Origin of the sequence: Xanthomonas sp. LMG 12462 (assembly GCF_009192885.1) — a bacterium.
Classification (GTDB): domain Bacteria; phylum Pseudomonadota; class Gammaproteobacteria; order Xanthomonadales; family Xanthomonadaceae; genus Xanthomonas_A; species Xanthomonas_A sontii.
This window is the reverse complement of the sequence record NZ_NMPP01000073.1, coordinates 1-57,671: the sequence shown is the minus strand read 5'-3', so window position 1 is coordinate 57,671 and position 57,671 is coordinate 1. Positions and strand designations below refer to the sequence as shown.

The window sequence follows — 57,671 nt, the reverse complement described above, 5'->3', positions numbered from 1 at the left end:
GGCAACCTGCTGCAGCGCACGCGCTGCGGCTACTTCTACGACACCGCCCTGCCCTGCAACAAGCGCGAACCCGGCAGCGGTTGCGGCGCGCGCGAGGGGCTCAACCGCACCCACGCGATCTTCGGCCACAGCGCGCATTGCGTGGCCGTGCACCCGTCGGACATGTGCGTGGCGCTGGCCGCACTGGACGCGACCGTGCAGGTGCGCACGCCGGCCGGCGCCCAGCGCGAGATTCCGTTCGCCGAATTCCACCTGCTGCCCGAGACGCGCGCCGATGTCGACAACCAGCTCGCGCACGGCGAACTGATCGAGTCGATCATCCTGCCGGCACCAGGGTTCGCCGCGCACAGCCACTACCTGAAGGTACGCGACCGGGCCAGCTACGCATTCGCACTGATTTCGGTGGCCGCGGCGCTGGCACTGGAACCGGACGGGCGCATCCGCGACGCGCGCATCGCCATGGGCGGGGTGGCGCACAAACCCTGGCGCGCGCGTGCCGCCGAACGTGCGCTGGTCGGGCAGCGGGTCGGTGAAGACGCCTTTGCTGCCGCCGCGCAGGCCGAGATGGCCGCGGCGCGGCCACTGGCGCATAACGCCTACAAGATCCCGATGGGCACGCACGCGATGATCCGCGCCCTGCACCGCGCCAGCGGCAGCGACGCCGCATGAGCGGCCAACCGGAGAACCGGCAATGAACTATATCGGCAAGGAAATGCGCCGCGTCGACGGCTACGCCAAGGTCACCGGCAAGGCGCGCTATGCGGCCGAGTTCCAGATCCCGCATCTGGTCCACGGTTACATCCTCACCAGCACCATCGCCAAGGGCCGCATCGTGCGCATCGACACCCGCGCCGCCGAAGCCGCGCCGGGCGTGATCAAGGTGCTGACCCATCTCAATGCGATCAAGCCGGTCTCCGACGCGGTCAAGAAGAAAGGCGAGGATCTGTCGTTCCGTGCCCTGGTCGACGACCGCATCCATTTCAATGCGCAGCCGATCGCCGTGGTGGTGGCCGCCACCTTCGAGCAGGCGCGGCATGCGTCGCGGCTGATCCAGGTGGAGTACGCCACCGAAGCCGCGCACACCGATTTCGACGCGCTGCTCGACCAGGCGCACGATCCGACCCCGGAAGACTCGCCGAAGCCGCGCGGCAATCCTGCCGCCGCGTTCGCTGCCGCGCCGGTGAAGCTGGAGGCCGCGTACACGATGCCGGTCGAGCACCACAATCCGATGGAGCCGCACGGCGGCATCGGCTACTGGATCGGCGACACCCTGACCGTGGTCAACAAGAGCCAGAACGTCTACCAGGACCGCGAACAGCTGGCCGGCTACTTCGGCATTCCGGTGGACAAGGTCAATGTGGTCTCGCTGTTCGTCGGCGGCGCGTTCGGCTCCTGCCTGCGTCCCAACTACTACACCTTCCTGCTCGGCGCGGTCTCCAAGGCAGTTGGCCTGCCAGTGAAGATCGTCTACACCCGGCGGCAGATGTTCAGCGGCCATGGCTACCGCCCCTATTACCGCGTGGAACTGGGGCTGGGCGCCGACGCCGCCGGCACGCTGCAGGCGATCCGCTACCGGCACGTGCTCAACACCTCGCGCATCGAGGCGTTCAACGAGGCCTTCTTCCGCAACGCGCGCTCGCTGTACGCCTGCCCGAACGTGGAGGATCGATTCGAGGTGGTGGAGACCGACCTGCCGACGCCGCAGGCGATGCGCGCGCCCGGCACCATCAGCCAGATGTTCGGCCTCGAATGCGCGATGGACGAACTGGCCTATGCGCTGAAGATGGACCCGCTGGAACTGCGCCTGACCAACTATGCCGAGACCGACCCGGAGAGCGGCAAGCCGTTTTCGAGCAAGGCGCTGCGCGAGTGCTACGCGCTCGCCGCCGAGACCTTCGGCTGGAGCAAGCGCACGCCCGAGCCGCGCTCCATGCGCGACGGCCGCCTGCTGGTCGGCTGGGGCATGGCCACCGGCACCTGGGCGTCGATGCAGATGCCCGCGCTGGCACGGGTGGTACTGAAGGCCGATGGCAGCGCCCGGGTCGGCAGTGCCACCTCCGACATCGGCCCCGGCACCTACACGGTGATGACCCTGATCGCCGCCGAGTATCTGGGCATCGACGCCAAGCGCGTGCAGTTCGAACTGGGCGACACGCGCCTGCCGAAGGCGCCGGCGCAGGGCGGCTCGTGGACCACCGCCAGCGTCGGCAGCGCGATCCACGGCGCAGCGCGCGAGATCCGCGGCAAGCTGCTGGAACTGGCCAGGCAGGATGGGCAGGCCGCATTCAGCGGGCTGGACGTGGATGCGGTGGAACTGGTCGATGGCCAGCTGCGCCCGACCGGCAAGCCCGAGGCCGGCCTGGAGGTCGCCAAGTTGATGCGCCAGCACGGCCTGCAGGAACTGGAGGTGGTGCACGAATCCAAGCCCTCGGCCGAGCGCAAAAAGTACGCGACCGCCGCGCACGGTGCGCAGTTCATCGAGGTCAAGGTCGATCCGGACACCGGCATGGTGCAGGTGACGCGGGTCATCGAAGCCACCGCCTGCGGCAAGATCATGAATCCGCTGACCTCGCACAGCCAGGAAATCGGCGGCGTGGTGATGGGCATCGGCATGGCGCTCAGCGAAGGCACCGAGATCGACCATCGCTACGGGCGCATGCTCAACGCCTCGCTGGCCGACTATCACGTGCCGGTCAACGCCGACGTGCACGAGATCCAGACCATGTTCGTCGAAGAGGACGACATCATCGTCAACCCGCTCGGGGTCAAGGGCATGGGCGAACTGGGCATGGTCGGCATTCCCGCTGCCATCGCCAACGCGGTATTCCACGCCACCGGCAAGCGCATCCGCGACCTTCCGATCACCCCGGACAAGCTGATCGGCTGAGCACGAGCGCCGCTTGCTGCGCCGTTCGCCCTATCCCTCGTGGGAGCGGCTTCAGCCGCGACAGACGTTACCCATAGCGCCTGTCGCGGCTGAAGCTGCTCCTGCGACATCGCTTCCGTAGTCATCAGAGGTGGCATTCCGTTGCAAAGAGCAAAGTAGGACGCCATGCGACGTCGCCCGTTGTCTGACGGAAGCCTTCGCTGCATCTATCGCATCCCGCAGCAAGTCCTGCAGAAACCATCGCTACGTCGCGCTCTGTGGCGACCGCTATGGATCCAGCCACCCTTTCGCCACCGCCGCCTGCACATCCTCCGGCGTGTCCAGGTCCAGCGCCAACGCCGGCGCGACGATGCAACCGAGGCTATCCGGTGCCAGCGTCGCGAACAGCGTGCGCAAGCCCTGGTCGCCGCCCAATGGCAGCGCGCGCCAGCGCTGCTGCGCCACCACCGCGGGCATGCCACGCACGCCGGCGTAGGCGCTCACCGCGCAACCGGACGCCGCCCGCGAGGCCGCCGCCAGCAGATCCTGCAGATGCGCCGCGGCCAACGCCGGCTGGTCGCAACCGAGCACCAGGCTGTGGGTGATCGCGGCATCGTCGCCTACCGCCGCACGCAGGCAGTCCAGGCTGCCGCCCATGCCGGTGGACCAGTCCGGATTGCGCACGCATTCCACCGGCAATCCCTCCAGCAGCGGGTGCAGCGCCTCGGCCTGCGCACCCAGCACCACCACGCAACGCGCCGGCGCCGTGGACAGCGCCAGGCGCACGACCTTGCGCAGCAGCGGCTCGCCGTCGCTGGTCAGCGTCTGCTTGGGACGGCCGAGGCGGCGGCTGCCGCCCGCGGCCAGGATCAGCGCCGCGTGCGCCTGTGCCATCACCTGGCGCCCTCGGCCAGCAATCGCGGCGCTGCCATCAGCGCATCGCGGTGCGATCGCCGCGGCCTGTCGCTCGCCTGCGCGACCGCACTCAGCCGCGGCGGCGCCGCCCGGCTGGCCTGCAACTGCGCGGCGATGCTCAGCGCGATCGCTTCTGCGCCATTGCCTCCCAGGCGCAGCCCGATCGGCGAATGCAGGCGCGGCGACAACTGCGCGCGTTGCGTCGGACTCAGCAAACGGAACAGGTCCTCGCGCCGCCGCACCGGCCCCAGCAGGCCGAGGAACGGGATCGCGCTGCCGGCCAGCGCGTCCAGCGCTTCGCGATCCAGTTCGAAATTGTGGTGCATCACCAGTGCCGCATCGCTGCCGTCACAGTCGGCCAGTGCGCGGGTCGGCGTGCATGCCAGGGCGCGGTCGGCCAGCGCCGCCAACGCAGACCAGCGCGGCCGCTGCTCGACCAGGGTGGTCATCCAGCCCAATTGACGCAGCAGCGGCAGCAACACGGGGGTTTCCGGGCCGGCACCGAAGACGCTGACCCTCGGCGGCGGCGGCACCTGCACTTCGCCGACGCGCGGCGGCGCCACAGACAGCGTGTGCCAAGGCAGGCACCACCGCAACGCTTGCTCGGCCACGCTGGCGGCGATGCGACCGTCGGCCTCCAGCGCCAGGGTCAATCCACCGCGCCCCTGCAGCCAGGCCTGGGCCAGCCCGTCGAAGCCCGGCAAGGCGAGCAGCGGCAGCAAGGCCAGGTGCAGGCGGCCCCGGCAACCGGCGGACGAACCCGACAGCAGGTCTTCGTCTTCGCGCGTATCGATCTCCATCCACACCGGCATGCCGGCGACGGCGGCCTCCGCGGCGCAGCGTGCGATCTCCGGCTCCAGGCAACCGCCGCTGAGCCAACCCTGCTGCGTACCATCGGGGCCGAACAAGGCCATCGCCCCGGCATGCGCGTAGGTGGAGCCTTCGCGGGCCATCGCCACGGCCAGGACCGCGGGCGTGCCGCGGCGGCTGGCGTCGATTGCAGCATGGAGACAGTGTCGGGCAGCGGACATGCGGCGGCACAGGCAACGTGGGAAACCCGAGCCTAAGCGGCAGCCTGTGGTCGCGAGGTGACCCTGGCCGCCGTGCGTAGGCGTCGGTTCGCGGCAACAGCGGTACGTTTGGGCAACAACCGACGTAGGCATGCGATCGGGAATGCGCGGCATCCTGCCGAAGTCCGGCGCTGCGCCGCGGATGCCCTTGGCGCGAGTTGCACCGCCGCAAGCCATACCCCTGCGGCGGCAGCACCCGGCTACAGCAGATGGAAGCGTTCGAACCGCTGCAGCGCCGCGTCGATCCTCGCCTGCAGCGCCGGTCGCCGCGGTTCCAGCCAGGTCCATTGCTGGATCAGCAGGCGGCCGGCGCGCCGGTCCATCTTCAGGTCGAGCGCGGCGACGATGCGGTCGCCGACCAGCACCGGCAGCGCGAAGTAGCCCAATACCCGCTGTGGCGCCGGCACATAGGCCTCGAAGCGATGGGTATAGCCGAAGAACTGCTGCAACCGTTTGCGCTGGATCACCAGCGGATCGAACGGCGACAGCAACTGCGCCCGCGTCGGATCCGGCGGCGGCGGCACGCTGTCCAGCACGTCCGGCTCGGCCCACAAGGCCACGCCTTCCTGGCCCTGCAGATGCACCGGGATCAGGCGCTTGCGCGCCACTTCCGCGGCGATCAACGCTCGCACCGCCGGTTTGGCGGCGGTCTCGCCATAACAGACCGAGTCCACGCCGACGATGCCCTGCGCGCGCAACGCTCGCTGCAGCAGGTAACGCGCATATTGCGCGTCGCTGACCGGACGCGGCCGCTGCCGCCAGCCGAAATGCCGCGTGGCCAATTCATAGGTCTTGAGCATGCCGCTGCGCTGGCTGACCACCAGGTCGCCGCTGAAGAAACCGTACTGCAACGCGGTCCGCGACGGCTTGCGGCTGCCCCACGGATGGGTCTTCTCGACCAGCACCTCGTCGTCGATGTCGCGGATCGACAACGGCCCCTCGCTGCGGATGCGCCGCAGCAGCCGCGCGTAATCCTGCGCATCCACTGTGCCCCTGGCGTCGGCCTGTGCACGTCGGCGCGCCATCTGCGCCACGTACATGCGGTAGTCGGCGACCGGCACGTAGGCCAAGGCATGGGTCCAGTACTCGAACAGCGACTTGTCCTGCGACTGCGCCTGTTCCAGATCCCGTTCGCGGTACTCGGGAATGCGCGTGTACAGCACGTGGTGGTGGCTGCGCGCGATCACGTGGATGGTGTCGATCTGCACATAGCCCAGGTGCGCGGTCGCCTGCCGCACCGCTTCGGCACCGCTGCCGAACGGCGCCGGCGTGGTCAGGCGCTGCGCATGCAGCCACAGCGCACGCGCCCGGTCGGGCGCGAGCGGGACGGAAGCGACGGGAGTGCGCATCGGAACGACCTTCCTGGCAATGCGGTAGCGCCCATGAGGATAGCAACCCGGATTGCGCAATGCGGACCGCGCTGCATCCGTCGCGGTGCGTTTCGTCGGCACATACCGCACTTCGCCCGCCGCGGCCGCCACCTGTCCGATCACGCAGGCGCGGCAGCGCCGCACTGTCGACACTGCGTGTCACCGCCACCGCCGCGCACGCCGCCATGTCCTCGATCCTCTCCGCCCCGCACCACCCCGCTCCCGCCGCGCCGCACCTGGCGGAGCCGGCGCAGCCGCACGCCGGGCAAGGCTGGGCGACACGCCTGCTGCGTGGTGCCGCGACGCTGTGGATGAGCATCGCCATCGGCGGTCAGCTCGCCTTCGCCGCCTATGTCGCCGGCTTCTACGGACGCACCGCGCTGGCCGGCACCCCCGAGCGCTGGAACCAGGTGATGGCGCGCGGCCATGTCGCCGGCGACACCGTGTTCAATGCGGTACTGGCGCTGCACCTGGGCCTGGCCGTGGCGATCGTGCTCGGCGGCGCAGCGCAGTTGCTGCCGGCGTTGCGACGCAGGCGTCCCGCCCTGCATCGCTGGAACGGACGCATCTACCTGGTCTGCGCCGTCGTGCTCAGCCTGGGCGGACTGGCGATGATCTGGATCCGCGGCGGCGTCGCTGGCGACCTGGGGCAGCATCTGGGCACCAGCGCCAATGCGGTGCTGATCCTGCTGTGCGTGGCCATGGCCTGGCGCCACGCCCGCCGCGGCCAGTGGCCGGCGCATCGGCGCTGGGCGCTGCGCCTGTTCCTGGCCGTCAGCGGCGTGTGGTTCTTCCGGATCGGGCTGATGGGTTGGTTGGCCCTCAACCAAGCACCGGTCGGTTTCGATCCGGACCGTTTCGTCGGCCCGACGCTGACCGCCCTGGCGTTCGCGCAGACCTTGCTGCCGCTCGCGGTGCTGGAACTGTATCTGCGCGCACTCGACAGCCGCCGCAGCGGCCCGCAGTGGTTGGCGACGGCGGTGCTCGCCGCAATGAGCGCGGCCACCCTGGTCGGCACCCTCGCCGCGGTGGCGGGGATGTGGTGGCCGGTGCTGCGGCACGCCTGAACGCAGCCACCGCGGCGAGCGCCCGCGCTCCGGTATGCTCGCGGCCATGTCGCCCCCGTCCCCGCTCTCCGCACCGCCGCGCATGCCTGCGCTGCTGACCTGGGCGCGCATCGTGCCGGTGTTCCTGGTCTCCGGCACGCTCGGCCTGCTGATGAGCCTGAGTTGGGACAGTCCCCTGCCGGTCCTGGTCCGCAGCTTCATGCTGGGAGCAGCTGCGCTGGGTGCCTACACGCTGTTGGAGCGCCGGCCGCAACGGCTGCCGCGCTGGCTGGCGCGCTGGGCGCTGCAGGTGGCCGGCGTCGCACTGGCGATCCCGACGACGACCCTGCTGATCTACCTGGGCTCCACCCACGCCGGCGCGCCGCCGTTCTGGCAGGACCCGGATCGGCTGGCCGGCTTCGCCACGCTGACCATCGTCGGCGTGCTGATCGCGCCATGGATGGCGCTGGCCGCCCTGGTGCGGCAGAAGGACGCGTTGGCCCGGCACCAGGCATTGGCGTTCGCGTTGGAACGCAGCGAACTGGAACGCGAGGCGCTCGATGCGCGCCTGCAGCTGTTGCAACGCCAGGTCGCCCCGCATTTTCTGTTCAATACACTGGCCAACGTGCAGGCGCTGATCGATGTCGGGTCGCCGCGTGCCGCAGACCTGATGCGCAGCCTGACCGCCTACCTGCACGCCGCGGTGCCGCGCCTGCACGAGGCCACCAGCACGGTGGGCGACGAACTGGCGCTGGCGCGCGCCTACCTGGAGCTGATGCACATGCGCATGCCCGACCGGCTGCACTACGCGATCGACGCCGAGGACGCCGTGCAGGCAGTGCGCTGCCCGACCCTCGCCGTGCTGACCCTGGTCGAGAACGCGGTCAAGCATGGCATCGATCCGTCCGAGGAAGGCGGCAGCATCGCCATTCGCGCCTGGTGCAGCGGGGAGCGCTGCCATCTGCGTGTGGAAGACAGCGGCGCCGGCGAGGGCGACGGCCGCGGCGGGCTGGGCACTGGCCTGCGCACCTTGCGCGACCGCCTCGCGCTCGGCTTCGGCGATACGGCGCAGCTGCAGTTGCGTCCGCGCCTGCCGCACGGCACCTGCGCCGATCTCAGCCTGCCGATGACGGCACCGCCCCGATGATCCCGCCCACCGCGCTGATCGCCGACGACGAACCGCTGCTGCGCGAGGCCCTGCGGTGTCAGCTGGGGCGTTTGTGGCCCGAATTGCGGATCGTCGCCGAGGCGCGCAACGGCCGCGAGGCGGTGCGCCTGTTCGAGGAACATGCGCCGCAGATCTGCCTGCTCGACATCCAGATGCCAGGCCTGTCCGGCGTGCAGGCCGCGCAGCAGATCGGCCGCCGCGCGCATCTGGTGTTCGTCACCGCCTACACCGACTATGCGGTGCAAGCGTTTGCCGAAGGCGCGCTCGACTACCTGGTCAAGCCGGTGCAGGACGCGCGTCTGGCCGATACCGTCGCGCGGCTGCAACAGCGCCTGCAGGCCGCACAACCGGCGGCCGACCTCAGCGAGCAACTGTTGCGCCTGGCGCAGCGGCTGCGCCCACCCGAGCGCCCCGCCCCACTGCGCTGGCTGCAGGCACAGAGCGGCAGCAGCGTGCGCCTGATCGCCGTGGAGGCCATCGACTATCTGCGCTCGGACAGCAAGTACACCAGCGTGGCCTGGCGCGATCCGGACGGACAGGCGTGCACCTCGATCGTGTCCACGCCGCTCAGGGACCTGGCCGCGCAACTGGATCCGGATGACTTCCAGCAGGTGCACCGCTCGGTGGTGGTCAATCGCCGCGCGATCCTGCACGTGGTGCGTGGCGACAATGAGACCGCACAGATCCACCTGCGCGGCCGCGCGGAGACGCTGCCGGTCAGCCGCAGCTACCTGCCGCTGTTCCGGGCGATGTAGGGCTGCCGCGCCGGCTGCGACTGCAGGCACAGGCGCGGCGACAGCGACGACAGCGACGACAGCGTCCATCGCGGCAGATGCCAGCCCCCATGGTCAGCTGGACACGACCACCCGCCACTGCCGCGCATCCACCGGCTCCCAGGCGATTTCCACCGGCAGGAACTTCTCGATCAGGCGGGCATTGCTGGACAGGTGCGCGCTGACCGTATCGGTGGTGAAGGCGCCGCCACCGGCCAATGCCATCGGCAGCAGCAACTGGTCGGCGAGGTGCTCGCCGACGCAGGCGCCGCTCTCCAGGTAGTGGCGCACCTGCGCCGCCAGGCGTTCGCCGACCTGCTCGGCGGACACCCCGCGCTCGCCGTGGCCGGCGAAGACCTCCACGTGCGCCGCATGCCGCACCCGCACCAGCGCGGTGTTGCCCGGGCCCTGCGCCGGACGCACGCTGTGCACGTGGCGCGGATTGGCGTCCACGCCAAGTCGCTCGGCCAGCACCGCCAGTTCGCGCCGGCCGATCTTGCCGGACAGGCCCGAGACCAGCACCTGCGCCTCGATCGCCTGCAGGTCGCCTCGCGCATCGAAGCAGACCTGCTGCAACTGCGCACAGGGCGCGACGCTGGCGCGCAGCGCGCCGCCGCCGGCCGGATAGAAGCCGTGCCGGTCCAGCGTCAGCGCGGCGGTCACGCCCAGGCGTTGCAGCGCCGGCAGCCAGGTCTCGGCGAGGAAGTCGGCGCAGGGCGCCAGCGGGTTGTGGGTGCCGCCCTCCAGGATCAGGCGCGACGGCGCAGCGGCACGCCACAGTGCCGGCAGCACCGTCTGCAACACCAGCGTGGTCGAGCCGGCACTGCCGGTGGCGAACTGATAATCGCCAGGCACCACCGTTCCCGGCTCGAAGCGCAGCGTGGTCGCACCAATCTGCGCCCCGTGCGTGCGCGCCTGGCCGACCGTGGCGGCCGCCACGACCGCGGTCAGGTGCTGGCGCATCAGGCCCGGACGCGGACGTGCGCCACGGATGTTGCTGAAGGTAAAGCCGGTCCCGGTGCACAGGCTCAGCGTCAGTGCGGTGCGCAGCAGTTGCCCGCCGCCTGCGGCACCGTCGAGTTCGATCATGTCCATTGCCAAACAATCCATCATTGAAAACGCCCGTGCGGGCAAGCCCGCACGGACGATCGGCGCCGGCCGGCGCCACTGCAAGCCGACCGGCACCTGTGACTACCCCTTGACGCACACCACCTGCCGCAGCGTATGCACGATCTCCACCAGGTCGCGCTGCGCGGCCATCACCGCCTCAATCGGCTTGTAGGCCGCCGGCGACTCGTCCACCACGTCCTGGTCCTTGCGGCACTCCACGTGCGCGGTGGCCTTGGCGTGCTCATCGACGCTGATGCGGCGACGCGCCTCGGTGCGGCTCATCACCCGGCCGGCACCGTGGCTGCAGCTATGAAAGCTGTCCGCGTTGCCGAGCCCACGCACGATGAAGCTCTTGGCGCCCATGCTACCGGGAATGATGCCCAGCTCGCCCTTGCGCGCGCTCACCGCGCCCTTGCGGGTCACGAACACGTCCTTGCCGAAGTGATGCTCGCGGCTGACGTAGTTGTGGTGGCAGTTCACCGCCTCGGCCTGCGCCTCGAACGGCTTGGCAATGACCGTACGGACCGCCTCGACCACGCTGCGCATCATGATCTGGCGGTTGATCCGCGCATAGCGCTGCGCCCAGTCCACCGCGAACACGTAGTCGCCGTAGTACTGGCTGCCTTCCGGCAGATAGGCCAGGTCCTGGTCCGGCAGGTTGATCATCCAGCGCCGCATTTCCTCCTTGGCCAGCTGGATGAAGTGGTTGCCGATCGCGTTGCCCACCCCGCGCGAACCGGAGTGCAGCATGAACCAGACCCGCTGCGCCTCGTCCAGGCACATCTCGACGAAGTGGTTGCCGGTGCCCAGGGTGCCGAGATGCTGCAGGTTGTTGGTCTTGCGCAGGCGCGGATGACGCTCGCAGATCAGCGCGAAGTCGCTGGCCAGTTGCGCCCAGCCGTCCACGGCCGCGCCCGGCGGCGTCTGCCACGCGCCCTTGTCGCGCGCGCCGGGCGTGCGCCCGTGCGGCACCGCACGCTCGATCGCGCTGCGGATCGGCGCCAGGTTGTCCGGTAGATCGCTGGCGACCAGCGAGGTGCGCGCGGCGATCATCCCGCAGCCGATGTCCACACCCACCGCGGCAGGCACGATCGCGCCGATGGTCGGCACCACCGAGCCGACGGTCGCGCCCTTGCCCAGGTGCACGTCCGGCATCACCGCGATCCAGCGATGGATGAAGGGCAGCTTGGCGATGTTCTGCAGCTGCTGGCGCGCCTCGTCCTCCAGCGGCACGCCGCGGGTCCACAGCTTGATCGGCGCCGCTCCCGGCTGCGCGATGACGTCGTACTGCTCGGTGTTCATGGTGTTGCTCCTTGTGTAACGCATGTTCAAAAAAAAAGCGCGGTGACGAGGGAGGGTGGAACCTTCCGCATGGCGCCACTGACGCCGTGCGGCCGGGGCTCGAACCCGACCCTTAAAGGGCTACCAGATGGAGTTCCACCTGCATTCACCGCAAAACCAACGCATCGCCTCACGCAGCAAGTCCATACGCGGAACGATCGCTCTACCGCTGAGCTACCGCCATAGGGCAGGCGGGATTCGAACCCGCGACCGATGGAGTTCCGCCTGCATCCGCCAGGCAACGCGCACAACAGGACCGACGACGACCACGACAAGAGAGATGGAACATTCCCGCTCTGTCCAACTGAGCTACCACCCCATCGCAGGGTGGGCGGGACTCGAACCCGCGACCTGGAGCTTAAGAGGCTGTAGTTCCATCGGCATTCGTGGACGCCGGCGGCGAAACATGGAGGCCGCCATCGCCGCCTCCGTCAACGCGAATCTTGGTTCTCCTACAGCCCGGCGGGCTCCATTGCCCGCCGGGTCCAGTGCTTCCATGCAACGCACACAACAGGACCGACGACGTCCGCGACAAGAGAGATGGAACATTCCCGCTCTACCAACTGAGCTACCGACCCCATCCCTGGAGTGGGCGGGATTCGAACCCGCGACCTGGAGCTTCGGAGGCTGTAGTTCCATCGGCATTCGTGGACGCCGGCGGCGAAACATGGAGGCTGCCGTCGCCGCCTCCGTCAACGCGAATCTTGGTTCTCCCGCAGCCCGGCGGGCCCCATTGCCCGCCGGGTAACACGTTCCTTCAAGGCCTCACACCACGATCGAGCCGATCCGCTCGACCCAGCGCTTGGCGCCGGCACCTTCGGCCGCGAACGTCGCCAGCAGGTCGAACACCGCGTCGCTGAAGCCGCCGACATGCAGGATGTCGTCGCGTTCGACCGTCTGGCTGGTGGCCACCGGCTGCAGGTCGATGCAGACCATGCGCGCCTGCGGACACCGCGCCTTCAATTCGGCCCAGGCCTGCATGGTCGCGGTCGCACCGCTACGGGTGTCGCGCCAACTCTCGTTGTCCGACACCAGCACCAGCAAATCCACCGGCGCACGCTGCGCGTTCAACTGCAGCAGCGGCGCGCTGACGCTGGTCCCGCCACCGCACAACGCGGCCAGTTGCTGCGCCTGCGCGATCACGTCCTGGCGCTGCCGCAAGCGCAGCGACCGCACCTGGGTGTCGAACGGCAACACCGTGGCACGCGGATTGACCCGCTGCACGCAGGCCGCAATCAGCGCGGCCACATCCACGCAGCGCACGCTGCTGCTGGCGCCACGACGGAAACCGGTCACCGGCGCCGCCATCGAGCCGGACACATCCACTGCCACCACCACCTTGCCGTCCAACCGCGGCACCTGCCGCGTCGCGATCTCCATCGCGTCGCGCAGCGCCTCGCCGATCTGCGGCGGTAACTCGCTGGCCGCGGTGCTGGCCACCAGCAACTGGTACGGAAACACCCGAGCGCGCTGGATCTGCGCCGGATCGCGCAAGCGTGCCGCCACCTGCGCCACCATCGCCTTGTCCTCGAACACCCCATGCCGCGCGAAGGTGTTGAGGTTCATGCGCAGGGTCTGCCACGAGGCGTTGCGGGCCAGCGCCGCCCAATGCGCCGCGGTCAGCGGCAGGGCGGTGTAGTACTGGAACGGCAACTCCGGCAACGGCCCCGACGGTGCGCGCTTGAACGCCTCGTACGCCTGCAGCATCGCCGGCAGCGCGTCCTCGCGGTACGGCTTGCCCACGACCCACGCGTACAGCGCCTCGCGCTCGGCGTCGGACGGCTTCGGGTGAACCATGCGGATCACATCGGCCAGCGACGGCTGCTGGCCGATCGCCGCCTGCACGATGGTCTGCGCCGACGCCTGCTGCAGCCACTGCCGCACCAGGCGCTTGGGCCGCGACCCCAGCGACTTGCGCCCGAGTTGCCCGCTGCGCACGATCTGCACGAAGTTGCGCAGCAGGCGGCCGTTGTCGATCACGCGCGGGAAGGCCCGTGCGAACAGGTCCGGATCGCGGGTGGTCAACGTGGCCAACAGCAATGCCGGCATGTCCTTCATGTGCGCGACCTGGCGTGCGTAGATCGCGGTCTGCGCGACGAAGGCCGGATCGACCTGCGCGCACAGTCCGAGCACCTGCTGCAGTTGCACCTCGGCACCCGCATAGAACGTGCCGTTCAAGCAGCCGGTGGCCGCATACAGCGCCAGCGCCGCCTGCGGCGAACGCGCATACGCGGCGCCACCGGCGTCGTTGCGCACGGTCGCCGGCGGCAGCAGCGCGCCACGCGAGGACGAGAACAGAGAGAGGTTGGCCATGTCAGGCTCCTGGCGGGAACGGCCCGCGTTGGTGATGCCCAGGTATCGCAATGGCCGTGCCAACTTTTTCGGGAACACCTCAACGCATTGATTAAAAAAAGAAAATCGAGAATCAAGCGGCGCCCCCGCTTGTTCGATGCCGAATATTCCTATAACTTCAGCGAGACTTTTATAAGGATGGATATGGATAGGCCACAGGTGGTGTTCGGCATGCTCGGAACCCAGCTGGATTCCGGTAGCGGCCCCGGGCGCTGGGAGAAGTGGCGCCCGACGGTGGCGCTGGGCATGCACGAGGACTTTCTGCTCAGCCGCCTGGAACTGCTGACCGACCTGCGCCGCTACCAGAAGCTGGCGCAGTTGGTGAGCGAGGACTTGGGCCAGGTCTCGCCGGACACACAGGTGCACCTGCACGACACCTACCTGGCCGATCCCTGGGATTTCGAAGGGGTCTACGCCACCCTGCACGACTTCTTCGCCGGCTACGCGTTCCGCCCGGACGAAGAGGACTACTACCTGCACATCACCACCGGCAGCCACGTCAGCCAGATCTGCGGCTTCCTACTGACCGAGAGCCGGCACTTCCCCGGGCGCCTGCTGCAGACCTCGCCGCCGCGCAAACAGGGCAGCGGCGAGGCCGGCGCCTACACCGTGATCGACCTGGACCTGTCGCGCTACGACCGCATCGCGCAGCGCTTCCAGCAGCAGCAATTGCAGGACCGCGCACTGCTGAAGAGCGGCATCGCCACGCGCAATGCGGCGTTCAACCGCATGATCGAACAGATCGAGACCGTGGCCACCCGCTCCAGGGCGCCGATGCTGCTGATGGGGCCGACCGGCGCCGGCAAGAGCCAGTTGGCCAAGCGCGTGTTCGAACTGAAGAAACTCAAGCACCAGTTGCCGGGGCGTTTCGTCGAGGTCAATTGCGCCACCCTGCGCGGCGACGGCGCCATGAGCGCACTGTTCGGCCATACCAAGGGCGCCTACACCGGCGCGGCCAGCGACCGCCCGGGGCTGCTGCGCTCGGCCCACCAGGGCCTGCTGTTCCTCGACGAGATCGGCGAACTGGGCCTGGACGAGCAGGCCATGCTGCTGCGGGCACTGGAGGAGAAACGCTTCCTGCCGGTCGGCAGCGACCGCGAGGTGGACAGCGAATTCCAGCTGATCGCCGGCACCAACCGCGACCTGCACCAGCACGTCGCCCAGGGCCGTTTTCGCGAGGACCTGCTGGCGCGCCTGAACCTGTGGACCTACCACCTGCCCGGCCTGGCCGAACGCAGCGAGGACATCGAGCCGAACCTGGACTTCGAACTGGAGCGCTGGTCGCGCGAGCAACACCAGCGGGTGACCTTCAATCGCGAGGCGCGCAGCCGCTACCTCGCCTTCGCCACCGGCGCGGAGGCGCGCTGGTCCGGCAACTTCCGCGACCTCAGCGCCTCGGTGATGCGCCTGGCGACGCTGGCCAATGCCGGGCGCATCCAACTCGAACTGGTGGAGGAGGAAATCGCGCGCCTGCGCCGGCAATGGCGCGACGGCACCCCGCCCTCGCCGCTGGACGCCCTGCTCGGCAATGCGGCGGCGCAACTGGACCGTTTCGACCGCGTGCAACTGGAAGACGTGGCGCGGGTCTGCGCGACCGCCAAGTCGCTGTCGCAGGCCGGACGCGAACTGTTCGCCGTGTCCCGCACGCAACGCGCCAGCACCAACGACGCCGACCGCCTGCGCAAGTACCTGGCGCGGTTCGGCCTGGACTGGGAGCAGGTGCGCGAGGGTGGACGCGCCGCGGCGCAGGATTGAGCGATCGCCGGAGCACCTCACGCGATCGGCGTGCGGCACTGCGAGACACGAAAAGGCCGCAACCGGGCTTGCCAAGAGCACGCGAGGGACGGAACGCCCTACCCGCGGCGGCGCAACTTTGGGGCTGCAACGCGTGCGTCAGCCAGGCTCAGATCGATCGAACGCCCTGCCTGGTCACTACGCAACGCCCAGCAAAGCGCGCCAGGCTCAGCCCGCGCACTTAGCGCAAAGACCGTGCACTTCCAGGGTCTGCGCCTGCGGCTGGAACCCCAGGGCCTTGGCGCGCTGCTCCAGTTGGCTGACCACGTCGCGGTCCTCCAGCTCCACCGCGCTGTGGCAGCGGTCGCAGATCAGGAACGGCACCGAGTGCTGGGCGCTGCTCGGGTGGTGGCAGGCGACGAAGGCGTTGACCGATTCGAGCTTGTGCACGAAGCCGTTGGCCATCAGGAAATCCAGCGCGCGGTACACCGTGGGCGGCGCGTCGGCGCCCACGCCCTTGCCTTCGCGCACCCATTCCAGCAGGTCGTAGGCCTTGACCGGGCGCCCGGCCTCGGCGATCAGCCGCAGCACGTTGGCGCGGATCGGGGTCAGGCGCAGACCGCGCTCGCGGCTCACCCGCTCCACCACCTTGACGAAGTCGGCAGCGTCGTGGACGTGGTGGTGCGGCTCGGTACAGGCGGTCTTCTTGCTGGACATGGCGGTCTCCCGGGAATCAGCTTCCCGCTGGGATCTTGATGAGCGCGGCGTCGATGCGTTTCAAGGCCTCCTCGCGACCGGCCAGGTACACGGTCTGCGAGATGTCCGGGCTGACCTGGGTGCCGGTGATGGCCACGCGCAGCGGCTGCGCCACCTTGCCCATGCCGATCTCCAGGGCGGCGGCGGTATCGTGCAGCGCGGCGGCGACACCATCCAGATTCCACTGCGGCAGTGCGGCCAGCAGTTCGCGGGCCTTGCCCAGCGCCAGTTCGGCGCCCGGCTTGAAATGCTTGGCCACCGCCGCGTCGTCGTAGCGGGTCAGCGGGCGATACCAGACCTCGGCCTTCTCGGCCATTTCCTTGAGCGTCTGCACGCGCTCGCGCAGCGCCACCACCACCTCGGCCGCAGCCGGGCCGGCGGCCGGGTCGATGCCGAGCTTGCGCAACTGGAATTCCAGCTGCGGCGCGATCGTCGCCGGGTCGTCGCTCTTGAGGTAGTGCTGGTTGACCCAGCCGAGCTTGGCCATGTCCAGGCGTGCGGCCTTGGAATTGACGTCCTTGACGTCGAACAGGTCGATCAGCTCCTGGCGCCCGAACAGTTCCTGGTCGCCGTGCGACCAGCCCAGCCGCGCCAGGTAGTTGATCAGCGCGTGCGGCAGGTAGCCGGCGTCCTTGTACTGCATCACGTCGGCCGCGCCGGTGCGCTTGGACAGCTTGGCGCCCTGCTCGTCCAGGATCATCGGCATGTGCGCGAACTTCGGCACCGGCGCGCCCAGCGCCTGGTAGATGTTGATCTGCCGCGGGGTGTTGTTGATGTGGTCGTCGCCGCGGATCACCTCGGTGATGCCCATGTCCCAGTCGTCCACCACCACCGCGAAGTTGTAGGTGGGGTAGCCGTCGGGACGGAAGATCACCATGTCGTCCAGTTCGCTGTTGGCGATCTCGATGCGGCCCTTGATCAGGTCGTCGAACGCCACCACGCCCTCGGTCGGGTTCTTGAAGCGGATCACCCGGTTGGGATCGTCGCGGTACGGCAGGTTCAGCTCGCGCGCGGCGCCGTTGTAGCGCGGCTTTTCCTGCCGCGCCATCGCCGCTTCGCGCATGGCGTCCAGTTCCTCGCGGGTCTCGTAGGCGTAGTAGGCCTGGCCCTGCGCCAGCAACTGCTCGGCGACCTCGCGGTAGCGGTCCAGGCGCCGGGTCTGGTAGATCGGGCCTTCGTCGTAATCCAGGCCCAGCCACTCCATCGCCTCCAGGATCGCGTCGATCGCCGCCTGGGTGCTGCGCTCGCGATCGGTGTCCTCGATCCGCAGCACGAATTCGCCGCCGCGGTGGCGCGCCTCCAGCCAGCAGTACAGCGCGGTGCGCGCGCCGCCGATGTGCAGGTAACCGGTGGGACTGGGGGCGAAACGGGTGCGGCAGGCCATGGAACGCTCGAAACGACGGGAATCGGGCGATTTTACCTTGCCGGGGCGGCGCCTGCTGGCGCCGCGGGATTGGGGATTGGTGATTCGGGATTGGTAAAGCAGCGTCTCGCCCCGGGAACAGGGCATGGCACGCCGAGGCGCGGCACGTTGCGGGAAACGCTCCTATGCGAAGCGGCTCAGCTCCGCGCGTAGCACGGCCGGTGCCAGTTGCCCACGCCAGTCGCGGTCGTTGGCCACTTGCGCGTTGGCGCGGCTGGCCTCGAACGCGGCGAAGTCCAGTTCGGCGATCGCCCAGACCTGCTCGCCGCGGGTCTGCGCGACGATGCCGTCGGCAGGGAAGCCGGCGTCCATCGGCGCGTACAGCGTGGCCTCGCCGGTGTTCACGTCCAGCGCCGGGCTCCACTCGGCGACGCCGGCGGTCACCGACTGAGCGACGAAGATGCGGTTCTCCAGCGCCCGCGCCAGGCAGCCCACGCGCACGCGGGTGGCGCCGGCCTCGGTGTCGGTGCAACTGGGCACCACCAGCAGCCGCGCCCCGGCCTCGTACTGGGCGCGAACCGGCAGCGGGAACTCGCTGTCGTAGCAGACCGCCACGCCGGCGCGCACGCCCTCGGCCTCGAACACCTTCAGCGCCTCGCCGCCGTCGATCAGGCCGGTGGCTTTTTCGAAGCCGGTCAGTTGCAGTTTGTCCTGCCAGCCGTGGCCACCGTCGGGGGTGAACCAGTAGGCGCGGTTGCGGTAGCGCCCCTGGCCCATGTCGAGCAGGAAGCTGCCGGCGACCACGTGCAGGCGATGGCGCCGTGCCAGGTCGGCGAACAAGGCCAGGTACGGCGCATGCAGTGCCTGGATCGCCGCCAGCGAGGCCGGCAGCCGCGCCGACACCTCGGCGCCGAAGGTCGCGGCCAGTTCTAGCGAGAGGTACTCCGGCAGCACCGCCAGCTGCGCGCCGGCCTGCGCGGCCTCGCCCAGCAGCGCGGCCTGCTTGTCGGCGAAGGCGGCGAAATCGGCGGGCGCGCCGATCGGATACTTGGCGACGGCGACTTTCATGCGGCAGGCTCCAGCGCGCGGGTCCAGAAACCCAGGGTATGCGGCGTCTCGCCGCGGTCGACCTCGTTCCACGGCAGATGCATGCGCAACGCCGGCTGTGGCAGGTAGCCGCGCTTGCGCCAGAACACGTCGTTGCCGCGGTACTCCGGCGGCCGCCGCGGGTCGTCGGGCGCCCGCTCCACCGAACAGAACGCGGTCAGGCGGAAGCGACCGAGCGCGCGCGCATGCGCCTCGCGCTCGTCGAAGAAGGCATGGCCGGCGCCGCGCCCGCGGTACTGCGGCAACAGCACCGACTCGCCGAAATAGAACACCTCGGCCGGGTCGATGCCGCTGCCGGCGAAGGCCGCGGCGAACGCCTCGGTGTCGTCGACCAGCGGCAGCCCGGTGGAGGCCCCGACCACCTGCTCGCCGTCGCGCGCCAGCACGAACACGCTGTCGGGCGACGCCGCATAGGCGGCCAGGTACTCGCGTTCGTAGCCGAGGTCGCCGTCGTAGAGGTAGGGCCAGTCGCGGAACACCACGATGCGCAGCTGCGCGACCGCGTCCAGGAACGGCACGATCCCGGCGCCGCGCAGGCGCTGAATGGAGAGCGGAGAGTGCATCCGTGCACTCTACCGCAAGCGTTTCCCTGGCGCTGCCTGCCTGGCGATGCCCTTGCATGTACCTCCTTGCCGCGTCCTTGCGCGGGCGTCCTGCCCGTCCTGTGACGCAAGCGCTTCCTTGCCCTGCTTGCGGCGCCTTGGCGTGTGCGCCCTTGCCGCCTCCCTGCGTGGGCGTCCCTGCCCGTCCCGTGACCCGTGGCGGCATCCGTCCCGCCACCGTCGGTGTTTCTGCCGTCAATGGCCGATGACCATCCGACCGATCCGCCCGCCGTGGCGGCGATCGATGCGGCTGCCCTGCCTCAGCGCCACCAGCGGCACAGCAGCGCAGCCTGTGCCGGCAGCACCAGCAAGCGCGCGCGGCCTTCCGCTTCCCAGGTCACGAACCCCGGCGCAGGCGTGTCCCCGCACCGCTCCACGTCCATCGCCCAGGCAGGATCCCGGCGCACCGCGCGCCAGGGGCAGTAGCGCCACGGCGCGGCATCGCCCGGCAAGGCCGCACGCGCCTGCAGCGCGCCGGCCAGGAACGCCACCGCGTCGCCGGCCAGGGCCGCGCGGCTGCGTTCGCTCAAACGCAGCCACAGGGCCCCGCCGCGATCGGCGGCGGTGACCAGCGCGGCCTGCGCGCTGCGCGCCAGCGCCCCCGGCAGGTTGCCGGGATGCAGGCCATGGGTCTCCAGGGCGGGCGGCAGCAGTGCCTGCAGACGCCGATGCAGATGCCGATGACGATGCGCGACCATGTCCGGTTCTCCCCCGACGGCTCAGCGCAGCGACGCGCCGAGTTCGTACCAGTCGATCCGGCGGGTGATCCACATGATCGCGCCGAGGATGCCGAACAGCAGCAGCGAGCCCATCAGCAAGGCGTTGTCTTCCGAGGCCAGCAGGCCGTACAGCGCGCCGTACAGCACGGTGAGCATGCTGGCGAAGCCGGCCGCGCGCAGGCGGCTGCGCAAGACCCCGGACAGGTAGAAGAACTGCAATCCGATGCAGGCCACCGCCGAGACCAGATAGGCCTGCCAGAACGGGATGTGCTCGGACAGGCTGAGCAGCAGCAGGAAGAAGATCGCCAGCGCCAGGCCCACCAGCAGGTACTGCAGCGGATGGATCGGCAGGCGCTTGATCAGCTCGAACAGGCCGAAGGCGACGAAGGTCAGCACCACGAACAGCAGGCCGTACTTGCTGGCGCGCTCGGCCTGGGTATACACGTCCACCGGGTCGACCAGGTCCACGCGCAAGGCGTCGAGATCCTGTCCGCCGGAGGCCAGCTGCGCCTGCGCGCCGGTCGCCAGCGACGACAGCGCCCAGCTCGCCTGGAACCCCTGCGCGGTGATGCGGCGCTCGTTGGGCAGGAAGCGGCCGCCGAACAACGGATGCGGCCACGGCGAGTTCAGCGCGATCTGGTTGTCGTCGCCCACCGGCACGATCGAAAGTGCCTGGGTGCCGTCGAGCACGAATTCCATCTGCACGTCGTGCAGGTCGGTCAGCCGGCCCTGCTGCGTATCGCGCAATGCCGGCAGCACCGCGTGCACGCCCTTGGAGATGTTGGCCAGCCCTTCCGAGCCCGGCTGCAGCGGCAGCGCGCGGCCGTCGGCGCGCAGGTTGGGCGTGCCGACCAGGCCGCGCACGTCCTGCAGGCCGATCGCCAGATACGGCGTGCCGTACTGGCGGCGATCGACAGCGGCATAGTCGAGATCGTCGAACTCGGCCTTGAGCCGCGCATGCCAGCTGTACACCTGCACCTTGAACAGGCCGATGTGGCGCTGCGCGGGCTTCAGTTCGCCTTCGACCTGCAGCCGCCGCGGCGCCTGCAGCACGTAGCCGGTCTCGGTCTCGCGTTTGGTCACGCGCTTGCCGTCGGCGTCGAGGACGGCGACCTCACGCTCCTGGGTCCATGGGATTACCCGCAGCGGGCCGAGCAGGCGCTGTTCGCCGGCCTTGCTCTGCGACACCCGCTCCACCGCTTCGTCGCGGTAATGCTGGCGGTCCTGCACGGTGCCGCGAATCATCAGCAGCGGGATCAGCAACAACAGGATCAATCCGCCGATGGTGGCGAATCGCAGGAGCAGTTTCAGGGACTTCATGGTCGCCTCGCGTCTTGGGAGGGCGCCAGGATGCGGCCGCTGCGTGGGCGGGGTTTGAGGCGAATTTGAAGTCAGTGTGAAGTGGAAGGAGCCGGGATTGGGGAATCGGGATTGGTGGCCGGCATCCTGTCGACGCGGCGTGCCTTACTGTAGATACCGTCTTCCCCCTTAGCAGGCAAGGCCCCTTTTCGGATCGAACGCCGTGCCCGATTTGAGAACGCCGTAGGCCAGGTGCAGGAGCTTGCGCATGGCGGCGCACACGATCTGCTTGCCGGTTTTGCCACGTTCGCTCAGCCGCTGTTTCAGCGCCCGGATGATCGGGTTGTGGGTCATGGCCACCAGGGCCGGCATGAACAGGCCCGCGCGCAAGCGGGGCGAGCCGGTGCGCGAGATGCAGACGTGGCCTTTGCGCTCGCCCGACTCCTGCAGGCACGGATTCAGTCCCGCGAAGGCGGTCACCGCCGAGGCATCGGCGAAGCGCCTCACATCGCCAAGCTCGGCCAGCATCAAGGCTGCGCTGGTGTCGGCAATGCCCTGGATGCTCACCAGCAGCTCGCGCTGCCCACGCAAGGTCGGATCCTGGTCGATATGGTCATCGATGGCCTGCTCGATCTGGGCGATGTGGTGTTGCAGATCGGCCAGATGGACCTGGATCGAGTCCTTCACCTGGGCCGGAGCGACGTCCAGCCGGTTGCGCTCCATCTGCAGCATCTGTTGCAGATCCTGGCGCCGGCGTACCAGCGCTTTGAGCTGCTTGAGCGCCGGTGGATCAGGGGACCAACGGCGTAACTGCTCGCGGTGACGCAGGGCATAACTGGCGATCAGCTTGGCATCGCTGCGATCGGTCTTGACCCGGTTGAGTTGGCTGCGTGCGTAGGCGGCCGTCTGCGCGGGGTTGAGCACGCACACCCGATAGCCGCGTGCGTGGAGGAACTCGGCCAGCGCCTGGTGGTAGGTGCCGGTGGCCTCCATGGCGATCCAGCTATCGGGCTGGGCATGCGTCTGCAGCCATGCCTGCAGGGCCTGGAAGCCCTTGGCATCGTTGGACAACTTGGCCTTGGTACGGTGCTTGCCATTGGTCAGCTCGATGGCCACATCGAAACTGCGTTTGGCGACGTCGATGCCGATGACGGGAGACATAGGCGATTCCTCCATCGTGTCAGGGTCATGATCGGCGCTGGGCCCGGTCCTGCCTTGTCGATGCGAGTTCACGCCCGGGGGCGGACTCTGGATACCGTTCGGACACACAAGGGCCAGCATGTGGAGGGCGGAGCCGATCTACGATGCAAGCTCGAAGCTTTAGGAGCGACTGGACCTCCCACACCTCCTCCGATGATCAGTCGGAAGACATGACGCCTGTTTAGGGGCGACATGTCCAGATACAAGGAGCGGCTTCAGCCGCGAAGGGCTCTACCGGGAGCGCATGGTCGCGGCTGAAGCCGCTCCTACACGAGCGCTCTACGGCTCAGGCCAGCGGCAACGCCAGGCAGGCCACCGCGCCGCCGCCGTCGCGGTTGCGCAGGCTGGCGTCGCCGCCGTGCAGGCGCGCCACCTCGCGCACGAACGGCAGGCCGAGGCCGGAGCTGCGCTGGCCGGTGGCCGGGCGCGCCAGCGAGTAGAAGCGCTCGAACACCCGCTCCAGCGCGTAGTCGGGAACGCCCGGGCCAGCGTCCTCCACCGTCAGCAGCACGCGCGCGTCGGCGCCGCGTTCGGCACGCAGCACGATGACCGCGCCCTCCGGCGAAAAGGCGATGGCGTTGTCGAGCAGGTTGTGCAGCGCCTGGCGCAGCAGGTAGGGATCGCCCGACACCACCAGGGTCGGATCCGGCGCCTGCACCTGCAGCTGCAGGCCGCGCGCCTGCAGTTGCGGCGCCAGCGCTTCGGCCAGGTCCGCGCACAGCGGCGCCAGCGCCACCGGTTCGCGCCGCTGCAGCCAGCCGTGCTGTTCCACCTCGGCCAGCGCCAGCAGCTTGTCGATGGTCTCGGTGAGACGCTGCTGCTGCTCGGCGATGTTGCGCACGAAGCGCTGCCGCTCCGGTTCCGGCAGCGGCTCCTGCAGCAGTTCCGCCGCGCCGCGGATCGCGGCCAGCGGGCTCTTCATCTCGTGGGTCAGCGACTGCACGTACTGCTCGACGTACTGCTTGCCCTCCAGCTTGCGGCGCATCGTCTCCAGCGCACGGCCGAGATCGCCGATCTCGTCGCGGCGCGGCGGCGGCGGCGGCACCGGCGCACCGGCACTGACCGCCTGCGCATAGCGGTTGAGCCGGCCGATGCCGCGCAGCAGGCCCCAGGTCATCAGGATCCCGATCAGCGCCGAGATGCCGATCAGCCAGGCGCCGCGCAGCAGGATGCTGCGCTGGCTGGCGACGATGAACGGCTCGATGCTGCGGTTGGGCTGGGACAGGGTCAGCACGCCGATCAGCCGCTGCGGGTCGGCCGGATCGTAGACCGGCGCGGCCACGTGCATCACCGTGTGGTTGGGGTCGCCGTCGGCCTCGGGGCTGGAGCGGGCGCCGTACTCGCCGCGCAGGGTGCGGTACACGTCGTTCCAGCGCGAGTTGTCGCGGCCGATGTCCTGTCCGCGCGAATCGAACACCACGATGCCCGCCGCATCGGTGAGGGTGACGCGGTAGTCGACGCTGTGCTTGGGGAAACGCCACACCATCGCGCGCGGATCGCGCCGCTGCGCCGCGGCCAGGTCGCGGGCGAAACGGCCGCTGGCGATGCGCCCGTCCTTGAGATCCTGCGCGGCCATCTGCGCCAGCACGTTGGCCGCGTCCACCAGGGTCGATTCCATCGCCTGGCGCACGCCCGGCTTGACCTCGTTGACGAACACCCGCATCACGAAGAAGGCGGCCACGCCGACGATCAGGAAGAAGCCCAGGAACAGCTTCAGCCCCAGCCGCACCTCAGGCCTCCAGCGCGTAGCCGAGGCCGCGGTGGGTGCGGATCGGATCGTCGGTGGCGCCGGCCGCGCGCAGCTTGGCGCGCAGGGTCTTGATATGAGTGTCGACGGTGCGGTCGGCGCTGTCGGCGCTGCTGTCCCAGCCGCGGTCCATCAGTTGCGCGCGACTGAGGATGGCGCCGGGCCGCTGCAGCAGCGCTGCCAGCAACGCGTACTCGTAGCGGGTCAGGTCCAGCACCGCACCGCGCCAGCGGATGCGGCGGCCGTCGCGGTCGATGGCGAAATCGCCGTGCTGCTGCCAGCCGGCCTCGGCATCGCCGACGACCGCCGCGGGGCGCCGCAGCCGCGCCCGCACCCGCGCGACCAGTTCGCGCGGCGAGAACGGCTTGGCCACGTAGTCGTCGGCGCCCAGTTCCAGGCCAAGCACGCGATCGATCTCCTCGTTGCGCGCGGTCAGGAACAGCACCGGCACCTGGCTGAAACCGCGCAGCGTGCGGCACACCTCGAACCCGCTCAGATCCGGCAGGCCGACGTCCAGCACCACCACGTCGATGCCGCCCTCGCGCAACTGCGCCAGGGCCTCGCGCCCGAGCTGGCAGTGGCGCACCTGGTAGCCCTCGCTGCGCAGCGCGTACAGCACGGTATCGGCGATGGCGGATTCGTCCTCGACCACGAGGACACAGGCAGCGGCAGGTGTGGACATGGCGCGCAGCATAGCCGTCGCGCGGGCGCCGCGGCAGTCCGTGCGGCCATTCCGAGGCACCGCTCGTGGATCGGCACGGAACCCGACGCGCACCTGCGGCGCGTCAGCTGTCGCTGCCGCCGCGCGCGTTGGCCGCGCCCGGCGGCAATGCCAGTTCCACCCGGTTGCGGCCGCCGTGCTTGGCCCGGTACAGCGCGGCATCGGCGCGCGCCAGCAGCGCCTGGCTGCTCTCGCCGGCGCCGGCCTCGGCGATGCCGATGCTGACGGTCAGGCGCAGGCCCGGCACGACCGCGTCGAACGACTGCCGCTCCAGCACCTCGCGCAGCAGCCCGGCCAGCTCCCGTGCCTCGGCGCAGGCGGCGCCGGGCAGCAGCGCCAGGAATTCCTCGCCGCCGGTCCGGCCGAAGCTGTCGTTCCTGCGCAGGCTCTGCCGCAGGGTCGTGGCGACCAGCCGCAGCACCTGGTCGCCCGCCGCATGGCCGTGCTCATCGTTGATCCGCTTGAAGTGGTCCACGTCCAGCGCCAGCACCGACAGCGGCATGCGCCCGCCGCGCGGCAACGCCGCCAGCGCGGTGTCCAGTTCGCCCAGGACCTGGCGCCGCGAGGCGACGCCGGTAAGGCTGTCGATCCGCACTTCGCGGCGGGCGCCGCGCAGGCGCCCGAGGGTCAGGAACAACACCCCGACGAGCACCGCCAGCAACAGCAGCGCCGCGCCCAGCAACGCGCGCCGCAGGGTCGCCTCGCGCTCCATCGCCTGCAGCCGGTTACGCTGGGTTTCCGCCTTCTGCGCCAGTTGCAGCGCCGCCAGGTCGCGCTCGCGGCTTTCCGATTCGGCGATCAGGAACTGCGATTGCTCGCGCTGCATGCGCGTATCCAGTTCCTGCTGCACGCGCATCTGCGCCTCGCGCGCATCCAGTGCCTGGCGCCAGGCGGCCAGCGCGCGCAAGGCGGTGGCCTTGAGGTCCAGCACGTCGCTGAGGCTGCGCAGGTCGCCGTTGGCGCGGTAGCCCTGCTCGGCCTGTTCGGCCAGCGCCAGCGCGGCCCGCGCATCGCCACTGCGCTCGGCGATCAGCGCATCGACGTAATCGCGGCGCGCGCGCATCAGCCGCGTGGCGCCCATCGCGACCAGTTGCGCCTCGGCCTGCTGCCGCTGCGCCCGCGCCTGCGGCAGGTTGCCCAGCAACGCGTTGACCCGGGCCGCGCGCAGCAACAGCGACGCCTGCGACCCCTCCAGCGGATGCCGGCCATGCAGCTCGGCCGCGCGCAGGTAGGCGGCCAGCGCCGCCGGCAGATCGCCGCGTTGCTCGGCGATGGCGCCTTCGCGCTCCACCGCCAGCGCCTGCATGTAGCCTCCATCGCCCTGCCTGGCCCGCTGCAGGACCTCGGCGACGACCTGCTGCGACAGGTCCGGCAGGCCCATGTCCAGGTAGGCGTCGGCGATGCCGATCAGGGTCAGCAGTGCGACCCAGCCGCCATCGCGCTGTTCGTCGAGCCGGCGGAGTTCCTGCAAGGTACGCAGCGACTGTGCGTAATGGCCGGCATCGCGCTCGGCGAAGGCGCGCATGCGCAGGGCCGCCGCGCGCAGGCGCGGGAACCGCTGCGCACCGGTCAGCGCCAGGATCGTGGTGGCGGGCCGCAGATAGGCCGGGCGCTGGCCGTCGTTGTAGAGCGCATAGGTCTCGCACAGCAGGTACTCCAGGCGTACCTGCACATGGGTGCGCGCGATCGCGCCGCGCTCGCCGCGCCGCGCCTGCTCCACCGCCGCGGCCGGGCCCTGCGGAAAATGCTGGCAGTCGAAGGCGTCCAGGCGCGCCCGCCGCACCGGGTCGCCGGCGGGCAGCAGCGCCTGCAGGCGCGCATGCGCGACGCGGTAGGCCTGCTCGTCGGCGGCCATGTCCTTGCCGTGCGCACCGACATCCTCGATCAGCGCATCGAACGCCGCAGCTTGCGCTGCGCCCGGGGGCGCGGCTTCGGCACGGGAGGCGCCGCAGGCGGCGAACGGCAGCGCCAACGCCAGGACACCGAGCAACAGGGGAGAAGACATGAGCATGCGAACCGTGGCACCCGCCGGCCGCCCACGCGGTATCGGCACTGCGCACCCGAACGCTCCGACGACGCCTGCGCCCGGATGCACAGGCCCATCGTCCACACCTTTCGGCCTCATGCCCGGTAGGCGCCGTGCGGCCGCCAGCGGTCGCCCGGCTAGTGTACCGCGGCCGCGGACCCGCCCTGCCCGGCACCACGGCAGGCGTGGCCGGCCGGCGTGACGCCCCGTACACTGCGCGGATGAATTACCGCCACGCCTTCCACGCCGGCAACCATGCCGATGTCCTCAAGCACATCGTGCTGCTGGCGCTGCTCGATGCGTTCAAGCGCAAGGACAACCCGTTCTTCGTGCTCGATACCCACGCCGGGCGCGGCCGCTATCTGTTCGCGGCCAACGAGGCGCGCAAGACCGGCGAGGCCGCCGCTGGCGTGCTGCGGTTGATGGGCCAGCCGACCCTGCCCGACGTGGTGGAGCGCTACCTGCGCGCGGTGCAGGCCGACAATCCGGTCGGTGCCCTGGTCGCCTACCCTGGCTCGCCGCTGCTGGTGGCGCAGGCGCTGCGCGCGCAGGACCGGCTGGCCGCCTGCGAGCTGCAGACCGAGGAAGCCGCCGAACTCAAGACGTTGTTCGCCCACGACCGCCGCGTGCAGGTGCATGCCGGCGATGGCTATGCGGCGATCAAGGCGTTCCTGCCGCCCAAGTCCGGGGCCAACCGGATCGGCCGCGGGCTGGTGCTGATCGATCCGCCCTACGAGGCGCAGGACGCCGAGTACCCGCTGATCGTGGCCGCGCTGCGCGAAACGCTGAGCCGCTGGCCACAGGCGGTGTGCGCGGTGTGGTACCCGATCAAGCAGCGGCGCAGCCTGCAGCCGTTCTTCCGCAAGGCCGCGGCGTTGCCGGCGGCGTCGGCGCTGGTCGCCGAACTGCAGGTGCGCCCGGACGATTCGCCGCTGCGGCTCAACGGCAGCGGCATGTTGCTGCTCAATCCGCCCTGGCAGTTCGAGCAGGCGCTGGCGCAGGCGCTGCCGCCGCTGAAGGCGCACCTGGGCGAAGCCGGTGCCAGCACGCGCCTGGAATGGCTCAAGCGCGAAGCGTAAGGTACGCGGGGCGGCGCACACGCGCGCTCAGAAGCAATCCCAGTTGTAGGCGATGCGGCTGAAATCGCCGCGCCGCAGGTCGTCCGGATCGATGAAGAAATTGGCGACGCCGCTGTCGCCCCACATCATCTCCTCGTCGCTGTCCAACTGCAGCAGCAGGACCTGCTTGTCCTGCAGGGTACGCGGGTCTTGCTGGGTGAACTCCGGGTAGCCGCCGAGCTTGTTGCCGCCACGGCTCAGCGCATCGAACAGCGCGTCGTCCACCGCATCCTGCGACACCGCCTGGCGCTTGGCGTAGGCGGCGGCCACCTCCTCCAGCGGCTTGCCCAGCACCTGCTCGAAGCGCACATCGCTGCTGCCGATGGTTTCCTCGCCGGCGTCGAACCGCATCGCCCGCGGCCGCGCCGGATCGAACGGCAACGTGTCGGCCGCCGGCACCGGCACCTCGGCCTGCCGCGCCGACGCCTTCGGCTGCGGCCAGTACACCACGCGGAAATTGCGTTGTTCGCTCAGCGCGGCCAGGTCGCTGCGCGCACCACCGAAGTTGGCACCATAGAAATCGTCGCCGCCGATGAAGAACTGCAGCATGCCCTGGCGCGGGTAGCCGGGCAGCGGCGGCATCCGCGCCAGATCGATCTGTGCCAGCAGCGCCAGCGGCTGGCCGTCGGCCGCGTGCGGATACGGCTTGTCATCGGTCCAGTAGGGGCGCCCTCCGACCTTGCTGGCCAGGCGATCGTCCTGCGCCATCGGCCGCAGTTGCAGTTGCACCACCGGCCGGCGCGTGGCCTGCAGCCGCGCCTGGTACGGGGCCAATGCCTGTGTCGCCAGTTGCTCCGCATCGGCGACTGGAGCGGCGGTGGTGGCGGTCGGCGTGTCGTGGTGCTGCACGCGCAGCAGCCACCTGCCACCGCCCACCAGCAGCCCCACCAGCAGCGTGGCCAGGCCCAGCCCGATCGCCGCGGAGACGGCCACGGCATGCGATGTCTTCATCGTCGCGCATTCCCTTGAACGAAGCGCCACTCTAGCAAGACCACCCGAACGGCATATCGGCAGGACGCTGCGTTCACGGGCGTAAGGTTTTGGTAATGCGAGAATCCAGGCTTCGTCGAGGATCATACGGCCATGGCTACCCGCAACCGCATGCCTCCGTGGCATGAAACCTTCACCCTGCCCAGTGGGCGCGAACTGCTGATCCGTCCGATCCGGCCGGAGGACAGCGCGCCGCTGCAAGGTGCCTTCGGCCTGCTCGGGCCGACCGAGATCCGCGAGCGCTTCCTGCATTCGACGCAGGAACTGACCGAGGACATGGCGCAACGCCTCACCCATCCCAATCCGAAGTCGGAACTGATCCTGGTCGCGGCCGAGCCGCTGCCGCCGGGCGAAGCCGTGGTCGGTGCGGTGGCGCGCGCCGCGATCAACCCGGGCACCCGCGAGGCGCAGTACGCGATCCTGGTCAGCAGTTTCGTTTCCGGCCAGGGCCTGGGCCGGCAATTGATGCGCAAGCTGGTCAAGTGGGCACGCCGCAAGTATCTGGACCGGCTCTACGGCGATGTGCTCGAACGCAACGTGCCGATGCTGCAGTTGGCCGAGTCGCTGGGCTTCCAGCGCATGCCGCATCCGGACAATCCGGACCTGGTGCGGGTGGTGCTGGAACTGGGTAGCTGAAAACTCGGGACCCGGGACCCGGAAAAGCCAGAGCTCCGCAGGCAGCTTCAGCTCCTGCTCTTACGTGTCCCCGGTCCCGGGCCCCGGGTCCCGACCTTGCTAAACTAGTTGGTCCATGCCGCCCCTTCCCTTCCCCGTTCCGCCGCTGCCCAAGTCCGGCCAGCTCCGCGCGCACTGGCGCGCTCCCGCGTCCTCCACCGCCCTGGCCTGGCACATCGCCTGCGCCGCGTCCGCGCACCGCGGGCCGTTGCTGGTGGTCGCCCGCGACAACCAGAGCGCGCATCAGCTCGAAGCCGACCTGCACAGCCTGCTCGGCGACGATCCGAGCCTGCCGGTGGTGCCGTTCCCGGATTGGGAAACCCTGCCCTACGACCAGTTCAGTCCGCACCCGGACATCGTCAGCCAGCGCCTGGCCGCGCTGCACCGGCTGCCGACGCTGACCCAGGGCATCGTGGTGGTACCGGTGCAGACGCTGATGCAGCGGGTGGCGCCGCTGCGCTACATCGTCGGCGGCAGTTTCGACCTGCGCGTGGGCCAGCGCCTGGACCTGGATGCGGAGAAGCGGCGACTGGAAAGCGCGGGATACCGCAACGTGCCGCAGGTGATGGACCCGGGCGACTTCGCCGTGCGCGGCGGCCTGCTCGACGTGTACCCGATGGGCACCGACGCGCCGCTGCGGATCGAACTGCTGGACGAGGACATCGATTCGATCCGCGCCTTCGACCCGGAATCGCAGCGCTCGCTGGACCATGTGCAGGCGGTGCGCATGCTGCCCGGGCGCGAAGTGCCGATGGACGACGTCAGCGTGGAGCGGGTATTGACCGCGCTGCGCGAACGCTTCGATGTCGACACCCGGCGCAGTGCGCTGTACCAGGACCTGAAGGCCGGGCTGGCGCCGTCGGGCATCGAGTACTACTTGCCGCTGTTCTTCCAGGACACCCGCAGCAGCGGCGCACGCGAGGCCACCGCCACCCTGTTCGATTACCTGGGCGAGCACGTGCTGCCGCTGATCGCCCCGGGCGTGGGCGCCGCGGCCGACGCGTTCTGGGCGCAGACCCAGGCCCGCTACGAGCAGCGCCGCCACGACGTGGAGCGCCCGCTGCTGGCGCCGGAGGAGCTGTACCAGGCGCCGGACGCGCTGCGCGAGCGCCTCAACGGGCTGCCGCGCATCGACGTGTGGGCCGCCGACCACCCGCGCATCGACGAGGCACAGGCGCTGGGCGACCAGCCGCTGCCGCCGCTGCCGGTGGCGGCCAAGGACGCCGCGCCGGGCGCGGCGCTGAAGAGCTTCCTCGATCACTACCCGGGCCGGGTGCTGATCGCCGCCGATTCGCCGGGCCGCCGCGAGGCGCTGCTGGAAGTGTTGGCGGCCGCGGAGTTGAAGCCGGAGGTGCTGCCGAATTTTGCGGCATTTGTTCCTTCTCCCACCGGGAGAAGGTGGCGCGAAGCGCCGTATGAGGGTGCGGCGTCTGCGCGGGCCTCATCGAAGAAGGCGGGTTCGGTGGCAGCTTCCAAAGCTGCGCAGACACAAAACTCTAGCAGTCGTACCCTCACCCCAACCCCTCTCCCGGAGGGAGAGGGGCTTTCTGCTGCACGTTTCGCTATCGCGGTTGCGCCGCTCGACGACGGCTTCGCGCTGGAGGAGCCGCGCATCGCGGTGCTGACCGAGCGCCAGTTGTTCCCCGAGCGTGCCAGCCAGCCGCGGCGCAGCCGGCGTGTGGGGCGCGAGCCGGAAGCGATCATCCGCGACCTCGGCGAATTGTCCGAGGGCGCGCCGATCGTGCACGAGGACCACGGCGTCGGCCGCTACCGCGGGCTGATCGTGCTCGATGCCGGCGGCATGCCCGGCGAGTTCCTGGAAATCGAATACGCCAAGGGCGACCGGTTGTACGTGCCGGTCGCGCAGTTGCACCTGATCAGCCGCTACTCCGGCGCCTCGGCCGAGACCGCGCCGCTGCATTCGCTGGGCGGCGAACAATGGACCAAGGCCAAGCGCAAGGCCGCCGAGAAGGTGCGCGACGTGGCCGCGGAGCTGCTGGAGATCCAGGCGCGCCGGCAGGCCCGTGCCGGACTGGCGCTGCAGGTGGACCGGGCGATGTACGAGCCGTTCGCCGCCGGCTTCCCGTTCGAGGAAACCCCCGACCAGCTGGCCGCGATCGACGCCACCTTGCGCGACCTGGCCAGCAGCCAGCCGATGGACCGCGTGGTCTGCGGCGACGTCGGCTTCGGCAAGACCGAGGTCGCGGTGCGCGCGGCCTTCGCCGCGGCCAGCGCCGGCAAGCAGGTGGCGGTGCTGGTGCCGACCACGCTGCTGGCCGAACAGCACTACCGCAACTTCCGCGACCGCTTCGCCGACTACCCGCTCAAGGTCGAAGTGCTGTCGCGCTTCAAGAGCAGCAAGGAGATCAAGGCCGAGCTGGAGAAGGTCGCCGCCGGCAGCATCGATGTGATCGTCGGCACCCATCGCCTGCTGCAGCCGGACGTGAAGTTCAAGGACCTGGGCATGGTCATCGTCGACGAGGAGCAACGCTTCGGCGTGCGCCAGAAGGAAGCGCTGAAGGCGCTGCGCGCCAACGTGCACCTGCTGACCCTGACCGCCACGCCGATCCCGCGTACCTTGAACATGGCCATGGCCGGCCTGCGCGACCTGTCGATCATCGCCACCCCGCCGCCGAACCGGCTGGCGGTGCAGACCTTCGTCACCCAGTGGGACAACGCACTGTTGCGCGAAGCCTTCCAGCGCGAACTGGCGCGCGGCGGCCAGCTGTACTTCCTGCACAACGACGTGGAGAGCATCGGCCGCATGCAGCGCGAGCTGAGCGAGCTGGTGCCGGAGGCGCGCATCGGCATCGCCCACGGGCAGATGCCCGAGCGCGAGCTGGAAAAGGTGATGCTGGATTTCCAGAAGCAGCGCTTCAACGTGCTGCTGTCGACCACGATCATCGAATCGGGCATCGACATCCCCAACGCCAACACCATCGTCATCAACCGCGCCGACCGCTTCGGCCTGGCGCAGCTGCACCAGTTGCGCGGCCGCGTCGGCCGCTCGCATCACCGCGCCTACGCCTATCTGCTGGTGCCGGACCGGCGCAGCATCACCCCCGATGCGCAGAAGCGGCTGGACGCCATCGCCTCGATGGACGAACTGGGCGCCGGCTTCACCCTGGCCACCCACGATCTGGAAATCCGCGGCGCCGGCGAACTGCTGGGCGAGGACCAGAGCGGGCAGATGGCCGAGGTCGGCTTCAGCCTGTACACCGAACTGCTGGAACGCGCTGTGCGCAGCATCCGCCAGGGCAAGCTGCCGGACCTGGACGCCGGCGAGGAGGCGCGCGGCGCCGAGGTGGAACTGCATGTGCCCGCGCTGATCCCCGACGACTACCTGCCCGACGTGCATACCCGCCTGACCCTGTACAAGCGCATCTCCAGCGCCCGCGACAGCGACGGCCTGCGCGAACTGCAGGTGGAGATGATCGACCGCTTCGGCCTGCTGCCGGATCCGGTGAAGCACCTGTTCGCCATCGCCGAACTGAAGCTGCAGGCCAACGTGCTGGGCATCCGCAAGCTGGAACTGGGCGAGAACGGTGGGCGCCTGGTATTCGAGGCCAAGCCCAACGTGGATCCGATGACCATCATCCAGATGATCCAGAAGCAGCCCAAGCTGTATGCGATGGATGGCCCGGACAAGCTGAAGCTCAAGCTGCCGCTGCCGGAAGCGGCCGACCGCTTCAACGCCGCGCGCGGCCTGCTGACCGCGCTGTCGCCACGCTGAACGCCGCGGGCGCGTCCGCCCGCGCCGGCTCCCGCACGCGGCCGGCTGCCGCGACCCACACCCCTGCCCCGCCCCGACCGCCACAACGTTCGGTGGCGTATGGGCGCTCGCGTCGCTGTGTTCCCTGGCCTGCAGCGGTCTTCACGTGAAGACCGCTGCCACGTCGCACGGATGGCGCGGCTTTTTGACGCCTTCCCCGTTGCCGCGACTGGCACGGCGCATGCAGAGACGTAAGGACCGACCGCATCGGCGCGGTTATGGGATCCGCGTCCTGGCACCGGTCTGAACCACTCAGGCTCGCGTGCGGCCTGCGAGACAAATGCTTCACGCGGGCTAAATATTCCTAAATATTTCCCGTCCGCGCCGATATCGCTGGTACCCAGGCCTGCACACGCCCTTCACGGCGTCGCGCCGGCTTTCCACTCGCCACTGCCGGAGACCCGCCATGCGCTCGACGCCCCCCGACGAACAGGATCCGCCGCTGCAGTTGATCGTGGACGGCGACATGACCATCCGCCATGCGGCCGAACTGAAGCCGCTGCTGCTGCCCGCGCTGGAGCATCCCGGCGGCCTGCGCCTGCAGGTGCAGGCGGTGAACGACATCGACGCCACCGGCGTGCAACTGCTGCTGGCCACCCAGGCCGCGCTGCGCGCGCTGGGACGGCCATTCCAGCTCGAGGGCTGCACCAAGGCGGTCGGCGACGCGCTGGACCTGCTCGGCCTGGGCGACGCGTTCGAGCGCGTCGGCGACGACACTCTTCACTAATCGGCAGCACGACATGAACATGGATCAATTGCTGCAGACCTTCATCGCCGAGAGCCGCGACCTGCTCGAGGACATGGAACGCAACCTGCTGGAAGCCGAGCGCGGCGAAGCCGGTCCCGACGCGGTCAACGCGATCTTCCGCGCCGCCCATACCATCAAGGGCTCCGGCGGCCTGTTCGATCTGGCGCAACTGGTCGGCTTCACCCATGTGGTGGAGAGCGTGCTGGACCTGGTGCGCGAGCAGGCCGTCGCGCTGGATTCGGAGCTGATCCAACTGATGCTGGCCTGCTGCGACCACATCCGCACCCTGGTGGAAGCGGCCGCCGGCGCCGAGGCGGACGAAGTCACGCTGGCCACCGAGGGTGCGCCGCTGCTGGAACGCCTGCAGACCTACCTGCACCCTGCTGCCGCGCCGGCCGCCAAGGCCAGCGCCGCCGCAACGTCCGCGGCGCCGGCGCAGACCGGCTACTGGCGGATCTCGCTGCAGTTGTTCGCCGATGCGCTGCGCTTCGGCAACTCGCCGCTGCACCTGATCCGCTGCCTGCGCAGCCTCGGCAGCCTGGAAGCGGTGCGCACCCGTCACGAGCGCGTCCCGGCATTGCCAGAACTGGATCCGGAGGCCTGCTACCTGGGCTTCGACATCCTGCTGCGCAGCGACGCGCAGCAGGCCGCGATCGAGGACATCTTCGAATTCGTGCGCGACGACTGCGACCTGCTGGTGCTGGCGGCGGACCCGCACGGCGACGCCGCCAACCTGGATCTGCCGCTGCTGGTGGCCGAGGCCGGCAGTCAGGCCAGCGCCGACGACTTCGCCGGTTTCGAGAGTGCCGCCACACCGGAGGCCGCGCCGGCTGCAGCCGCACCGTCCGTGCCGAGTGCGCCGGCCGCGGCAGCGGCCCCCGCCGCCAATGCCGGCCCCGCCAAGGCCGCCGGCGCGCGCGGCGAAGGCGGCTCGATCCGCGTCGACGCCGACAAGCTCGACCGCATGATCGACCTGGTCGGCGAGCTGATCATCGCGGTCGCCAGCACCGGCGCCAACGCGCAGCGCACCGGCGATGCGCAATTGCTGGAATCCACCTCGATCCTCGCCGGCCTGGTCGAGGAGGTGCGCGAAAGCGCGCTGCAACTGCGCATGGTCAAGATCGGCGGCACCTTCAGCCGCTTCCACCGCGTGGTCCACGACGTGGCCCGCGAACTGGGCAAGGACATCGCGCTGGTGGTCAATGGCGAGGACACCGAACTGGACAAGTCGGTGGTGGAGAAGATCGCCGATCCGCTGACCCACCTGGTGCGCAACGCCATGGATCACGGCATCGAACCGGCCGAGGTGCGCCAGGCGCGCGGCAAGCCGGTGCGCGGCACGGTACGCCTCAACGCCTTCCACGATTCCGGCAGCATCGTCATCCAGATCAGCGACGACGGCGGCGGCCTCAACCGCGACCGGATCCTGGCCAAGGCATTGGAACGCGGCCTGATCGAACCCGGCCGCCAGCTCTCCGACCGCGAGGTGTTCGCGCTGATCTTCGAGCCTGGCTTCTCCACCGCCGAGAAGGTCACCAACCTGTCCGGCCGCGGCGTCGGCATGGACGTGGTCAAGCGCAACATCGCCGCGCTGCGCGGCAGCGTCGACATCAGCAGCCAGCAGGACGTCGGCACCACCATCTCGGTGCGGCTGCCGCTGACCCTGGCGATCATCAACGGCTTCCAGGTCGGGGTCGGCAAGTCGGTGTTCGTGGTGCCGCTGGACGTGGTCGAGGAATGCGTGGAGTTCGCACCGAACTACCAGAGCGAGTACATCGACCTGCGCGGCAACGTGCTGCCCTACGTGCGCCTGCGCTCGCTGTTCGCCATCGCCGGCGCGCCGCCGGCGCGCGAGAGCATCGTGGTGATCCGCCAGGGCTCGCAGCGGTTCGGCCTGGTGGTCGACACCCTGCTGGGCGAGTGGCAGACCGTGATCAAGCCGCTCTCCAAGGTCTTCGCCCAGGTCAAGGGCATCAGCGGCTCCAGCATCCTCGGCAGCGGGGGGGTCGCCCTGATCCTGGACGTGCCGTCGCTCATCGGCCAGTTGCAACCCGGCACCGAATCGCTGGCGGCCTGAACCGCCGCATCGCCTGCCGTCATTCCTACGTCACGCCATCAACCAGGAATCGCCGTCATGTCCCAGAACCGGATGCCCCTTACCACCCTGCCGACGGCCGCGGTCGTCGCCGTCGCCCTGCCCGCCGCCGCGGCCGTCGCGGCGCTGGCGCTGCCGCTGGCCGGCGGCCTCGCCTGGGCTGCGGTCGCCGTGGCCACGCTGGTCGCCGGCCTGGTGCTGGCCGGCAGCGTGCGTTCGGCGCAGCAAACGTCCGCTGCCGCGCAGCGCGAACTGGACCTGGCCCGCACCGGTCTGCAGGCGCTGGCGCTGGGCGAACTGGAGCGCGTGGACGCGACCGCCGGCGGCAGCGAGATCGGCCAGGCCCTGCTCGCCGCGCAGCGGCCGCTGCGGCAGTTGCAGGCCGACGTCGCGCACATGACCCGCGCGCACGCCGCCGGCGACTGCGACGTGATGCTGGATGCCGCGCAGTCCAGCGGCGCCTATCGGGCCGTGGCCGGCGACATCAACCAACTGGTCGGCGCCCACATCGGCGTCTGCAAGCAGGCGATCGATTGCGTGGGCGAGTTCGGCCGCGGCAACTTCGCCGCGCCGCTGGCCGCGTTCCCGGACAAGAAGGCCTACATCAACGACACCATCGAGCAGGTGCGGCGCAACATGCTCGGCCTGATCGCCGAAATGCGCCGCGTCGCCGAGGAGCACGATGCCGGCGAGATCGACGCCAGCATCGACAGCGCGCACTTCCAGGGCGACTTCCGCAGCATGGCCGACGGCATCAACCGCATGGTCGGCGGCCACATCGCGGTCAAGAAGCAGGCGATGGGCGTGGTCGCCGAGTTCGGCCGCGGCAACTTCGACGCTGGCATGCCGCAGCTGCCCGGCAAGAAGGCCTTCATCAACGACACCATCGAGCAGGTGCGCGGCAACTTCAAGCGCCTGATCGGCGAGATCGCGCGCATGTCCGACGAGCACGACAAGGGCGACATCGACGTGCAGATCGACTGCACCCATCTGGACGGGGAATTCTGCGCGATCGGCAAGGCCATCAACCGCATGGTCGCCGCGCACATCGCGGTCAAGAAGCAGGCGCTGGGCGTGGTCGCCGAGTTCGGCCGCGGCAATTTCGACGCGCCGATGCCGCAGTTGCCGGGCAAGAAGGCCTTCATCAACGAGATCATCGAACAGACCCGCGGCAATCTGCGCAGCGTCGGCGACGTGATCAAGGTGATGGGCGCGATGGCCGAGGGCGACCTCAGCCGCCAGGTGCAGGGCCACTACGAGGGTGCCTTCGCCGACATGCAGCGCTACGTCAACGCCACCATCGACAAGCTCACCAGCATCGTCAACGAGGTCAACGGCAACGCCGTCACCCTGGCCAGCGCCGCCGAGGAACTGTCCTCCACCGCGCAGTCGCTGAGCCAGGCGGCCAGCGAGCAGGCCGCCGGCGTGGAGGAGACCAGCGCCTCGCTGGAGCAGATGACCGGCTCCATCGCGCAGAACGCGGAGAACGCCAAGATCACCGACGGCATGGCCGCCAAGGCCTCGCGCGAGGCCGCCGAAAGCGGCGAGGCGGTCCGCGCCACCGTCTCGGCGATGAAGGAGATCGCACGCAAGATCGGCATCATCGACGACATCGCCTACCAGACCAACCTGCTGGCGCTGAACGCGGCGATCGAGGCCGCGCGCGCCGGCGAGCACGGCAAGGGCTTCGCGGTGGTCGCCGCCGAGGTACGCAAGCTGGCCGAGCGCAGCCAGGTCGCCGCGCACGAGATCAGCGACGTCGCCAGCACCAGCGTGAACCTGGCCGAGACCGCCGGGCGCCTGCTCGGCGAGATGGAACCGTCGATCCGCCGCACCTCCGACCTGGTGCAGGAGATCACCGCCGCCTCCGAAGAGCAGAGCTCCGGCGTCGGCCAGATCAACACCGCGGTGGTGCAGCTCAGCCAGACAACACAGCAATCCGCTGCCAACGCTGAAGAATTGGCCGCCACGGCCGAAGAAGTAAGCAGCCAAGCCGAACAGTTGCAAACGCTCATGAGCTTCTTCACCACCGGCGCCACGCCCACCCCGGCACCGGCCCCGCAGCCGCGGCGGCTGCCGACGCCGATGCAACGCGGGCCACGCGCGCGCAGCTTCGGCGGGCCTGCCGCCACGGCGCAGGCCGCACGCCTGGAAGAAGCCGCGTTCGTCTCGTTCTGATCCATCTCCGCACCGGCCCGGCAGGCCGGTGCCTCTCTATCCCGCACAGGTACCACGGCATGTCCAACTCCCTTTCGCTGTCCTCCAAGCTGTGGAGCGGCTCGGCCATCGCCATCGTGCTGCCATTGGCCGCCGCCGTGTGCGGGTTCGCCCTCGGCCTGCCCGCCGGGCAGACCCTGGCGCTGGGCATCGGCACCACCGTGCTCGCCGCCGCGATACTGGCTTTTACCGTCCACGCCATCACCCGCTCGCTGCGGATCGCCACCACCACCCTGGCGCGCTTCGCCACCGGCAACTTCGAGGTGGTGATGCCGACGGTGCGCAACGACCAGGCCTGCGAGGTGCTGCTGGCACTGCGCCAGGTGCAGACCGGCATGCGTCAGATCAACGACGAGATCGTGCGCATGTCGCGCGAGCACGATGCCGGCGACATCGACGTGGTGATCGACAGCCATCGCTTCGAGGGCGAGTTCAAGGTCATCGCCGAAGGCGTCAACCGCATGGTCGGCGATCACATCGCCACCAAGAAGAAGGCGTTGGCCTGCGTCGCCGAGTTCGGTCGCGGCAATTTCGATGCGCCGCTGGAGACGCTGCCGGGCAAGAAGGTCTTCATCAACGAGATCATCGAGCAGGTGCGGCGCAACATGCAGGGGCTGATCGCGCAGATGAAGCACATGTCCGCGCAGCACGACGCCGGCGACATCGACGTACTGATCGAGAGCCACCGCTTCGAAGGCGATTTCCGCAGCATGGCCGACGGCATCAACCGCATGGTCGGCGACCACATCGCCACCAAGAAGAAGGCGATGGCCTGCATCGCCGAATTCGGCCGCGGCAACTTCGACGCGCCGTTGGAAGCCCTCCCGGGCAAGAAGGCGTTCATCAACGACACGATCGAGCAGGTGCGTTCCAACCTGCGCGCGCTGATCCGCGACACCAGCCTGCTGGTCGACGCCGCCGCGGCCGGCCGTCTGGACGTGCGTGCCGACGGCAGCCTGCACCATGGCGACTTCCGCCGCATCGTCGACGGCGTCAACCTGACCCTGGACACGGTGATCGGCCCGCTGAACGAAGCCCGCGCCGTGCTCAAGGCGATCGAGGCCGGCGACCTGACCCGGCTGGCGGACGTGCAGTGCCAGGGCCAGCTGAAGGAACTGTGCGACAGCATCAATGCCACCGTCGCGCGCCTGGCGCAGGTGGTCGGCGAGGTCAACATCAACGCCGACGCCCTGGCCAGCGCCTCCGAGCAGGTCAGCGCCACGGCGCAGTCGCTGAGCCAGGCGGCCAGCGAACAGGCCGCCGGCGTCGAAGAGACCAGCGCCTCGCTGGAGCAGATGACCGCGTCGATCTCGCAGAACACCGAAAACGCCAAGATCACCGACGGCATGGCCGCCAAGGCCGCACGCGAAGCCAACGAAGGCGGCGATGCGGTGCGCTCGACGGTGGCGGCGATGAAGCAGATCGCGCAGAAGATCGGCATCATCGACGACATCGCCTACCAGACCAACCTGCTGGCGCTGAACGCGGCGATCGAGGCCGCGCGTGCCGGCGAGCACGGCAAGGGCTTCGCGGTGGTGGCCGCGGAGGTGCGCAAGCTGGCCGAGCGCAGCCAGGTGGCCGCGCAGGAAATCGGCCAGGTCGCCGAGTCCAGCGTGGAGCTGGCCGAGAACGCCGGCAAGCTGCTGGAGCAGATGGTGCCGTCGATCCGCCGCACCTCGGACCTGGTGCAGGAGATCACCGCCGCCTCCGAGGAGCAGACCTCCGGCGTCGGCCAGATCAACGCCGCGGTCGGCCAGCTCAACCAGACCACCCAGCAGGCCGCGGCCAACTCCGAGGAGCTGGCCGCCACGGCCGAGGAAATGAGCGGGCAGGCCGAGCAGTTGCAGCAGTTGATGAGTTTCTTCCGTACCAACCAGGTCGTGGCGCCGTGGCGTCCGAAGGCAGTCACCGCCGGTCCGTCCCGCAGGGCGGCGCCGGCGCGCAAGCGTGGGTTCGGCGAGGTCGGCCTGGCACTGGTGTCGGGGCCGGACGAAGCCCATTTCGATACGTTCTGACATCCACTTTCACGACATCACATCCAGGGGGATCACGATGTTCCAGCACATGAAGATCGGCACGCGCATCGGCATCGGCTTCGGCCTGGTGTTGCTGCTGCTGTTGGGGACCGGCATTTTCGCCACGATGCAGATGGCCAGGATCAACGGCTCGTCCACGGAGCTCGCCACCAACTGGATGCCCAGCGTGCGCAACGTCGAGGAGATGAGCGCGAACTTCAACAAGCTGCGTCTGCTCGAGTTGCAGCGGGTCGTCGCCACCAGTCCAGCCGAGATGCAGGATTACGACACGCGCATGCTCAAGACACTGGAGGCGTTCGAGAACAACAGGAAGACCTATGTCCCGCTGATCTCCTCGCCCGAGGAGCAGGCGCTGTACGCGGATTTCGCCAAGAACTTCGATCGCTACACCGAATTGCACAAGCAATTGCTGGCGCTCACCGCGCAGGGCAAGACCCAGGAGGCGACGGTCGTGCTGAACGGTGAGCAGCGGCAGATCTTCCGCAGCACCGCCGACGCGATCGACAAGCTGGTGGACCTGAACGTCAAGGGCGGCCAGGACGCCAGCGACCGCGGCGACGAACTCTATGCGTCCGCGCGCTCGCTGATCATCGCGACCATCGTGGCGGCGGTGCTGCTGGGCGCGATCGTGGCGTTCTTCATCGTGCGCATCCTCACCCGCCTGCTGGGCGGCGAGCCGGCCTATGTGGCCGAGATCGCCAACAAGGTGGCGCAGGGCGACCTCAACCTGGAGGTGGCGGTGCGCGCCAACGACAGCGGCAGCGCGCTGTATGCGATGCGGAGCATGGTCGAGCGGCTGAAGCTGGTGATCGACGGCCAGCGCCGTGTGGTCGCGGCCGCCAACCGCGGCGACTTCTCCGAGCGGATCGCGCTGGATGGCCTGGCGGGGTTCCAGCGTGAGATGGGCCAGGGACTGAACGATCTGGCGACCACGACCGGCGGCAGCATCCAGGACGTGGTGCGGGTGATGGGCGGCCTGGCCGAGGGCGACCTGACCCAGAGCATCGACAAGCACTACGACGGCGCCTACGCCGAGATGAAGAACTACATCAACGACACCATCGCCCGCCTGTCGCAGGTGGTCAGCGAGGTCAACGGCAATGCCGAATCGCTGGCCAGCGCGTCGGAAGAGGTCAGCGCCACCGCGCAGTCGCTGAGCCAGGCGGCCAGCGAGCAGGCCGCCGGCGTCGAAGAGACCAGCGCCTCGCTGGAGCAGATGACCGCGTCGATCTCGCAGAACACCGAAAACGCCAAGATCACCGACGGCATGGCCAGCAAGGCCTCCAGCCAGGCGCTGGACGGCGGCGAATCGGTGCGGGCGACCGTGCAGGCGATGAAGCAGATCGCGCAGAAGATCGGCATCATCGACGACATCGCCTACCAGACCAACCTGCTGGCGCTGAACGCGGCGATCGAGGCCGCGCGTGCCGGCGAGCACGGCAAGGGCTTTGCGGTGGTCGCCGCGGAAGTGCGCAAGCTGGCCGAACGCAGCCAGATCGCGGCGCAGGAGATCGGCGACGTCGCCAGCTCCAGCGTGGAACTGGCCGAGAACGCCGGCAAGCTGCTGGACGAGATGGTGCCGTCGATCAAGCGCACCTCCGACCTGGTGCAGGAGATCACCGCCGCCTCCGAGGAGCAGACCTCCGGCGTCGGTCAGATCAATGCCGCGGTCGGCCAGCTCAACCAGACCACCCAGCAGGCCGCGTCCAACTCCGAGGAGCTGGCCGCCACGGCCGAGGAGATGAGCGCGCAGGCCGAACAGCTGCAGCAGCTGATGAGCTTCTTCAAGGTGCAGGGCGCCCCGCCGGCCAGGACCGCGGCGCGACGTCCCGGCGCCGGGCGCGGCCGCAACGGGCAGGCCGGTCCCAAGCCGATCGCGCGCGTCGCCAACGGCCAGCTGGTCCTGGCGGATTCGCTCGACGAAGCCCACTTCGAAACCTTCTGAGACATGGCCATGAACGCTCCCGCTTCGCTCTCACCCTCCGACGCCGGCGACCTGGCCACGGACCAGTTCCTGACCTTCCTGCTCGGCAAGGAAATGTTCGGCGTCGGCATCCTCGGCATCAAGGAGATCATCGAGTACCGCACGCCGACCGACGTGCCGATGATGCCGCCCGCGTTGCGCGGGGTGATCAACCTGCGTGGCGCCGTGGTGCCGGTGGTTGACCTGCAGCAACGCTTCGGCCGCGCGCCCAGCGAGATCAGCAAGCGCACCTGCATCGTCATCATCGAGGTGGCCAGCGGCGAGGAACGCCAGGTGCTGGGCCTGCTGGTGGATGCGGTCAGCGAGGTGCTGGAGATCGCCACCGCCGACATCGCGCCGCCGCCGGCCTTCGGGACCGGCATCCGCCGCGATTTCATCCACGGCATGGGCAAGGTCGGCGAGCGCTTCGTGATCCTGCTCGCCGCCGATGCGGTGCTGGCGCCCCAGGAGTTCGCCAGCATGACCGCGCTCGACGCCCACCTGGAAGAAGGCATCGCCGCCTGAGCGGCCGTTGCCACTTAGCGCCCCGCCCTTTCCTCGAAACGGATTTCGCATGCCCACGTCCCCCGACACCGCCGCCCTGCACCACTTCGGCACGGTCCTGGTGGTCGACGACAGCCAGGTCCAGCGCGAACATGCGCTGGCCCTGTGCCAGCGCATGGGGGCGGTGGCGGTGGAAGGCGCGGCCGACGGCCATGCCGCGCTGGCACGGGTGACCCAGGGGCCGCCGCTGGGGCTGTTGATCGTGGATCTGGAAATGCCCGGCATGGACGGCGTGCAATTGCTCGACGCACTGGCCCGCTGCAGCGTGCGCGTGCCGATCGTGGTCGCCTCGCAGCGCGGCGCGGCCCTGATCGACTCGGTGCTGCAGGTCGGGCGCAGCAACGGCCTGCAAGTGCTGGCGGGGCTGGAGAAACCGCTGCGCGCCGCCCAGCTCGCGGCCGCGGTGCGCGCCCACGCGCCGAGCGCACCGGCGCCACGTGACGACGCCGAGGCGCCCGGCGAGGCGACCATGGCGGCGATGCTGCGCGAGGCACTGCAACACGGCGAGATCGAGGTGGCCTATCAGCCCAAGGTGGACATGCGCAGCGGCCGGGTCGGCGGCGTGGAAGCGCTGGCGCGCTGGCGCCATCCCAGCGCCGGGCCGATCGCGCCGGACCGCTTCATCGCCGTGGCCGAGCGCGAAGGCCTGATCCACGCGCTCACCGCCTGCGTCGCCGACCAGGCGATGGCACGGCTGGCGGCGTGGAAACAGGACGGGTTCCAGCTGACCCTGGCGTTGAACCTGTCGCCGAGCATGCTGCAGGACCCGAACCTGCTCGACGAACTGCTCGCGCTGCTGCGCCAGCATGGGCTGGCGCCGTCGGACCTGGTGCTGGAAATCACCGAAAGCTCGCTGGTCTGCGGCAGCGCACTGGGCATGCTGGCACGGCTGCGGCTGCAGGGCTTCGGCCTGTCGCTGGACGACTACGGCACCGGCTTCTCCTCGCTGCAGCAGCTCACCCGCATCCCCTTCACCGAATTGAAGATCGACCGCATCTTCGTCCACGACGCGCACCGCAGCCGCAACCTGCGCACGGTCCTTGAATCGGCGCTGGGCATGGCCCAGCGGCTGGGCCTGAGCACCGTCGCCGAGGGCATCGAAACGGTGGAGGACTGGACCCTGCTGCAGGAGCTGGGCTGCGACTTCGGCCAGGGCTACCTGCTGGCGCGCCCGCTGGGGGGCGGGGCGCTGCACGCCTGGCTGCTGGAGCACCAGCGCCTGCTGCAGGAACACGGCCCCACCGGCAACGCCAGCGTCCCCGCTCCCGCCCCTCCCCACTGACCGACCGGCCATGACCATGACCAGCCACGACACCATCACCGAGCAGGAATTCGGCCGGTTCCAGCGCTTCATCTTCGACGCCGCCGGCATCACCATCTCGCCGGCCAAGAAGGCCATGCTGTGCGGGCGCCTGGGCAAGCGCCTGAAGGCGCATTCGCTGCAGACCTACACCCAGTACCTCAAGCTGCTGGAAAGCCGCGAGGGCAGCGGCGAGGTGCAAACCGCGATCGACCTGCTGACTACCAACGAAACCTATTTCTTCCGCGAACCCAAGCACTTCGACCTGCTGCGCAGCATCGCGGCCGCGCACACCGGCAGTACGCCGTTCCGTTGCTGGAGCGCGGCCAGTTCCAGCGGCGAGGAGGCCTACAGCATGGCCATGGTGCTGGACGATACCCTGCAGGGCCGCCCCTACGAGGTGGTCGGCACCGACATCAGCACGCGCGTGCTGGCCAAGGCGCGGACCGGCCATTATCCGCTGCTGCGCATCGAGCACATGCCGCCGGCCATGCTCAAGCGCTACTGCCTCAAGGGCCGCGGCGAGTACGAGGGCAGCATGCTGATCGACCGCAAGATCCGCGACCATGTGCGCTTCCTGCACGCCAACCTCAACGCGACGCTGCCCAACCTGGGCCAGTTCGACGTGGTGTTCCTGCGCAACGTGATGATCTACTTCAACGGCCAGACCAAGCGCGAAGTGGTGGCGCGGGTGCTCGGCACGCTCAAGCGCGGCGGCATCTTCTGCATCGGCCACTCCGAAAGCCTCAACGACGTCAACGGCGACGTGGTGCAGATCGCGCCGTCGGTGTACCGCAAGCCATGAACCACGACGTCCCAGGAGGGAACCCCGCATGACCACGATCAAGGCCATGGTGATCGACGATTCGGCGGTGGTGCGCCAGGTGCTGGTCGCCGTGCTCAACGACGCGCCCGGCATCGAGGTCATCGCCGCCGCGGCCGACCCGCTGCTGGCGATGGACAAGATGCGCCAGCAGTGGCCGGACGTGATCGTGCTGGACGTGGAGATGCCGAAGATGGACGGCATCACCTTCCTGCGCAAGATCATGAGCGAACGCCCCACCCCGGTGGTGATCTGCTCCACGCTCACCGAGAAGGGCGCGCGGGTGACCATGGACGCGCTGGCCGCCGGCGCGGTGGCGGTGGTGACCAAGCCCAAGCTCGGCCTGAAGCAATTCCTCACCGACTCGGCCGAGGAAATGATCGCCACGGTGAAGAGCGCGGCGCGCGCCAACGTCAAGCGCCTGTCGGCGCGGCCGGCCGTGGCGCCGGCGGAGCCGGAGATCAAGCACACCGCCGACGTGATCCTGCCCGCGCAGGGCGGCCGTGCGCTGTCGCAGACCACCGAACGGGTGGTGGCGATCGGCACCTCCACCGGCGGCACCCAGGCGCTGGAGGAAGTGCTGACCGCGCTGCCGCGGGTCAGCCCCGGCATCGTCATCGTCCAGCACATGCCGGAGAAATTCACCGCCGCCTTCGCCGCGCGCCTGGACACGCTGTGCCAGATCTCGGTGAAGGAAGCGGCCAACAACGACCGCGTGGTGCCGGGACGCGCGCTGATCGCGCCGGGCGGCAAGCACATGCTGCTGCGGCGCAGCGGCGCGCAGTACTTCGTCGAAGTGCTGGACGGGCCGCCGGTGAACCGGCACCGGCCGTCGGTGGACGTGCTGTTCCGCTCCGCCGCGCGCGCCGCCGGCGGCAACGCGCTGGGCATCATCATGACCGGCATGGGCGACGACGGCGCGGTCGGCCTGCTGGAGATGCGCCAGGCCGGCGCACGCACCGTGGCCCAGGACGAACAGAGCAGCGTGGTGTTCGGCATGCCCAAGGAAGCGATCAAGCGCGGCGGCGCGGAGAAGATCCTCCCGCTCAACGCGATGGCGCGCGAGATCGGCCAGCAGCTGAGCTAGCCCACCAGCCGCCGCACCACCCTGCCGCAGGAGCGGCTGCAGCCGCGACGAAGCATTCCCATGAATGTCGGCGCGGCTGAAGCCGCTCCTGCAAACGCGGGCAGCCAAGCCCTGTCCCTGCCACACACCTTGCAGCGCGCAGCGGCGCAAGCAGGTTCGCGGCAAGCGGCGACGCACATGCGCCCGCAAGCCCCCTCACCCCGAATTGATGTGCTCCTTGCAGTACAGCCGCCGATACGCACTGGGGGTCATGCCCAGGCGCTGGCGGAACACGCGGCGGAAGTAGCCGCTGTCGCTGAAGCCGGCGCGCTGCGCCACGTCGTCCACCGCGCAGGTGTTGATCAGCAACAGCTTCTCGGCGAAGGCGATGCGCTGGCGGTGGATCGCCTCGGTCAGCGTGGTGCCGAAGCTGCGCCGGTAGATGCGGCCCAGATAATCCGGATTGCAGTGCAGTTGCGCGGCCAGCGACGAGGCGGTGAGCGCGGTGTGGAACTGGGTGCCGATCAGTTGCTTGGCACGGTACGCCAGCGCCACCCCGGCGCGTTCGGAATCGTGCGGATCCGGCCAGGCGCCGGCCACGCATTGCAGCATCGACAGCACGATCGGTTCCAGCATCGGCAGCGTGCGCCGTTCCTCCTGCTCGGCCAGGAACCAGCGGAACAGGCCGACGAAGCGATCCGGATCGCGGATCGCAGTGCGCTGCGGCATCGACAGCGCCACCGCGTTGTCCGCCTGCGCCACGCTCGGTTCCAGTTCGAAATGCACCCAATAGAACCGCAGGTCGTCCGGGAACTGGCCCAGGCCGGCGTGCGCGCGGCCGGGCCACAGCAACAGCGTCTCGCCGGGGCCGACGTGGAAGTCGTTGTCCTGTTCGCGAATCGAGAGGATGCCGCGCTCGACGAAGATCAGCTCGTAGGACTGGATCACCCGCGCCGGATGCGCACCCACGCCGCGGGAAATGAACAGGCCTCCGTTCTGCACCCGGATCGGATAGGCGACGGCGAATTCGAGCATGTCGGAAACGTCTCCCCTTGCCTGCGCGACGCTGCACTGCAGCATTCGAATGAGCGATGCCGCGCATGGACGCCGCGGCCACCGTGGTCGGAATCGTACCGGTTTTATACCGCACAGACTCTTGTCGCGGGTGCGCCGCCATGCCACTTTGCGCTGGCGCCGGACCGGGCGCGCCAGGAGCCGTTACGTTGACCGCGACCGCCATCGGCCACGCCACCGCAGACGCCGCACCGGCCGCGACCACGCCGCGTCTGTCGCGCCTGGAGAAATTCGGCTACGGCCTCGGCGATGCCGGCGGCACGGTGGTCACCTGCCTGATCGCCAACTTCCTCACCTTCTTCTACACCGACGTGTTCGGCCTGACCCCGGCGCTGGTCGGCACCCTGTTCACCGTGCTGCGCGTGGCCGACGCGGTGTCCGATCCGGTGATGGGCCTGATCGCCGACCGCACCCGCAGCCGCTGGGGCCGTTTCCGCGCCTGGCAACTGTGGGTCGCCGTGCCGATCGGCATCGCCTGCGTGCTGACCTTCAGCGCGCCGCAGCTGAGCGCCGGCGCAAAGATCGCCTACGCCTTCGCCAGCTATTTCCTGCTGTCGCTGTGCTACACCGCGATCAACGTGCCCTACTGTGCGCTGATCAACAGCATGACCGGCGACCACCGCGACGTGGTCTCGGCGCAATCCTGGCGCTTCGTGCTGTGCGGCATCGCCGGTTTCCTGGTGTCGGTCGGGCTGCCGTGGCTGGTGCGGGAACTGGGCAACGGCGACGCCGCGCGCGGCTACCAGCTCGGCGTGGGCGTGCTGGCGGTGCTGGCGGTGGCGATGTTCCTGTGCTGCTTCTTCGCCGTGCGCGAACGCGTGCCGGTCAGCCTGCTCGGCGGCGCCGGCATCGGCGCACATCTGCGTGGCCTGCTGCAGAACGACCAGTTGCGGCTGGTGCTGCTGATGTCGTTCCTGCTGATCAACGTCTACAACATCCGCGGCGGCGCCTATCTGTACTTCATCACCTACGTGCTCGGCGGCAGCAGCGGCTACGCCTCGCTGTTCTTCGCGATGGTGGCGCTGGCCACGGTACTCGGCGCGATCGTGGTCAACGCGCTGTGCCGCCGCTTCGATCCGCTGGCGCTGTACCTGCACACCAACCTGGCGCTGGCCGCGTTCGGCGTGGCGCAGTGGTGGCTGCCGACCGGACCGGCGCAGCAGACGCTGTGGCTGGGGGTGATCTTCGTGCACTGCCTGGTGCTGGGCTTCGCGCTGCCGCTGCACTTCTCGCTGATGGCCTTCGCCGACGACTACGGCGCCTGGAAGAACCGGGTGCGTTCCTCGGGCATCAACTTCGCCTTCAACCTGTTCTGCATCAAGCTGGCCTGGGCCTCGAGCGCAGTGGTGATCAGCGCGCTGTTCGTCTACGCCGGCTACCGCGCCGGCGCCGCGCAGCAGAGCCCCGCCTCGCTGCAGGCCATCACCCTGCTGGAAACCCTGATCCCCGCCGGCCTGCACCTGCTGCTGGCCGCGGTGATCCTGCGCTGCCGGCTGCGCCGGCCGCTGCTGGCGAATATCGCCGCCGATCTGGCCGCACGCCCGGTGCACTGACCTTCCCCACTCTCCAGGATCTCCGCTCCATGCCGCATTCGCCCGTGCCGTCCCCGGAACTGCCGCTCGCCCACCTGCGCATCGCCGATCCGTTCTGGCAGCGCTACCAGCGCCTGGTGCAGGAGGTGGTGCTGCCCTACCAGTGGGACGCGCTCAACGACAACGTCGCCGATGCCGAACCCAGCCATGCCATCGAGAACTTCCGCATCGCCGCCGGCCGCAGCGACGGCGCGTTCTACGGCATGGTGTTCCAGGACAGCGACGTGGCCAAATGGCTGGAAGCGGTGGCCTACCTGCTCGCACAGCATCCCGATCCGGCGCTGGAGCGCGATGCCGACGCCACCATCGAGCTGATCGGGGCCGCGCAGCAGGCCGACGGCTACCTCAACACCTACTTCACGGTGAAGGCGCCGCAGGAACGCTGGACCAACCTGGCCGAGTGCCACGAGCTGTACTGCGCCGGGCACATGATCGAGGCCGGCGTGGCCTACTTCCAGGCCACCGGCAAACGCACCCTGCTCGACATCGTGTGCCGGCTCTCCGACCACATCGACGCCACCTTCGGCCCCGGCCCCACGCAGTTGCACGGCTACCCCGGGCATCCGGAGATCGAACTGGCGCTGATGCGCCTGTACGAGGCCACGGGCGAGGCGCGCTACCTGGCACTGGCGCGCTACTTCGTCGAACAACGCGGCACCACGCCGCACTACTACGACGAGGAGTACGCCAAGCGCGGCCAGACCTTCTTCTGGGGCGGGCACGGCCCGGCCTGGATGATCCAGGACAAGGCCTACAGCCAGGCGCATCTGCCGGTGGCGCTGCAGGACACCGCGGTCGGCCATGCGGTGCGCTTCGTGTACCTGTACGCCGGCGTGGCGCACCTGGCCCGGCACAGCGGCGACGCCACCCTGCGCGCGGCCTGCGAGCGCCTGTGGGACAACGCCACCCAGCGACAGATGTACCTGACCGGCGCAATCGGTGCGCAGAGCTACGGCGAAGCCTTCAGCGTCGATTACGACCTGCCCAACGACACCGCCTACAACGAGAGCTGCGCCTCGATCGGGCTGATGATGTTCGCCAACCGCATGCTGCAGCTGGCGCCGGATGGCCGCTACGCCGACGTGATGGAGCGGGCGCTGTACAACACCGTGCTGGGCGGCATGGCCCTGGACGGGCGTCACTTCTTCTACGTCAACCCGCTGGAAGTGCACCCGCCCACGGTGCACGGCAACCACACCTTCGATCATGTGAAGCCCGTGCGCCAGCGCTGGTTCGGCTGCGCCTGCTGCCCGCCCAACATCGCCCGCGTGCTGACCTCGCTCGGCCACTACCTGTACACCCGCCGCGACGACACGCTGTACGTGAACCTCTACGTCGGCAGCGATGCGCGGTTCGAGGTCGGCGGGCAAACCCTGACCCTGCGCCAGCGCGGCGAATATCCGTGGCAGGACACGATCGCCTTCGAGGTGGAGTGCAGCGCACCGGTGGAGGCGGCACTGGCGCTGCGCCTGCCCGACTGGTGCCAGGCGCCGCAGCTGCGGCTCAACGGCGAGCCGGTGGCGATCGATGCGCACCGCCAGCACGGCTACTGCGTGCTGCGCCGGCGCTGGCAGTCCGGCGACACCTTGCAGTTGCGCCTGCCGATGCCGCCGATGCGGGTCAGCGGGCACCCGCGCGTGCGCCACCTGGCCGGCAAGGTCGCGGTGCAACGCGGGCCGCTGGTGTACTGCCTGGAGCAGGCCGACAACGGCGCCGACCTGCATCAGCTGCGCCTGCCGGCCAACGCCACGCTGCAGGCCGTACCCGGCACCGGCGCGCTCGCCGGTCAGGTGCTGCTGCAAGCCACCGGCGAACGCCTGCACGGCGACGTCGACGCCGCGGCCGCACCGCTGTACCGCTACGATGCGCCGCCGCCGACGCGGCAGCCGCAGCCCCTGACCTTCGTGCCCTACTTCGCCTGGGCCAATCGCGGCGAGGGCGAAATGCGGGTGTGGGTGGACGCCAGCAACGGCTGAAGGCAACGCTGCGGAACGTCTGCTGCAGGAGCGGGATCAGCCGCGACCGGCGTTACCGGAAACGCCGGTCGCGGCTGATCTCGCAGAAGGGGACAAGCGCCGTTCCTACCGGACAAGCTGTATTCGGATGAATCCTTGCGGAAACAGGTCACCGCAGCGATGCCTGCCCTGCGGCGCCTCATTGGCCGCATCGCACGCGCCGCACGGCCAGCGCACGCTCTAAGCTAGGGCCATGGATGCCCTGGCCCTCGCCACCCCGCCGTTCGCCCGGCTCGCTCTCGGCGCGCATCGCATCGCCGTGCCGGACGCCTGGCTGCTGCCGTTCGAGGTCGATGCCTTCGACAGCGACGATTTCCAGCGCCACCGCGTGCAGCAGCCGCCGTCGATCGCGCGCAGCGTGCGCAAGCGCCAGGCCGAGTACCTGGCCGGACGGCGCGCGGCGCTCGCCGCGCTGCGGGCGGCCGGCAGCACGGCCACTGACCTTCCAATCGGCCCCGACCGCGCGCCGCTCTGGCCGGATGGTTTCCTCGGCAGCCTCTCGCATACCGACGGCGTGGCGGTCGCCATCGCCATGCCGACGTCCGCCGCAGCCAACGGCATCGGCCTGGATATCGAACGTGTGGTGGCGGCGGACCAGCTCGAGGCGATCCGCAGCGTGGCCCTGGACGCCAGCGACTGTGACGCATTGGCTGCGCTCGCCCGCGTCCGCGGCTGGCCGTATGCGCTGACCCTGGGCTTCTCGGCGAAAGAGAGTTTCTACAAGGCCACCGCGGCGACCGTCGGCCGCTTCTTCGATTTCGACGCCTTGCGCATCGAAGGCTGCGACCCGGCCAGCGGCAGCGTGGAGACGCGGATCGCCACGCCGCTGGCGCCGCCCTTGCCGGCCGGACAAGCGCACCGTCTGCGCTGGGTGGACGTGCAGCCCGGGCTGCTGCTCACCAGTTGCGTCTGGTAAGGAGATTCCGGGGTTACGCCGTTGCCGCGCAGCTGCGGCAACGCGCGCGGCATGCAACACGCGGCGCGGCGTCGACACCGCACTTGCGCTTGGCAGGCCGCCAGAACGCGGCGCCTGCCGAGGCATCACACACTCACAACGCGGCCAGGATCTGCTCGCGCCGGCGCGTGTACTCCGCCGCATCGATCAATCCCTGCGCCTTCAGCTGCTCCAGCGCGCGCAGGCGCTGCTCGACCGAGCCGGCGGATGGCAACGGCGGCGGCGCCGCGGCCGGCCGGCGCCGCTGGGCGCGGATCGCCAGCCACACCACCATGCCGACCAGCAGCGGCAAGGCGAGCACGACCAGCAGGATGAGCCAATGCCAGATACTGAATCCACCCATCGCGTTCTCCTGCCGGCCGCGTGCCGATCCTGGTGCTTACTTCGCCTTGCCCTGATTGGCCACCGCTTCGGCGGCCTTCTTGGCCGCTTCCGGATCGCCCAGGTAGCGGTAGGACTGCACCTGCAGGCTGTCGTCCAGTTCGAACAGCAGCGGGATGCCGGTGGGAATGTTGAGTTCGAGAATTTCTTCGCGCGAGACGTCGTTCAAGTACTTGTACAGCGCGCGCAGCGAGTTGCCATGGGCGGTGACCAGCACGGTCTGCCCGGCCTTGAGCTGCGGCGCGATGGCGTCGTGCCAGTACGGCAGCACGCGCTCGAGCGTGGTCGCCAGCGATTCGGTGGCCGGCAGCGCGTTGCGGTCCAGGGTGGCATAGCGGCGGTCGTGCAGCGGATGGCCCGGATCCTCGGCGTCCATCGGCGGCGGCGGGATGTCGTAGGAGCGGCGCCAGATCTTGACCTGGTCCTCGCCGTGCTTGGCCGCGGTCTCGGCCTTGTCCAGGCCCTGCAGGCCGCCGTAGTGGCGCTCGTTGAGACGCCAGCTCTTGTGCACCGGCAGCCAGTCCTGGTCGAGTTCCTTCAGCGCGCCCTGCAAAGTGTGGATGGCGCGCTTGAGCACCGAGGTATGGGCGACGTCGAACTGCAGCCCCTCCTCGCGCATCAGCCGGCCGGCGGCCACGGCTTCCTGGCGGCCCTGCTCGGTCAGGTCGACATCGACCCAGCCGGTGAAGCGGTTATCCAGGTTCCACTGGCTCTGGCCATGGCGCAACAGTACGAGTTTGCGGGTCACTGCGACGGTCTCCGTTGGGGGATGCGTGGGTCGTGCGGCCCTGGATTGTAGCTCTTGGCTGGGAATGGGGAATCGGGAATGGGGAATCGTTGAAGCGGTTCCCGCGCGGCTCTGACCAGCAGGCGGCGCTTGGCTGTCCGGCTTGCTGGAGAACAAAGCCGTTGCGATTCCCCATTCCCCATTCCCAGCCTCTCCACACCCCAGCCACGAAGACGGCGCGATCATCGGCGCATGGACACTTCTTCGCACTCCGTATTCGGCGACTGGGACGGCAGCATCGTGCAGGCGCGCGCGCTGCAGGCGACGCTGGCGCGCCAGGTCAGCCTGCAGGACGAGGTGCCCGATCCGCCGCGCTGGCTGGCCGGCTTCGACGTCGGCTTCGAGGACGACGGCCAGGTCACCCGCGCCGCCGCGGTACTGCTCGACGCGCAGACCCTGCAGCCGCACCAGGCCGAGATCGCGCGCGTGCCCACCTCGATGGCCTACGTGCCCGGCCTGCTCAGCTTCCGCGAACTGCCGGCCTTGCTGGCTGCGCTGGGTCTGCTGCGGCAGCGCCCGGACCTGGTGTTCGTCGACGGCCAGGGCATCGCCCATCCGCGCCGGCTCGGCATCGCCGCGCACTTCGGCGTGGTCACCGGGCTGCCCAGCATCGGCGTGGCCAAGACTTTGCTGGCCGGCCGCTTCGAGGAGCCCGGCGCGCAGGCCGGCGACCACAGTCCCATCGTGCATCGCGGCGAGGTGGTCGGCTGGGCGCTGCGCAGCAAGCTGCGCTGCAATCCGCTGATCGTCTCGCCCGGCCATCGTGTGGCGGTGGACAGCGCGCTGCAGTGGACCCAGCGCTACCTGCGCGGCTATCGTCTGCCGGAACCGACCCGGCTGGCCGATCGGCTGGCCTCGCGCCGCGGCGAGGTGCCGATCGCCCAGCCGGGCTTGCTGTAGCCTCGGCATCCGCTGGCGCGACTGCGAAAGCGCACTCGCCGCATCCGCACTGTCGTGTCGCGTCCGAAACGGACGCGTTGGATTGAAACCACATGGCGTTGTCCCCACCGGCGTCGTCGATCGGTCGCCCCCGCCCGGGGGCGTGGATCCACGCAGTCGCCTGTCGCCTGCATCGTGTCGCGATGCGCACCTGCGAACGCGCATCACCTGCGCAAGAGAGGCGCACACCAGGCGCCGCGGCACGCGGAACATTGCGTCTTGCGCCGCCAACGTCCGTGCCACGCGTTCGCATGCGAAGCTTGCGCTCCGTTCCTGCCACCACGAGCGCCGGCATGCCCACCCTGATCGCCCCCCGCGTCCACGATATCGGCGGCTTCGAAGTGCGCCGCGCCGTCCCCAGCGTGCAGGCGCGCAGCGTCGGCCCCTTCGTCTTCATCGACCACATGGGGCCGGCCGTGTTCGAGCCGGGCCACGGCGTGGACGTGCGCCCGCATCCGCACATCGGCCTGGCCACGGTCACCTTCCTGTGGTCCGGCGAGATCGGCCACCGCGATTCGCTCGGCTCCGACCAGGTGATCCGCGCCGGCGACGTCAACTGGATGACCGCCGGCCGCGGCATCTCCCACTCCGAACGCACACCGACCACGCTGCGTGAGCATGCGCATCCGCTGCACGGCATGCAGACCTGGGTGGCGCTGCCGAAATCGGCGGAAGAAACCGCACCGGCGTTCTACCACCATGCCGCGGCCAGCCTGCCGCAGCAGCGCCGCGACGGCGCGTGGCTGCGGGTGATCGCCGGCCGCGCCTACGGCGAGGAATCGCCGGTCACGGTGTTCGCCGACACCCTCAACGTGGCCCTGGACCTGGAAGCGGACGCCGAAATCGACCTGGACGCGCGGCACGTCGAGCGCTCGCTGTACATCCTGGAAGGCGAGGCGCAACTGGACGGCGTGGACATTCCGGCGCGGCACCTGGTCCTGCCCGAGCCCGGCGCGCGCGGGCGGCTGCGCGCCAAGACCCCGCTGAAGGCCATGCTGATGGGCGGGGAACCGCTGGATGGCCCGCGCCACCTCTGGTGGAACTTCGTGTCCAGCTCGGTGGAACGCATCGAGCAGGCCAAGCAGGATTGGCGCGAGGGCCGCTTCGGGACGATCCCCGGCGACGACCAGGAATTCATTCCGTTGCCCGAACCCGGCCGCTGAGCCGGCGGCAGGCCTGCATCGGGCCAACCGGGCCGCTGCCCTACGCGAAACGCCACCGCCCTCGCCCCCCCGCGATCCGCGCCCGCAACCGCCTGATCGGCGCAGCCGGGCGGGTGCCGGCATGCCGTACCACGCGTACGGATGTTCCGGAATCCGCATCCCAATTGTCAGCGCGGCCATGCTGGGCTATGGTGCAGACGCGGCCGCGCACGCGTGACCGCACACGGGACACGCACTGCGTCGGGGGATGCACTGCCGGGATCCCGCACAGGATGGGCGCTCCCGCAGACGACGCCACAGGCGTGCGTATGGATCGAACGCGTCGCATCGCGGCGTATGGGGAACATCGCGAATGAAGACACTCTTGCGCAAGGCGCTGCTGACCGCTGCGGCGGCGTTGCCCGCCGCTGCCGCCACCGCGCAGCAGGCACAGAACTGCCCACCGCTGCCGCCGCAGAGCAAACTGCAATGGAGCGAACGCAGCGACAAGGGCTTCATCGTCTGCCGCGCCAGCGATGCCGACGGACGTCAGGTGCTGGGCATGATGCTCACCGCGCGCGACCCGAACATTCCGCTGCAGCGCACGCTGCGCGAGGAAAAGGGCGCCATCGCCGGCGAAGCGGTGTATTGGTACCGGCCGGATGTGGGCGGTGTCGAGTTGCCGAACCAGGCCACACGCCGCATCACGGTTGCGGAACTGAAGAAGGACCAGTACGCACAGGTGTGGATCGATGCCGCCGACGCCCAGGAACTGCAGACACTGCAATCGCTGGTGCAGGGGCTGGACATGCGCCAGTCGAGCCTGGCGCTGGAGCGCTGAGGCGGCGCACTGCGCCATGCAATGCAGCCGCGACGGCGTTATCGGGAATGCCTGCCGCGGCTGAGGCCGCTGCTACGAGGAAACAAACCCTCGCACCACATGCGGCGCGAACGCGCGCTCAGAAGCGCCCTTCCTGGAAATCCACGAAGGCCTGCATCAGTTCCTGGCGCGTGTTCATCACGAACGGCCCATGCCGCGCGACCGGCTCGCGCAACGGCCGTCCGGCGACCAGGATCAGCCGCGCGCCCTGCGTGCCGGCCTGCACCTGCAGCAGGTCGCCGCCGCCGAGCACCGCCAGCGTCTGCGCCGGCAGCACGCGCGCCGCCTCGCCCTCGCCCAGTGCCGCCTCGCCCTCGAACATGTAGGCGAAGGCGTTGTGCCCGGACGGCAGCTCGAACGCCCAGCGCGTGCCGACGTCCAGCGCGATGTCCAGATACAGCGGGTCGGTGGCCGGCTGCGCGATCGGGCCGTGCACCTCGCCGACCTGGCCGGCGATCACCTTGACCGTCACCCCCGGCGCCGGCTGCGCCACCGGGATGCGCTCGGGCGCGAATTCCTGGTAGCGCGGCGCGGTCATCTTGTCGCGCGCCGGCAGGTTCACCCACAACTGGAAGCCGCGCATGCGCCCCTGCCCCTGTTCCTGCTCCGGCATCTCCGAATGCACCAGGCCGCGGCCGGCGGTCATCCACTGCACGCTGCCCGGGGTCAGCAGACCCTCGTTGCCATGGTTGTCCTTGTGCCGCATGCGCCCGTCGAGCATGTAGGTGACGGTCTCGAAGCCACGGTGCGGATGGCTGGGGAAGCCCCCGATGTAGTCCTCGGCCCGCTCGGTGCCGAACTCGTCGAGCAGCAGGAACGGATCCAGTTCGGGCAGCGCACCGCCGCCGATGACGCGGGTCAGCTTGACCCCATCGCCGTCGGCGGTGGCATGGCCGCGAATGGCACGCAGGATGCGCGCGGGGGCGACGGTGGTGGAAGCGGTCATGGCGGACGATCTCCTGATGAGCTCCCTACTGTGGGTGCCGCCGCCACCGCGGCCAACCGCGACCGGCGCAACCCATCGTTCCATCGTCTGCGGCGACTGGTTCGCTTCTCCCACCGGGAGAAGGTGCCCCGTAGGGGCGGATGAGGGTGCGGGCGTAGTTTCGTGCGCAGGCTGGCTTCGCGAGGGCTTCGCCCCGGTCCCTCACCCCCACCCCCCTCCCGCAGGGGGGGGGGTTGGGGTGGGGGGCCTGTTTCTTTTACCCCTCTGACGCTGTCGTCGAGCTTATGGGCGTTCAGTTTCTGTTACCG

The 57,671-nt window shown here is 69.5% G+C and carries 45 protein-coding genes (1 of these 45 running past the window's edge); 24 read left to right on the top strand and 21 right to left on the bottom strand.

Annotation, left to right across the window (positions count from 1 at the left end; genetic code table 11):
* Positions 1-669, top strand: partial view of a xanthine dehydrogenase family protein subunit M gene (locus CEK69_RS16265; RefSeq protein ID WP_152246716.1) — the 3' portion only. It extends 333 nt beyond the left edge of the window; 669 of the gene's 1,002 nt are visible here — the last part of the coding sequence; its start codon lies off the left edge, out of view; its stop codon occupies positions 667-669.
* 22 nt (positions 670-691) lie between these two features.
* Entirely contained in the window at positions 692-2,887 is a 2,196-nt protein-coding gene (locus tag CEK69_RS16260) for a xanthine dehydrogenase family protein molybdopterin-binding subunit (protein WP_152246714.1), read from the top strand.
* Between the two features lie 267 nt (positions 2,888-3,154).
* On the opposite strand, the gene CEK69_RS16255 is transcribed toward CEK69_RS16260, so the two are convergent.
* From CEK69_RS16255 to CEK69_RS16245, 3 genes are all read right to left on the bottom strand, one after another.
* The gene (locus CEK69_RS16255) at positions 3,155-3,760 is read right to left on the bottom strand and encodes a nucleotidyltransferase family protein (protein ID WP_152246712.1); all 606 of its coding nucleotides are present in this window, start codon (positions 3,758-3,760) and stop codon (positions 3,155-3,157) included.
* Positions 3,760-4,812 carry an XdhC/CoxI family protein gene (locus CEK69_RS16250; protein ID WP_152246710.1) on the bottom strand — a complete coding sequence of 351 codons (1,053 nt, stop codon included), beginning with the start codon at positions 4,810-4,812 and terminating at the stop codon, positions 3,760-3,762. The genes CEK69_RS16255 and CEK69_RS16250 overlap by 1 nt, the downstream gene beginning before the upstream one ends.
* Before the next feature lie 239 nt (positions 4,813-5,051).
* Positions 5,052-6,200, bottom strand: coding sequence for a crosslink repair DNA glycosylase YcaQ family protein (locus CEK69_RS16245; RefSeq protein WP_152246708.1), 1,149 nt, complete (start codon positions 6,198-6,200; stop codon positions 5,052-5,054).
* A 206-nt stretch (positions 6,201-6,406) separates the two neighbouring features.
* Between CEK69_RS16245 and CEK69_RS16240 the strand changes: the two genes are divergently transcribed.
* Genes CEK69_RS16240 through CEK69_RS16230 form a run of 3 tightly spaced genes read left to right on the top strand, consistent with a single transcriptional unit; the run spans position 6,407 to position 9,190 of the window.
* Positions 6,407-7,288 carry a DUF2306 domain-containing protein gene (locus CEK69_RS16240; RefSeq protein ID WP_152246706.1) on the top strand — a complete coding sequence of 294 codons (882 nt, stop codon included), beginning with the start codon at positions 6,407-6,409 and terminating at the stop codon, positions 7,286-7,288.
* Between the two features lie 46 nt (positions 7,289-7,334).
* The gene (locus CEK69_RS16235; RefSeq protein WP_226975191.1) at positions 7,335-8,414 is read left to right on the top strand and encodes a histidine kinase; all 1,080 of its coding nucleotides are present in this window, start codon (positions 7,335-7,337) and stop codon (positions 8,412-8,414) included.
* Positions 8,411-9,190, top strand: a complete 780-nt coding sequence (locus tag CEK69_RS16230; protein ID WP_152246704.1) for a LytTR family DNA-binding domain-containing protein — start codon at positions 8,411-8,413, stop codon at positions 9,188-9,190. Before CEK69_RS16235 ends, CEK69_RS16230 begins: the two co-directional genes overlap by 4 nt.
* A gap of 93 nt (positions 9,191-9,283) precedes the next feature.
* Here CEK69_RS16230 and rtcA read toward each other — a convergent pair whose 3' ends face one another.
* The 3 genes from rtcA to CEK69_RS16215 form a co-directional block, all read right to left on the bottom strand.
* The gene (gene rtcA, locus CEK69_RS16225; RefSeq protein WP_152246702.1) at positions 9,284-10,303 is read right to left on the bottom strand and encodes an RNA 3'-terminal phosphate cyclase; all 1,020 of its coding nucleotides are present in this window, start codon (positions 10,301-10,303) and stop codon (positions 9,284-9,286) included.
* 96 nt (positions 10,304-10,399) lie between these two features.
* Positions 10,400-11,620 carry an RtcB family protein gene (locus tag CEK69_RS16220; protein WP_152246700.1) on the bottom strand — a complete coding sequence of 407 codons (1,221 nt, stop codon included), beginning with the start codon at positions 11,618-11,620 and terminating at the stop codon, positions 10,400-10,402.
* An 804-nt stretch (positions 11,621-12,424) separates the two neighbouring features.
* On the bottom strand, positions 12,425-13,972 hold the full coding sequence (locus CEK69_RS16215; protein WP_152246698.1) for a TROVE domain-containing protein: 1,548 nt from the start codon (positions 13,970-13,972) through the stop codon (positions 12,425-12,427).
* Positions 13,973-14,155: 183 nt separating this feature from the next.
* Here CEK69_RS16215 and rtcR point away from each other — a divergent pair, with 183 nt between their 5' ends.
* A complete protein-coding gene (gene rtcR / locus CEK69_RS16210; RefSeq protein WP_152246696.1) occupies positions 14,156-15,766 on the top strand; it encodes an RNA repair transcriptional activator RtcR in 1,611 nt (536 codons plus the stop codon).
* A gap of 207 nt (positions 15,767-15,973) precedes the next feature.
* Here the strand turns inward: rtcR and CEK69_RS16205 are convergent, their stop codons facing one another.
* From CEK69_RS16205 to CEK69_RS16160, 10 genes are all read right to left on the bottom strand, one after another.
* Positions 15,974-16,462: a transcriptional repressor gene (locus CEK69_RS16205; protein WP_017907264.1), complete on the bottom strand. Its 489-nt coding sequence runs from the start codon at positions 16,460-16,462 to the stop codon at positions 15,974-15,976.
* A 16-nt stretch (positions 16,463-16,478) separates the two neighbouring features.
* Entirely contained in the window at positions 16,479-17,885 is a 1,407-nt protein-coding gene (gene gltX, locus CEK69_RS16200) for a glutamate--tRNA ligase (RefSeq protein ID WP_150410338.1), read from the bottom strand.
* Positions 17,886-18,047: 162 nt separating this feature from the next.
* Positions 18,048-18,932: a carbon-nitrogen hydrolase family protein gene (locus CEK69_RS16195; RefSeq protein WP_152246694.1), complete on the bottom strand. Its 885-nt coding sequence runs from the start codon at positions 18,930-18,932 to the stop codon at positions 18,048-18,050.
* Entirely contained in the window at positions 18,929-19,534 is a 606-nt protein-coding gene (locus CEK69_RS16190) for a GNAT family N-acetyltransferase (RefSeq protein ID WP_152246692.1), read from the bottom strand. Before CEK69_RS16190 ends, CEK69_RS16195 begins: the two co-directional genes overlap by 4 nt.
* Positions 19,535-19,833: 299 nt before the next feature.
* A complete protein-coding gene (locus CEK69_RS16185; RefSeq protein ID WP_148829023.1) occupies positions 19,834-20,271 on the bottom strand; it encodes a hypothetical protein in 438 nt (145 codons plus the stop codon).
* 21 nt (positions 20,272-20,292) lie between these two features.
* On the bottom strand, positions 20,293-21,612 hold the full coding sequence (gene creD / locus CEK69_RS16180; RefSeq protein ID WP_152246690.1) for a cell envelope integrity protein CreD: 1,320 nt from the start codon (positions 21,610-21,612) through the stop codon (positions 20,293-20,295).
* A gap of 168 nt (positions 21,613-21,780) precedes the next feature.
* Complete coding sequence (locus tag CEK69_RS16175) at positions 21,781-22,752, bottom strand: IS110 family transposase (protein ID WP_152246688.1); 972 nt, start codon at positions 22,750-22,752, stop codon at positions 21,781-21,783.
* Positions 22,753-23,077: 325 nt separating this feature from the next.
* Positions 23,078-24,520, bottom strand: a complete 1,443-nt coding sequence (gene creC / locus CEK69_RS16170) for a two-component system sensor histidine kinase CreC (RefSeq protein ID WP_152246686.1) — start codon at positions 24,518-24,520, stop codon at positions 23,078-23,080.
* A 1-nt stretch (position 24,521) separates the two neighbouring features.
* Positions 24,522-25,232 (bottom strand): two-component system response regulator CreB, encoded by a 711-nt coding sequence (gene creB, locus CEK69_RS16165; RefSeq protein WP_191091466.1) that lies wholly within the window; start codon positions 25,230-25,232, stop codon positions 24,522-24,524.
* A gap of 91 nt (positions 25,233-25,323) precedes the next feature.
* Complete coding sequence (locus CEK69_RS16160; RefSeq protein WP_152246684.1) at positions 25,324-27,264, bottom strand: GGDEF domain-containing protein; 1,941 nt, start codon at positions 27,262-27,264, stop codon at positions 25,324-25,326.
* Positions 27,265-27,506: 242 nt separating this feature from the next.
* Between CEK69_RS16160 and rlmJ the strand changes: the two genes are divergently transcribed.
* Positions 27,507-28,364, top strand: coding sequence for a 23S rRNA (adenine(2030)-N(6))-methyltransferase RlmJ (rlmJ, locus tag CEK69_RS16155; protein WP_152246682.1), 858 nt, complete (start codon positions 27,507-27,509; stop codon positions 28,362-28,364).
* A gap of 27 nt (positions 28,365-28,391) precedes the next feature.
* On the opposite strand, the gene CEK69_RS16150 is transcribed toward rlmJ, so the two are convergent.
* Entirely contained in the window at positions 28,392-29,354 is a 963-nt protein-coding gene (locus CEK69_RS16150) for a YwqG family protein (protein ID WP_152246680.1), read from the bottom strand.
* Between the two features lie 132 nt (positions 29,355-29,486).
* Between CEK69_RS16150 and CEK69_RS16145 the strand changes: the two genes are divergently transcribed.
* The 11 genes from CEK69_RS16145 to CEK69_RS16095 all read left to right on the top strand — a co-directional run bounded on the left by CEK69_RS16145 (position 29,487) and on the right by CEK69_RS16095 (position 46,673).
* Positions 29,487-30,029 carry a GNAT family N-acetyltransferase gene (locus tag CEK69_RS16145; RefSeq protein ID WP_017909572.1) on the top strand — a complete coding sequence of 181 codons (543 nt, stop codon included), beginning with the start codon at positions 29,487-29,489 and terminating at the stop codon, positions 30,027-30,029.
* 115 nt (positions 30,030-30,144) lie between these two features.
* Complete coding sequence (gene mfd / locus CEK69_RS16140; protein WP_152246678.1) at positions 30,145-33,801, top strand: transcription-repair coupling factor; 3,657 nt, start codon at positions 30,145-30,147, stop codon at positions 33,799-33,801.
* A 445-nt stretch (positions 33,802-34,246) separates the two neighbouring features.
* A complete protein-coding gene (locus tag CEK69_RS16135) occupies positions 34,247-34,567 on the top strand; it encodes an STAS domain-containing protein (RefSeq protein WP_017908422.1) in 321 nt (106 codons plus the stop codon).
* 13 nt (positions 34,568-34,580) lie between these two features.
* On the top strand, positions 34,581-36,665 hold the full coding sequence (locus tag CEK69_RS16130; RefSeq protein WP_152246676.1) for a chemotaxis protein CheA: 2,085 nt from the start codon (positions 34,581-34,583) through the stop codon (positions 36,663-36,665).
* A 57-nt stretch (positions 36,666-36,722) separates the two neighbouring features.
* Entirely contained in the window at positions 36,723-38,861 is a 2,139-nt protein-coding gene (locus CEK69_RS16125; RefSeq protein WP_152246674.1) for a methyl-accepting chemotaxis protein, read from the top strand.
* A gap of 59 nt (positions 38,862-38,920) precedes the next feature.
* Positions 38,921-40,915, top strand: a complete 1,995-nt coding sequence (locus tag CEK69_RS16120; RefSeq protein WP_152246672.1) for a methyl-accepting chemotaxis protein — start codon at positions 38,921-38,923, stop codon at positions 40,913-40,915.
* A 37-nt stretch (positions 40,916-40,952) separates the two neighbouring features.
* Positions 40,953-42,881 (top strand): methyl-accepting chemotaxis protein, encoded by a 1,929-nt coding sequence (locus CEK69_RS16115; RefSeq protein ID WP_152246670.1) that lies wholly within the window; start codon positions 40,953-40,955, stop codon positions 42,879-42,881.
* A 9-nt stretch (positions 42,882-42,890) separates the two neighbouring features.
* Entirely contained in the window at positions 42,891-43,424 is a 534-nt protein-coding gene (locus tag CEK69_RS16110; protein ID WP_026143817.1) for a chemotaxis protein CheW, read from the top strand.
* 49 nt (positions 43,425-43,473) lie between these two features.
* Positions 43,474-44,745, top strand: a complete 1,272-nt coding sequence (locus CEK69_RS16105; RefSeq protein WP_152246668.1) for an EAL domain-containing response regulator — start codon at positions 43,474-43,476, stop codon at positions 44,743-44,745.
* Positions 44,746-44,761: 16 nt separating this feature from the next.
* A complete protein-coding gene (locus CEK69_RS16100; RefSeq protein WP_026143818.1) occupies positions 44,762-45,568 on the top strand; it encodes a CheR family methyltransferase in 807 nt (268 codons plus the stop codon).
* 28 nt (positions 45,569-45,596) lie between these two features.
* Entirely contained in the window at positions 45,597-46,673 is a 1,077-nt protein-coding gene (locus CEK69_RS16095; RefSeq protein ID WP_017909387.1) for a chemotaxis response regulator protein-glutamate methylesterase, read from the top strand.
* A gap of 195 nt (positions 46,674-46,868) precedes the next feature.
* Here CEK69_RS16095 and CEK69_RS16090 read toward each other — a convergent pair whose 3' ends face one another.
* Positions 46,869-47,687 carry an AraC family transcriptional regulator gene (locus CEK69_RS16090; RefSeq protein ID WP_152246666.1) on the bottom strand — a complete coding sequence of 273 codons (819 nt, stop codon included), beginning with the start codon at positions 47,685-47,687 and terminating at the stop codon, positions 46,869-46,871.
* Between the two features lie 188 nt (positions 47,688-47,875).
* Between CEK69_RS16090 and CEK69_RS16085 the strand changes: the two genes are divergently transcribed.
* From CEK69_RS16085 to CEK69_RS16075, 3 genes are all read left to right on the top strand, one after another.
* The gene (locus tag CEK69_RS16085) at positions 47,876-49,279 is read left to right on the top strand and encodes an MFS transporter (protein ID WP_017913263.1); all 1,404 of its coding nucleotides are present in this window, start codon (positions 47,876-47,878) and stop codon (positions 49,277-49,279) included.
* A 29-nt stretch (positions 49,280-49,308) separates the two neighbouring features.
* The gene (locus CEK69_RS16080) at positions 49,309-51,294 is read left to right on the top strand and encodes a beta-L-arabinofuranosidase domain-containing protein (RefSeq protein WP_152246664.1); all 1,986 of its coding nucleotides are present in this window, start codon (positions 49,309-49,311) and stop codon (positions 51,292-51,294) included.
* Positions 51,295-51,526: 232 nt separating this feature from the next.
* Entirely contained in the window at positions 51,527-52,249 is a 723-nt protein-coding gene (locus CEK69_RS16075) for a 4'-phosphopantetheinyl transferase superfamily protein (protein ID WP_152246662.1), read from the top strand.
* Positions 52,250-52,382: 133 nt separating this feature from the next.
* Here CEK69_RS16075 and CEK69_RS16070 read toward each other — a convergent pair whose 3' ends face one another.
* Both CEK69_RS16070 and gpmA read right to left on the bottom strand, forming a co-directional pair.
* Positions 52,383-52,631, bottom strand: coding sequence for an SHOCT domain-containing protein (locus CEK69_RS16070; RefSeq protein WP_152246660.1), 249 nt, complete (start codon positions 52,629-52,631; stop codon positions 52,383-52,385).
* A 36-nt stretch (positions 52,632-52,667) separates the two neighbouring features.
* Positions 52,668-53,417 (bottom strand): 2,3-diphosphoglycerate-dependent phosphoglycerate mutase, encoded by a 750-nt coding sequence (gene gpmA, locus CEK69_RS16065; RefSeq protein ID WP_010342084.1) that lies wholly within the window; start codon positions 53,415-53,417, stop codon positions 52,668-52,670.
* Positions 53,418-53,648: 231 nt separating this feature from the next.
* Here gpmA and nfi point away from each other — a divergent pair, with 231 nt between their 5' ends.
* From nfi to CEK69_RS16050, 3 genes are all read left to right on the top strand, one after another.
* The gene (nfi, locus tag CEK69_RS16060) at positions 53,649-54,356 is read left to right on the top strand and encodes a deoxyribonuclease V (RefSeq protein ID WP_152246658.1); all 708 of its coding nucleotides are present in this window, start codon (positions 53,649-53,651) and stop codon (positions 54,354-54,356) included.
* A gap of 332 nt (positions 54,357-54,688) precedes the next feature.
* Positions 54,689-55,558, top strand: a complete 870-nt coding sequence (locus tag CEK69_RS16055; protein WP_017909379.1) for a pirin family protein — start codon at positions 54,689-54,691, stop codon at positions 55,556-55,558.
* A 352-nt stretch (positions 55,559-55,910) separates the two neighbouring features.
* The gene (locus tag CEK69_RS16050) at positions 55,911-56,378 is read left to right on the top strand and encodes a hypothetical protein (RefSeq protein ID WP_010342081.1); all 468 of its coding nucleotides are present in this window, start codon (positions 55,911-55,913) and stop codon (positions 56,376-56,378) included.
* 118 nt (positions 56,379-56,496) lie between these two features.
* Here the strand turns inward: CEK69_RS16050 and CEK69_RS16045 are convergent, their stop codons facing one another.
* Complete coding sequence (locus CEK69_RS16045) at positions 56,497-57,363, bottom strand: pirin family protein (protein ID WP_152246656.1); 867 nt, start codon at positions 57,361-57,363, stop codon at positions 56,497-56,499.
* Positions 57,364-57,671: the final 308 nt, after the last annotated feature.

Bases quoted from the DNA above. Each gene is read 5' to 3' on its own strand.
- CEK69_RS16190 (WP_152246692.1), bottom strand. From the start codon at position 19,534: ATGCACTCTCCGCTCTCCATTCAGCGCCTGCGCGGCGCCGGGATCGTG.
- CEK69_RS16235 (WP_226975191.1), top strand. From the start codon at position 7,335: ATGTCGCCCCCGTCCCCGCTCTCCGCACCGCCGCGCATGCCTGCGCTG.
- rtcR (WP_152246696.1), top strand. From the start codon at position 14,156: ATGGATAGGCCACAGGTGGTGTTCGGCATGCTCGGAACCCAGCTGGAT.
- creB (WP_191091466.1), bottom strand. From the start codon at position 25,232: ATGCTGCGCGCCATGTCCACACCTGCCGCTGCCTGTGTCCTCGTGGTC.
- CEK69_RS16075 (WP_152246662.1), top strand. From the start codon at position 51,527: ATGGATGCCCTGGCCCTCGCCACCCCGCCGTTCGCCCGGCTCGCTCTC.
- mfd (WP_152246678.1), top strand. From the start codon at position 30,145: ATGCCGCCCCTTCCCTTCCCCGTTCCGCCGCTGCCCAAGTCCGGCCAG.
- CEK69_RS16090 (WP_152246666.1), bottom strand. From the start codon at position 47,687: ATGCTCGAATTCGCCGTCGCCTATCCGATCCGGGTGCAGAACGGAGGC.
- creD (WP_152246690.1), bottom strand. From the start codon at position 21,612: ATGAAGTCCCTGAAACTGCTCCTGCGATTCGCCACCATCGGCGGATTG.
- CEK69_RS16245 (WP_152246708.1), bottom strand. From the start codon at position 6,200: ATGCGCACTCCCGTCGCTTCCGTCCCGCTCGCGCCCGACCGGGCGCGT.
- CEK69_RS16215 (WP_152246698.1), bottom strand. From the start codon at position 13,972: ATGGCCAACCTCTCTCTGTTCTCGTCCTCGCGTGGCGCGCTGCTGCCG.
- CEK69_RS16135 (WP_017908422.1), top strand. From the start codon at position 34,247: ATGCGCTCGACGCCCCCCGACGAACAGGATCCGCCGCTGCAGTTGATC.
- rtcA (WP_152246702.1), bottom strand. From the start codon at position 10,303: ATGGACATGATCGAACTCGACGGTGCCGCAGGCGGCGGGCAACTGCTG.
- rlmJ (WP_152246682.1), top strand. From the start codon at position 27,507: ATGAATTACCGCCACGCCTTCCACGCCGGCAACCATGCCGATGTCCTC.
- CEK69_RS16255 (WP_152246712.1), bottom strand. From the start codon at position 3,760: ATGGCACAGGCGCACGCGGCGCTGATCCTGGCCGCGGGCGGCAGCCGC.
- CEK69_RS16120 (WP_152246672.1), top strand. From the start codon at position 38,921: ATGTCCAACTCCCTTTCGCTGTCCTCCAAGCTGTGGAGCGGCTCGGCC.
- CEK69_RS16205 (WP_017907264.1), bottom strand. From the start codon at position 16,462: ATGTCCAGCAAGAAGACCGCCTGTACCGAGCCGCACCACCACGTCCAC.
- CEK69_RS16145 (WP_017909572.1), top strand. From the start codon at position 29,487: ATGGCTACCCGCAACCGCATGCCTCCGTGGCATGAAACCTTCACCCTG.
- CEK69_RS16115 (WP_152246670.1), top strand. From the start codon at position 40,953: ATGTTCCAGCACATGAAGATCGGCACGCGCATCGGCATCGGCTTCGGC.
- CEK69_RS16195 (WP_152246694.1), bottom strand. From the start codon at position 18,932: ATGAAAGTCGCCGTCGCCAAGTATCCGATCGGCGCGCCCGCCGATTTC.
- CEK69_RS16220 (WP_152246700.1), bottom strand. From the start codon at position 11,620: ATGAACACCGAGCAGTACGACGTCATCGCGCAGCCGGGAGCGGCGCCG.
- CEK69_RS16070 (WP_152246660.1), bottom strand. From the start codon at position 52,631: ATGGGTGGATTCAGTATCTGGCATTGGCTCATCCTGCTGGTCGTGCTC.
- gltX (WP_150410338.1), bottom strand. From the start codon at position 17,885: ATGGCCTGCCGCACCCGTTTCGCCCCCAGTCCCACCGGTTACCTGCAC.
- CEK69_RS16080 (WP_152246664.1), top strand. From the start codon at position 49,309: ATGCCGCATTCGCCCGTGCCGTCCCCGGAACTGCCGCTCGCCCACCTG.
- CEK69_RS16160 (WP_152246684.1), bottom strand. From the start codon at position 27,264: ATGTCTTCTCCCCTGTTGCTCGGTGTCCTGGCGTTGGCGCTGCCGTTC.
- CEK69_RS16045 (WP_152246656.1), bottom strand. From the start codon at position 57,363: ATGACCGCTTCCACCACCGTCGCCCCCGCGCGCATCCTGCGTGCCATT.
- CEK69_RS16240 (WP_152246706.1), top strand. From the start codon at position 6,407: ATGTCCTCGATCCTCTCCGCCCCGCACCACCCCGCTCCCGCCGCGCCG.
- CEK69_RS16110 (WP_026143817.1), top strand. From the start codon at position 42,891: ATGAACGCTCCCGCTTCGCTCTCACCCTCCGACGCCGGCGACCTGGCC.
- CEK69_RS16125 (WP_152246674.1), top strand. From the start codon at position 36,723: ATGTCCCAGAACCGGATGCCCCTTACCACCCTGCCGACGGCCGCGGTC.
- CEK69_RS16150 (WP_152246680.1), bottom strand. From the start codon at position 29,354: ATGAAGACATCGCATGCCGTGGCCGTCTCCGCGGCGATCGGGCTGGGC.
- CEK69_RS16095 (WP_017909387.1), top strand. From the start codon at position 45,597: ATGACCACGATCAAGGCCATGGTGATCGACGATTCGGCGGTGGTGCGC.
- CEK69_RS16175 (WP_152246688.1), bottom strand. From the start codon at position 22,752: ATGTCTCCCGTCATCGGCATCGACGTCGCCAAACGCAGTTTCGATGTG.
- CEK69_RS16260 (WP_152246714.1), top strand. From the start codon at position 692: ATGAACTATATCGGCAAGGAAATGCGCCGCGTCGACGGCTACGCCAAG.
- CEK69_RS16185 (WP_148829023.1), bottom strand. From the start codon at position 20,271: ATGGTCGCGCATCGTCATCGGCATCTGCATCGGCGTCTGCAGGCACTG.
- CEK69_RS16050 (WP_010342081.1), top strand. From the start codon at position 55,911: ATGAAGACACTCTTGCGCAAGGCGCTGCTGACCGCTGCGGCGGCGTTG.
- CEK69_RS16250 (WP_152246710.1), bottom strand. From the start codon at position 4,812: ATGTCCGCTGCCCGACACTGTCTCCATGCTGCAATCGACGCCAGCCGC.
- nfi (WP_152246658.1), top strand. From the start codon at position 53,649: ATGGACACTTCTTCGCACTCCGTATTCGGCGACTGGGACGGCAGCATC.
- CEK69_RS16230 (WP_152246704.1), top strand. From the start codon at position 8,411: ATGATCCCGCCCACCGCGCTGATCGCCGACGACGAACCGCTGCTGCGC.
- CEK69_RS16100 (WP_026143818.1), top strand. From the start codon at position 44,762: ATGACCAGCCACGACACCATCACCGAGCAGGAATTCGGCCGGTTCCAG.
- CEK69_RS16105 (WP_152246668.1), top strand. From the start codon at position 43,474: ATGCCCACGTCCCCCGACACCGCCGCCCTGCACCACTTCGGCACGGTC.
- CEK69_RS16130 (WP_152246676.1), top strand. From the start codon at position 34,581: ATGAACATGGATCAATTGCTGCAGACCTTCATCGCCGAGAGCCGCGAC.
- CEK69_RS16055 (WP_017909379.1), top strand. From the start codon at position 54,689: ATGCCCACCCTGATCGCCCCCCGCGTCCACGATATCGGCGGCTTCGAA.